The organism is Streptosporangium sp. NPDC003464, assembly GCF_053588315.1.
This window is the reverse complement of the sequence record NZ_JBSFPS010000024.1, coordinates 1-56,512: the sequence shown is the minus strand read 5'-3', so window position 1 is coordinate 56,512 and position 56,512 is coordinate 1. Positions and strand designations below refer to the sequence as shown.

General features: G+C 69.6%; 56 protein-coding genes and 2 tRNA genes. 30 read left to right on the top strand and 28 right to left on the bottom strand.

Annotation, left to right across the window (positions count from 1 at the left end; genetic code table 11):
- On the bottom strand, window positions 1-1,633 hold a 1,633-nt coding region (locus tag ACWDS7_RS08360; protein ID WP_451928681.1), incomplete at its 3' end, for an AAA family ATPase.
- A gap of 98 nt (window positions 1,634-1,731) precedes the next feature.
- On the opposite strand from ACWDS7_RS08360, the gene ACWDS7_RS08355 reads away from it, so the two are divergent.
- The 3 genes from ACWDS7_RS08355 (at window position 1,732) to ACWDS7_RS08345 (ending at window position 5,085) form a co-directional block, all read left to right on the top strand.
- Entirely contained in the window at window positions 1,732-2,142 is a 411-nt protein-coding gene (locus ACWDS7_RS08355; RefSeq protein WP_451928680.1) for a hypothetical protein, read from the top strand.
- Window positions 2,143-3,197: 1,055 nt separating this feature from the next.
- Complete coding sequence (locus tag ACWDS7_RS08350; protein WP_451928679.1) at window positions 3,198-3,833, top strand: hypothetical protein; 636 nt, start codon at window positions 3,198-3,200, stop codon at window positions 3,831-3,833.
- Between the two features lie 538 nt (window positions 3,834-4,371).
- On the top strand, window positions 4,372-5,085 hold the full coding sequence (locus ACWDS7_RS08345) for a maleylpyruvate isomerase N-terminal domain-containing protein (protein ID WP_451928678.1): 714 nt from the start codon (window positions 4,372-4,374) through the stop codon (window positions 5,083-5,085).
- A gap of 121 nt (window positions 5,086-5,206) precedes the next feature.
- Here ACWDS7_RS08345 and ACWDS7_RS08340 read toward each other — a convergent pair whose 3' ends face one another.
- Window positions 5,207-5,542, bottom strand: a complete 336-nt coding sequence (locus ACWDS7_RS08340; protein ID WP_451928677.1) for a hypothetical protein — start codon at window positions 5,540-5,542, stop codon at window positions 5,207-5,209.
- 238 nt (window positions 5,543-5,780) lie between these two features.
- Between ACWDS7_RS08340 and ACWDS7_RS08335 the strand changes: the two genes are divergently transcribed.
- Window positions 5,781-6,035: a hypothetical protein gene (locus ACWDS7_RS08335; protein WP_451928676.1), complete on the top strand. Its 255-nt coding sequence runs from the start codon at window positions 5,781-5,783 to the stop codon at window positions 6,033-6,035.
- A gap of 61 nt (window positions 6,036-6,096) precedes the next feature.
- Here the strand turns inward: ACWDS7_RS08335 and ACWDS7_RS08330 are convergent.
- Window positions 6,097-6,169: transfer RNA gene (locus ACWDS7_RS08330), tRNA-Ala, on the bottom strand.
- A gap of 271 nt (window positions 6,170-6,440) precedes the next feature.
- Between ACWDS7_RS08330 and ACWDS7_RS08325 the strand changes: the two genes are divergently transcribed.
- Window positions 6,441-7,190: a thermonuclease family protein gene (locus ACWDS7_RS08325; RefSeq protein WP_451928675.1), complete on the top strand. Its 750-nt coding sequence runs from the start codon at window positions 6,441-6,443 to the stop codon at window positions 7,188-7,190.
- 190 nt (window positions 7,191-7,380) lie between these two features.
- Here ACWDS7_RS08325 and ACWDS7_RS08320 read toward each other — a convergent pair whose 3' ends face one another.
- From ACWDS7_RS08320 to ACWDS7_RS08305, 4 genes are all read right to left on the bottom strand, one after another.
- Window positions 7,381-8,121: an HAD-IA family hydrolase gene (locus ACWDS7_RS08320; RefSeq protein WP_451928674.1), complete on the bottom strand. Its 741-nt coding sequence runs from the start codon at window positions 8,119-8,121 to the stop codon at window positions 7,381-7,383.
- A gap of 29 nt (window positions 8,122-8,150) precedes the next feature.
- Window positions 8,151-8,270: a DLW-39 family protein gene (locus ACWDS7_RS08315; protein WP_210157488.1), complete on the bottom strand. Its 120-nt coding sequence runs from the start codon at window positions 8,268-8,270 to the stop codon at window positions 8,151-8,153.
- Between the two features lie 154 nt (window positions 8,271-8,424).
- Complete coding sequence (locus ACWDS7_RS08310) at window positions 8,425-8,835, bottom strand: VOC family protein (protein WP_451928673.1); 411 nt, start codon at window positions 8,833-8,835, stop codon at window positions 8,425-8,427.
- Window positions 8,836-8,953: 118 nt separating this feature from the next.
- Entirely contained in the window at window positions 8,954-9,238 is a 285-nt protein-coding gene (locus ACWDS7_RS08305; RefSeq protein ID WP_451928672.1) for a GNAT family N-acetyltransferase, read from the bottom strand.
- Window positions 9,239-9,804: 566 nt separating this feature from the next.
- Between ACWDS7_RS08305 and ACWDS7_RS08300 the strand changes: the two genes are divergently transcribed.
- The 3 genes from ACWDS7_RS08300 (at window position 9,805) to ACWDS7_RS08290 (ending at window position 11,614) form a co-directional block, all read left to right on the top strand.
- Complete coding sequence (locus tag ACWDS7_RS08300; protein WP_306861681.1) at window positions 9,805-10,182, top strand: STAS domain-containing protein; 378 nt, start codon at window positions 9,805-9,807, stop codon at window positions 10,180-10,182.
- Between the two features lie 315 nt (window positions 10,183-10,497).
- Entirely contained in the window at window positions 10,498-10,896 is a 399-nt protein-coding gene (locus ACWDS7_RS08295) for an ATP-binding protein (protein ID WP_306861680.1), read from the top strand.
- Between the two features lie 313 nt (window positions 10,897-11,209).
- Window positions 11,210-11,614 (top strand): GNAT family N-acetyltransferase, encoded by a 405-nt coding sequence (locus ACWDS7_RS08290; protein ID WP_451928671.1) that lies wholly within the window; start codon window positions 11,210-11,212, stop codon window positions 11,612-11,614.
- Window positions 11,615-11,657: 43 nt separating this feature from the next.
- Here the strand turns inward: ACWDS7_RS08290 and ACWDS7_RS08285 are convergent, their stop codons facing one another.
- Window positions 11,658-12,131, bottom strand: a complete 474-nt coding sequence (locus ACWDS7_RS08285; RefSeq protein ID WP_306861678.1) for an NUDIX domain-containing protein — start codon at window positions 12,129-12,131, stop codon at window positions 11,658-11,660.
- Window positions 12,132-12,338: 207 nt separating this feature from the next.
- Here ACWDS7_RS08285 and ACWDS7_RS08280 point away from each other — a divergent pair, with 207 nt between their 5' ends.
- A complete protein-coding gene (locus ACWDS7_RS08280; protein WP_451928670.1) occupies window positions 12,339-13,397 on the top strand; it encodes a polysaccharide deacetylase family protein in 1,059 nt (352 codons plus the stop codon).
- A gap of 87 nt (window positions 13,398-13,484) precedes the next feature.
- Here ACWDS7_RS08280 and ACWDS7_RS08275 read toward each other — a convergent pair whose 3' ends face one another.
- A complete protein-coding gene (locus ACWDS7_RS08275) occupies window positions 13,485-14,741 on the bottom strand; it encodes an MFS transporter (protein ID WP_451928669.1) in 1,257 nt (418 codons plus the stop codon).
- A gap of 353 nt (window positions 14,742-15,094) precedes the next feature.
- Between ACWDS7_RS08275 and ACWDS7_RS08270 the strand changes: the two genes are divergently transcribed.
- A complete protein-coding gene (locus ACWDS7_RS08270) occupies window positions 15,095-16,111 on the top strand; it encodes an alpha/beta fold hydrolase (RefSeq protein ID WP_451928668.1) in 1,017 nt (338 codons plus the stop codon).
- A gap of 25 nt (window positions 16,112-16,136) precedes the next feature.
- On the opposite strand, the gene ACWDS7_RS08265 is transcribed toward ACWDS7_RS08270, so the two are convergent.
- The gene (locus ACWDS7_RS08265; RefSeq protein ID WP_306861674.1) at window positions 16,137-16,619 is read right to left on the bottom strand and encodes a metallophosphoesterase family protein; all 483 of its coding nucleotides are present in this window, start codon (window positions 16,617-16,619) and stop codon (window positions 16,137-16,139) included.
- A gap of 194 nt (window positions 16,620-16,813) precedes the next feature.
- Between ACWDS7_RS08265 and ACWDS7_RS08260 the strand changes: the two genes are divergently transcribed.
- From ACWDS7_RS08260 to ACWDS7_RS08250, 3 genes are all read left to right on the top strand, one after another.
- Window positions 16,814-17,341 (top strand): hypothetical protein, encoded by a 528-nt coding sequence (locus ACWDS7_RS08260; protein ID WP_451928667.1) that lies wholly within the window; start codon window positions 16,814-16,816, stop codon window positions 17,339-17,341.
- 84 nt (window positions 17,342-17,425) lie between these two features.
- A complete protein-coding gene (locus ACWDS7_RS08255; protein WP_451928666.1) occupies window positions 17,426-18,067 on the top strand; it encodes a DUF305 domain-containing protein in 642 nt (213 codons plus the stop codon).
- 92 nt (window positions 18,068-18,159) lie between these two features.
- Entirely contained in the window at window positions 18,160-18,348 is a 189-nt protein-coding gene (locus ACWDS7_RS08250) for a DUF4396 domain-containing protein (protein WP_451928665.1), read from the top strand.
- Window positions 18,349-18,373: 25 nt separating this feature from the next.
- On the opposite strand, the gene ACWDS7_RS08245 is transcribed toward ACWDS7_RS08250, so the two are convergent.
- Together ACWDS7_RS08245 and ACWDS7_RS08240 are read right to left on the bottom strand one after the other, a co-directional pair.
- Window positions 18,374-19,027, bottom strand: a complete 654-nt coding sequence (locus ACWDS7_RS08245) for a class I SAM-dependent methyltransferase (protein WP_451928664.1) — start codon at window positions 19,025-19,027, stop codon at window positions 18,374-18,376.
- A 234-nt stretch (window positions 19,028-19,261) separates the two neighbouring features.
- A complete protein-coding gene (locus ACWDS7_RS08240; RefSeq protein ID WP_451928663.1) occupies window positions 19,262-20,074 on the bottom strand; it encodes an NAD(P)H-binding protein in 813 nt (270 codons plus the stop codon).
- 322 nt (window positions 20,075-20,396) lie between these two features.
- Between ACWDS7_RS08240 and kdpF the strand changes: the two genes are divergently transcribed.
- From kdpF to ACWDS7_RS08215, 5 genes are all read left to right on the top strand, one after another.
- Window positions 20,397-20,486 carry a K(+)-transporting ATPase subunit F gene (kdpF, locus tag ACWDS7_RS08235; RefSeq protein WP_306861668.1) on the top strand — a complete coding sequence of 30 codons (90 nt, stop codon included), beginning with the start codon at window positions 20,397-20,399 and terminating at the stop codon, window positions 20,484-20,486.
- Complete coding sequence (gene kdpA, locus ACWDS7_RS08230) at window positions 20,487-22,148, top strand: potassium-transporting ATPase subunit KdpA (RefSeq protein WP_451928662.1); 1,662 nt, start codon at window positions 20,487-20,489, stop codon at window positions 22,146-22,148.
- The gene (gene kdpB, locus ACWDS7_RS08225; RefSeq protein ID WP_451928661.1) at window positions 22,148-24,274 is read left to right on the top strand and encodes a potassium-transporting ATPase subunit KdpB; all 2,127 of its coding nucleotides are present in this window, start codon (window positions 22,148-22,150) and stop codon (window positions 24,272-24,274) included. The genes kdpA and kdpB overlap by 1 nt, the downstream gene beginning before the upstream one ends.
- A complete protein-coding gene (locus tag ACWDS7_RS08220) occupies window positions 24,274-25,146 on the top strand; it encodes a potassium-transporting ATPase subunit C (protein ID WP_451928660.1) in 873 nt (290 codons plus the stop codon). Before kdpB ends, ACWDS7_RS08220 begins: the two co-directional genes overlap by 1 nt.
- Before the next feature lie 428 nt (window positions 25,147-25,574).
- Entirely contained in the window at window positions 25,575-26,861 is a 1,287-nt protein-coding gene (locus tag ACWDS7_RS08215) for an MFS transporter (RefSeq protein WP_451928659.1), read from the top strand.
- A gap of 54 nt (window positions 26,862-26,915) precedes the next feature.
- Here the strand turns inward: ACWDS7_RS08215 and ACWDS7_RS08210 are convergent, their stop codons facing one another.
- On the bottom strand, window positions 26,916-27,851 hold the full coding sequence (locus ACWDS7_RS08210) for a MerR family transcriptional regulator (protein WP_451928658.1): 936 nt from the start codon (window positions 27,849-27,851) through the stop codon (window positions 26,916-26,918).
- A gap of 160 nt (window positions 27,852-28,011) precedes the next feature.
- A complete protein-coding gene (locus tag ACWDS7_RS08205) occupies window positions 28,012-28,686 on the bottom strand; it encodes a TetR/AcrR family transcriptional regulator (RefSeq protein WP_451928657.1) in 675 nt (224 codons plus the stop codon).
- A 22-nt stretch (window positions 28,687-28,708) separates the two neighbouring features.
- Between ACWDS7_RS08205 and ACWDS7_RS08200 the strand changes: the two genes are divergently transcribed.
- From ACWDS7_RS08200 to ACWDS7_RS08185, 4 genes are all read left to right on the top strand, one after another.
- Entirely contained in the window at window positions 28,709-30,061 is a 1,353-nt protein-coding gene (locus ACWDS7_RS08200) for an MFS transporter (RefSeq protein WP_451928656.1), read from the top strand.
- Window positions 30,058-30,588, top strand: a complete 531-nt coding sequence (locus tag ACWDS7_RS08195) for a hemerythrin domain-containing protein (RefSeq protein WP_451928655.1) — start codon at window positions 30,058-30,060, stop codon at window positions 30,586-30,588. The genes ACWDS7_RS08200 and ACWDS7_RS08195 overlap by 4 nt, the downstream gene beginning before the upstream one ends.
- 214 nt (window positions 30,589-30,802) lie before the next feature.
- Window positions 30,803-32,128 (top strand): AAA family ATPase, encoded by a 1,326-nt coding sequence (locus ACWDS7_RS08190; RefSeq protein ID WP_451928654.1) that lies wholly within the window; start codon window positions 30,803-30,805, stop codon window positions 32,126-32,128.
- On the top strand, window positions 32,122-33,327 hold the full coding sequence (locus ACWDS7_RS08185; protein ID WP_451928653.1) for a tetratricopeptide repeat protein: 1,206 nt from the start codon (window positions 32,122-32,124) through the stop codon (window positions 33,325-33,327). The genes ACWDS7_RS08190 and ACWDS7_RS08185 overlap by 7 nt, the downstream gene beginning before the upstream one ends.
- 128 nt (window positions 33,328-33,455) lie before the next feature.
- On the opposite strand, the gene ACWDS7_RS08180 is transcribed toward ACWDS7_RS08185, so the two are convergent.
- Complete coding sequence (locus tag ACWDS7_RS08180) at window positions 33,456-33,656, bottom strand: hypothetical protein (RefSeq protein ID WP_451928652.1); 201 nt, start codon at window positions 33,654-33,656, stop codon at window positions 33,456-33,458.
- 375 nt (window positions 33,657-34,031) lie between these two features.
- Here ACWDS7_RS08180 and ACWDS7_RS08175 point away from each other — a divergent pair, with 375 nt between their 5' ends.
- Window positions 34,032-35,030, top strand: a complete 999-nt coding sequence (locus tag ACWDS7_RS08175; RefSeq protein WP_306861649.1) for a TerC/Alx family metal homeostasis membrane protein — start codon at window positions 34,032-34,034, stop codon at window positions 35,028-35,030.
- A gap of 74 nt (window positions 35,031-35,104) precedes the next feature.
- Here ACWDS7_RS08175 and ACWDS7_RS08170 read toward each other — a convergent pair whose 3' ends face one another.
- A complete protein-coding gene (locus ACWDS7_RS08170) occupies window positions 35,105-35,704 on the bottom strand; it encodes a TetR/AcrR family transcriptional regulator (protein ID WP_306861648.1) in 600 nt (199 codons plus the stop codon).
- A 93-nt stretch (window positions 35,705-35,797) separates the two neighbouring features.
- On the opposite strand from ACWDS7_RS08170, the gene ACWDS7_RS08165 reads away from it, so the two are divergent.
- The 3 genes from ACWDS7_RS08165 to ACWDS7_RS08155 all read left to right on the top strand — a co-directional run bounded on the left by ACWDS7_RS08165 (window position 35,798) and on the right by ACWDS7_RS08155 (window position 38,686).
- Window positions 35,798-36,979, top strand: a complete 1,182-nt coding sequence (locus ACWDS7_RS08165; protein WP_451928651.1) for an FAD-dependent monooxygenase — start codon at window positions 35,798-35,800, stop codon at window positions 36,977-36,979.
- 266 nt (window positions 36,980-37,245) lie between these two features.
- Window positions 37,246-37,662 (top strand): HIT family protein, encoded by a 417-nt coding sequence (locus tag ACWDS7_RS08160; RefSeq protein ID WP_451928650.1) that lies wholly within the window; start codon window positions 37,246-37,248, stop codon window positions 37,660-37,662.
- 349 nt (window positions 37,663-38,011) lie between these two features.
- Window positions 38,012-38,686 carry a DUF6461 domain-containing protein gene (locus ACWDS7_RS08155; RefSeq protein WP_451928649.1) on the top strand — a complete coding sequence of 225 codons (675 nt, stop codon included), beginning with the start codon at window positions 38,012-38,014 and terminating at the stop codon, window positions 38,684-38,686.
- Here the strand turns inward: ACWDS7_RS08155 and ACWDS7_RS08150 are convergent, their stop codons facing one another.
- The 12 genes from ACWDS7_RS08150 to dnaA form a co-directional block, all read right to left on the bottom strand.
- Window positions 38,687-39,655 carry an XRE family transcriptional regulator gene (locus ACWDS7_RS08150; protein WP_451928648.1) on the bottom strand — a complete coding sequence of 323 codons (969 nt, stop codon included), beginning with the start codon at window positions 39,653-39,655 and terminating at the stop codon, window positions 38,687-38,689. It abuts the gene before it with no gap.
- A gap of 776 nt (window positions 39,656-40,431) precedes the next feature.
- On the bottom strand, window positions 40,432-40,881 hold the full coding sequence (locus ACWDS7_RS08145) for a hypothetical protein (protein ID WP_451928647.1): 450 nt from the start codon (window positions 40,879-40,881) through the stop codon (window positions 40,432-40,434).
- Between the two features lie 181 nt (window positions 40,882-41,062).
- Window positions 41,063-41,136: transfer RNA gene (locus ACWDS7_RS08140), tRNA-Ile, on the bottom strand.
- Between the two features lie 138 nt (window positions 41,137-41,274).
- Window positions 41,275-41,919: a DUF3566 domain-containing protein gene (locus ACWDS7_RS08135; RefSeq protein WP_306861636.1), complete on the bottom strand. Its 645-nt coding sequence runs from the start codon at window positions 41,917-41,919 to the stop codon at window positions 41,275-41,277.
- Between the two features lie 72 nt (window positions 41,920-41,991).
- On the bottom strand, window positions 41,992-44,502 hold the full coding sequence (gene gyrA, locus ACWDS7_RS08130) for a DNA gyrase subunit A (RefSeq protein WP_306861634.1): 2,511 nt from the start codon (window positions 44,500-44,502) through the stop codon (window positions 41,992-41,994).
- Window positions 44,503-44,550: 48 nt separating this feature from the next.
- Complete coding sequence (gene gyrB, locus ACWDS7_RS08125) at window positions 44,551-46,494, bottom strand: DNA topoisomerase (ATP-hydrolyzing) subunit B (protein WP_306861632.1); 1,944 nt, start codon at window positions 46,492-46,494, stop codon at window positions 44,551-44,553.
- 300 nt (window positions 46,495-46,794) lie between these two features.
- A complete protein-coding gene (locus ACWDS7_RS08120) occupies window positions 46,795-47,343 on the bottom strand; it encodes a DUF721 domain-containing protein (RefSeq protein WP_306861630.1) in 549 nt (182 codons plus the stop codon).
- A gap of 208 nt (window positions 47,344-47,551) precedes the next feature.
- Window positions 47,552-48,724, bottom strand: coding sequence for a DNA replication/repair protein RecF (gene recF / locus ACWDS7_RS08115; protein WP_306861627.1), 1,173 nt, complete (start codon window positions 48,722-48,724; stop codon window positions 47,552-47,554).
- 323 nt (window positions 48,725-49,047) lie between these two features.
- Complete coding sequence (gene gnd / locus ACWDS7_RS08110; RefSeq protein ID WP_306861625.1) at window positions 49,048-49,989, bottom strand: phosphogluconate dehydrogenase (NAD(+)-dependent, decarboxylating); 942 nt, start codon at window positions 49,987-49,989, stop codon at window positions 49,048-49,050.
- Window positions 49,990-50,021: 32 nt separating this feature from the next.
- Entirely contained in the window at window positions 50,022-50,747 is a 726-nt protein-coding gene (locus ACWDS7_RS08105) for a 3-keto-5-aminohexanoate cleavage protein (RefSeq protein WP_451928683.1), read from the bottom strand.
- Window positions 50,748-50,822: 75 nt separating this feature from the next.
- Window positions 50,823-51,962 carry a DNA polymerase III subunit beta gene (gene dnaN, locus ACWDS7_RS08100; RefSeq protein ID WP_306861620.1) on the bottom strand — a complete coding sequence of 380 codons (1,140 nt, stop codon included), beginning with the start codon at window positions 51,960-51,962 and terminating at the stop codon, window positions 50,823-50,825.
- A gap of 572 nt (window positions 51,963-52,534) precedes the next feature.
- On the bottom strand, window positions 52,535-54,271 hold the full coding sequence (gene dnaA / locus ACWDS7_RS08095) for a chromosomal replication initiator protein DnaA (RefSeq protein ID WP_451928682.1): 1,737 nt from the start codon (window positions 54,269-54,271) through the stop codon (window positions 52,535-52,537).
- 533 nt (window positions 54,272-54,804) lie between these two features.
- Here dnaA and rpmH point away from each other — a divergent pair.
- From rpmH to yidC, 4 genes are all read left to right on the top strand, one after another.
- The gene (rpmH, locus tag ACWDS7_RS08090; protein ID WP_010849920.1) at window positions 54,805-54,942 is read left to right on the top strand and encodes a 50S ribosomal protein L34; all 138 of its coding nucleotides are present in this window, start codon (window positions 54,805-54,807) and stop codon (window positions 54,940-54,942) included.
- A 111-nt stretch (window positions 54,943-55,053) separates the two neighbouring features.
- On the top strand, window positions 55,054-55,428 hold the full coding sequence (rnpA, locus tag ACWDS7_RS08085) for a ribonuclease P protein component (protein WP_306861596.1): 375 nt from the start codon (window positions 55,054-55,056) through the stop codon (window positions 55,426-55,428).
- A complete protein-coding gene (gene yidD, locus ACWDS7_RS08080; RefSeq protein ID WP_306861594.1) occupies window positions 55,425-55,706 on the top strand; it encodes a membrane protein insertion efficiency factor YidD in 282 nt (93 codons plus the stop codon). Before rnpA ends, yidD begins: the two co-directional genes overlap by 4 nt.
- 4 nt (window positions 55,707-55,710) lie before the next feature.
- A partial coding sequence (yidC, locus tag ACWDS7_RS08075; protein WP_451928646.1) for a membrane protein insertase YidC occupies window positions 55,711-56,512 on the top strand: 802 nt, incomplete at its 3' end.

Genomic DNA, 56,512 nt, shown 5'->3' with positions numbered 1-56,512 from the left:
GCCCAGGCACTCCCAGCTCGGCAAGCGCATGTCCGTCGACCGCCTCGCCCATGAGCTTGGTCCCACCTCCGATGTCACCGCTCAGCAGGCGGGTCAGCCCAAGCGCCCCGCAGACCAGCGGCGAGTCGATCTCCGGGAGCACGCGGAGGCTGGCGGCCGCCTCCTCGGCCAGCCCCGCGTCACCGGCGGACCAGGCGCAGCGGATGGCCTCCACCAGCAGCCAGGTGGCCCGCTCGGAGGAACTGGCCATCACCCGAGGAACACCGTCCATGACGATCCGGCCCGCCGCGAGCGGTGTGCCCTGCTCGAATTCGCGATGGGCACGTACCTGGATCAGCGCGCTGATCACGATGGGGTCATCCACGTCAGGCGTGGCGCTGTCAGCGAGCGCGGCCGCACGCCCCATCAGCCCGGCATCGCTTGCTGCCAACGCGGCAGCGGCCAGCCGTCCCGATCGCCGCACCGGATCGGCGGTGAGCTCGGCAGCACGCTCGTAGGCGGCCGCGGTCGCGGCGTAGCCACCGCGAGTACGCGCCCGTTCCGCCACCTCCTCCAACTCTCGCGCGACTCCCTCGTCAGTGCCGAGCACGGCGGAGGCCAGGTGCCACGCCCGCCGGTCGGCCGCATCCACGGCGACCGAGGCGGTCAGGGCGTCGGCGAGGGCTCGATGTACGGCAAGGCGCCGGGTGACCGGCGCGCTCTGGTAGGCGGCGGCCCTGATGAGGGGATGACGGAAACCGATGGTCGTCCCCCTGATCTCCATCAGGCGGTTCCGCTCGGCTGATTCGAGGCCCTGGAGGGAGGCACCCGCACCCACCACGGTCTCAAGCTCACCGGACCCGTCCGCCGCCGCGATCAGCAGCGCGGTGCGCGCCGCCTCGGGAAGCGCGGCTATCTGGTTCCGGAACATCTCCTGAACTCGATCGGCGACGGGCATCGCACCCACCGGCGACAATCGCCCGGCGCGCTGTTCGGCGGTGAGCGCGGCGGGCAGTTCGATGAGCGCCAGAGGGTTGCCGTCCGCTTCCTCGATGAGACGTTCCCGCACCTGTGGCGGAAGGGCATCCGGAAGCAGGGCAGCGGCGGCGGCATCGTCCAACCCGCCCAGCCGGAGCTCGGACAGCCCTGCGGCGGGGAAACCCTCTCGAGCGGCGAAGATCATGGCGACGCCTTCAGCGTCGAGGCGGCGGGCGGCGAACAACAGCGCGTCGATGGACGCCTGGTCGAACCACTGTGCGTCATCGATGAGACAGAGCAGCGCGCCATCCCCTGCGATCTCGGAGAGAAGACTCAGCGTGGCCAACCCGACCAGGAACCGGTTCTCCGGCGCGACGTCGCCCAGGCCCAAGGCCCCGCTGAGCGCGGTGGCCTGCGCGTCCGGCAGTGTGCGGATCCGGCCCAGCCCGGTGCGGAGAAGGGAATGAAGCGCGGCGAAGGGCAACTCGGCCTCGGACTCGATGCCGACGCCGCGCAGCACTCGCATGTCTTCCGCCCGCGCGGCGGCATGGTGCAGGAGCGCCGACTTACCGATGCCCGCCTGGCCGCGGATGACAAGAGTCCCGCTCTGGCCGGCCCTGGCCTCCGCCAGGAGCCGTTCGATGTCCGCTTGTTCCCTAGATCGCCCGTACAGCACGTTCAGGAACCTACCGTCACGATGACTGATTCGGGGCTGTGCGGACCTGCGTAGCTTCGTGATCACACGCATGTCAGCACTGCGAAGGGAACTCCCAAATGGCCACCGTCGCCAGCACCGTCAAGACCGTCGCCGACGCCAAGCTGCTCCGCTTCGCCCTCAAGCAGGATGCGATGGGCTCGGGCGCCAACGGAGTCGTCTACGTCGTCGTTGCGGCGATCTTCGGCGAGCTGTTCGGCCTCCCCGCCGCCTTCCTGTACCCCATCGGTGCGTTCCTGGTCGCCTGGGCAGCCGCCCTGCTCCTCCTCGCCTCCCGGGCGACGATGAGCAAGGCCGCCGTGGGCATCGTGATGGCCGTCAACGTCGCCTGGGTCGTCGCGAGCGCGGAGCTGCTCATCGCCGGTTGGTTCCCGCTGACCAACCTGGGCATCGCACTCGTGATCGTCCAGGCCGTGGTGGTCGCCGGCTTCACCGGCCTGCAGTTCGCCGGTCTCCGCAAGTCCGCGTGAACTCACCGCAGCCCATCGGTGCCCGTCCCTGGCCAGGAGGAACGGGCACCGGAACACGCGTTGACGATGCAGGAGGCCGTAGACCAGGCAGGCCGTAGACCAGGCAGGCCGTAGACCAGGCACCGGCCTACCGGCCGACCGCCCTGGGACCGTAGCAACCAGCGGCTCGGCACGGCACGGCACGGCAGCGTCATGGAACGACCTGCGCTGCCGACGGTCGAGCCGCCCTCCCATCCCGATGCCGGGACGCCGGGCGGGCGCGGTCTCGCGGCGGCGCGGAGCACCGCCGCTTCACCGGAGGCCGCCACCCGCGCGCCAGGAAAACGAGCAAATGCGCGCACAGTACGCGGGTGAGCAGTCGTAGGCTTCAACCCGGCCGATGAGGTGAGGCGGGCGGCGTGCGGGCGCGGTTGCGGAAGCTGTATGCGGGCGGGCGAGAGTTCGTATGGACGGGCCAGATCCACCACGTGTCCGGTGAGCATGAGTGTCACAGGTGTGTCCGCCTGCGGGTTTGGGGTGCCGGGAAGAACAGCCGTGTGCTCCAGGCGGATCTGTTGTCAAAGGCGGTCTTGCCGTGGGGCTGTGCGACCGACTCCACCTATCCGACCCCCAAGGACGTGCGGAGGGTCATCGACCACGCCTTGACACATGGCTGGGATCCTGAGCTCGCCGGCGGGGCCTTCTTCCTGAGCGGGGACGAGCACGCTTCTGAGTTCGAACTGGCTGACTTCCTCCTCACCGATCGCCTTCGGGACGATGGGGCACCAGACCCAACCGTGCGAGTGTTCCGGGCCTTCGACGAACACGGGACCGCCGAGGTCGGATCGTTGGTTGAGCCCTCGTCTCCAGCACGCGCGCCGCGATGATCTACCGAGCTCCTGACATCCTGCCTTGACATCCTGCCTGCAAACGGGAGCCGTCACGCCGTAGAGGGCTCCCGGCCCTGGTCACGCGGCGGACGCTGTCCGGTGATGTGTGATCGCGGCGGACTCAGGGCGATTCACGACAGCTCACATGGGAGAGCTACGTTCTACCGCATGGGTCTTGGCATATCTGTGGGAATCGAGTCGTGGGCGAGCGACGAAGAAGGCATCACGCACTACCGCGCGGAGATGCACAGGCTGAGTACGGCCCTGATGCAGGAAGGGGTGACATGGCGTCAGCCGGAGGAACCGGTCCGGCACGGGCCGGAGAGCACTCCGCCGTTCATGCGCAGCCATGCGGCTTCGTTCCCCTACGGGTACCTGCACTATCTGCGTAGAGTTTTCGCCCTCATGAGAAGAGAGGAGCCGGTGACACCGATCTCCGGCCAGGAAGAACTCTCCCGGGACCACTACAAGGTCGAAGACGAGATCCTCAAGCTCTACTCACACCTGCTCTGCCACTCCGACTGCGACGGCTACTACGTTCCGGTCGACTTCCACGACCCGCTCTTCCTGTCCGATGACGCGGGGATCGCCGGAGGCGGGATGGTCGGATCAAGTCACCGTCTTCTGGCGGAGTTGCGCGAGTGCGCTCCGGTGATCGGCATCCAGATCGAGAAGGACGGGTCCCTGTCGGACGCCGAAGCCTCCCGGGTGTTCGCGCTGCCGGAGAGCGCACCGTTCGAGATCGAATCCGTGGTGTGGCTCGCCCTGCATGAGGCGTGCCGGGCCAGCATCGCGACCGGCTGCGCGGTCATTTTCCACTAGCGATGGTCCGCAGTTAGGGATGGTCCGCAGTCCGCCGCGGTGACGGCGTCCCGCGACAGAGCTCACCCGGGCCTGATGGGGAAGCCATCCCTCACCTGGGCTTTCGCATGAGTGAGCCCAGGAGATTCGAATGCTGACCGCCCTTGATGGCACGACGATCACGCTCGCCAGTTGCCGGCAGGTGACCAGACGCGGCTCGTCCCAGGAGAGCGACACATCTGACACGCTGAGGCTCCCCCGGCTCCCGACCACGGGATCCGCGGAAGGGCACAGGTGCAGAGTACGCCCCAGGATCAGGTTGCTGGCTGGAGCTGGACGAGGATCATCCAATTGTCCTCCTCATCGGAGGCAAGGAAGTCTCATTGGATCTGATGAATCTTGCCGTTTGTCTCACTGCCGATCATGATCGTTTTCGGTTCTCAATGCATCTGTTCCACTCCTGCGTACCTGCTCCGTGGGCACGCCGCGCCTATTTAGCTGCTCCGCTTTAGCTGCTCCGCCCCTCACGGGTCCTTTCGTCCTGGAATGATCGGCATTCATGGGATATGTCGATGGTCAAGGGGGTCCGATGTCCGGCCGCGATGCGTTGGTTGCACTGACACAAGAAAGTCGGGCGTTGTCCGCAGTCCTGCGAGATTTGGAACCGGGATGCCTGAAGCTTCCAACGAACTGCCCACCCTGGGACATGCAGGAACTCATCGTCCACATCACCGCCAGCATCGGCCTCGGCGACACCGGCTTTCCTGATGCCGAGCCGCATGCGCCACTCGTCAGTGCGGCCGATTACTATCGCAGACCTGAACGAGACACTCAGGTCTACCGGCAAAACAACGTCGATCAGACCCAGGAACTGGCCCGGAGGATCCTCGCCTCGACCTCTGCTGCTCAGTGGTTCGACGAGATTTCCCACGACTCGATCGCCAAACTGAGCCAAGAAGACCTGGACCGTGTGGTCCTGATCCCCGGCCGCGGTGCGATGAGACTGTCCGACTGGGTCGTCACCCGTGTCATCTCCGTCGCGGCCCACGGACTGGATGTCGCATTGACCCTAGAGCGGACGCCGTGGACCACGCCCTCTGCACTGCACGTCATGCGGCCAGTTTTCACCGCGCTGCTCGGCATGGAACTTCCCGTCGACTTGAACTGGGACGACCAAGCGTTCCTGGCCGCAGCAACCGGTCGCCGAGCCTTGACAGGGGACGAGCGCACCCTGCTTGGTCCTCAAACAGAGCGCTTCCCGCTTCTGTCCTGACGCCGTCGTTTCCATCGGGGCATTGCCATGTCGTCATGATCGACGAGGCAGAGCAGTTGGACGGCTTGGTCTTCCCCGTGCGGCGCGCACACTCCGCCCGCCTCAACCACCCATCCACCGGTCACGGCTGGTCGCGATCATCCCGGAGCCGAGCGCCCATGCCGGAGGCATGGTTGTCTTTTCGCCATTGGGCGATTGCGCAGACGAGTGCTCCGAGCATCATCCCGAATCCCGCCTTTACCGTGATATCGAGGGTTTCGGAGCTGGCGGCGAAGGAACCGCCGAAGATGCCAGATGAGCTGACCAGAGCAAGAAGAAGCAAGGCCGCACCGGCGCCTAAGAATCCAGCTCGGAAGATCGTGAGTGCGGCGCCAGGGCTCATGATGGCGCGCCATATGGCGTTGCCGAGAGCGGCCAGAGGGAGCAGGACGAGAAGGGGGTCATAGAAAGTCATCACAGCGGCTGATCGTAGGGCAGTAGTGATGGGATCGGAATGGCTGTGAAGGCGGGTGGCGTATCCCGATCGCGGCCCACGTGGCGGCGCGCGAGAATGACCCCCAGGCCGCACGCGCAGCGTGCGGCCCGCAAGCTCGGGCCGCATGGCGGCACGGAGCGCCGCCCTTGAAAGACGCTTCGGACGCGTTCGGCAACTGCCCTCCGGCCGGTTCCAGGCTCGTTACACCGGCCCGGATGGGGTGGACCGCCCGGCACCGGAGACCTTCGCCGCCAAAACCGACGCTGAGGTCTGGCTGACCAGGAAAGAAGCGGAGATCCTCGATGACGAGTGGACCGATCCGGACGCAGGAAAGATCACATTGGGGGAGTACGGGCGGGACTGGATCGACGAGCGGCAGCGGGAGGTGGCCCGCAAGCTCGACGACCTCGCCCGCGGGGCCCTGGCGAAGGGATCGGGCACGCAACGGGCACGGGAGCGGAAGAAGGCCGAATGAAGATCGAAGCCCAGGTTACGGCAACGTGCCTGACCTGGGCTTTTCCGTGTCCGGGAAGGAGTGGAGCCTAGGAGATTCGAACTCCTGACATCCTGCTTGCAAAGCAGGCGCTCTGCCAACTGAGCTAAGGCCCCGAGATTCAAGCCGTTGGCCTGCGCACATGCTCCGCTTACGGCTTGCTTCAGTCGTACACCGTAGCAACATGACCGGCTTGTGCGCCACTCGGCCCCCGGGTCCGGGCCGTGGCGGGTCGGAGGTCTCGTGGGCAGGGCTGCATTCCGCGTTTATCCGCCACCCGTTATTGCAATTTAGTGCACTTCTTTTATGTCTATGAATTTTCCGTTTAAAACGGTCCAAATTCTGCTAGCTTGACGGTCCGGTCCTCTCAGGAATCAGGAGTTCCATATGAGAAGAGGGAGCACGGCCATCACGCTGGCCGCCATGGTCACGTTCGTCACCGCGGGCTTCGCCGTCCCGGCCGGCGCCGGGCCGGCTCTGCCGGAGGGGACGGTACGGGCCAAGGTCAAGAAGGTCGTCGACGGCGACACCCTGCTTCTCCTCTTCGGCCGCAGGACGGTGAAGGTGCGGGTGCTGGAGGTGAACGCGCCCGGCGGGAAGGAGTGCTGGGCGAAGGAGGCGGCCGCCCGGACGGCCAAGCTGCTGCCGGCGGGCTCCACGGCGTACACGCTGGCCGACAGGAAACCGCAGGACAGAAATGGCCTGAGCCTTCTCTACGTCTGGAATTCCGAAGGGATTTCCGTCAATCACGATCTCCTCCGGTACGGCTATGCGAAATGGAAGTCCATGACGCCGAACGACCGATTCACCGAATCCCTCAAGAAGGAGGAGAAGCGAGCCGCCGGGCAGCGGCTCCGGGTCTGGTCGGGCAAGTGTGGCGGGACGGCCACCCCGGCGCCGGCGCCGACCCCCACCCGCACTCCGAGTCCGCCGAAGCCGACGACCACGCCGGAGCCGCGCCCCACACCGCGGCCGAGCGACACGGGGAGTGACACGGGGAGCGGCGGCACCGATCCGCGTTTCCGGACGTGCGGTGAGGCGAACGCCGCGGGTTACGGGCCCTACCGGCGTGGAGTGGACCCCGAATACGGCTGGTACCAGGACCGCGACGGGGACGGGGTGGTCTGCGAGCGCTAACCGTGCGCAACCTCCGCGGCCGGTACGGGCTCTGCGGCCGGTACGGGCTCCGCGGTCGATACAGCCTCCGCGGTCGGTACGGCCGGGCCGGCGGGACCACAGTGTCGCCGGCTCACCAGCGGGCGCGGAGGGGCCGCAGAGCGGTGCCCGCAGGCAACCGCTCAGAAGGCGGTGGGTGCGGAGGAGCCCGTCAGAGGGCGGCTGCACCCACGGGGACCCCCACCCGCTCGCCGCCGAACACCAGGGTGGGGAAGTCGGCGATGGAGTCCAGGATGTGCGTGGCGCCGCCCTTGAGGAGGCGTTCCTTGCTGTGCACCCCGGTCAGGACACCGGCGACCACCGAAGCGCCGGAGCGCCGGCCGCAGAGCATGTCGCTCTCGGAGTCACCGGCCACCGCGACCTGGCGGACGTCCTCGATGCCGAGGCGCAGGACCGCGGCGAGGACCATGTCGGGCATGGGGCGGCCGCGCCCGGCGTCTTCCGGGCAGAGCGCGAGGTCGATCTTGTCCGACCAGCTCAGGGTGCTCAGCACGCGGCTGAGAATGCCCCGGCTGAAACCGGTGATGAGGCAGACCTTGACACCGGCGGCGCGGAGCTTCTCCAGCGCCTCGACGGTGCCGGGCAGGGGAGCCAGGCCCGCGCGCCCGATGGCGCCCTCGTAGGAGCGCTCGAAGGTCAGGTTGGCCGCCTGGGCCTGGGCCTCGTTGTCGGGGAAGATGCCCCGGAAGACCTCGATCGTCGGGCAGCCCCGAGACCGGTGCACATGCACCATGGCACGTGCGTACGCACCGGTCCCGGGCACGATGCCCTGCGTGGCGATCGCCTCGGCGAACGCCCGTTCGACCATGGCGGTATCACCGATCGTGGTGCCTGCCAGATCCAGGCAGGCGAGCCTGATGGGAGTTACTTCCCCATCTTGGGCAAGGACCATGAAAGCACCTAAATCGGTAGCAGCGTTGTTCAGTTCTCGCTGCCGGTGGCCTCGGTCCACAGGTCCAGCTCGGCGCGGTCAGCCTGCACCTTGCGCCAGACCAGCAGTCCCCCCAGGGCGACGAGCGCCAGAACGATCAGCTTCTTCACGGTGTGACCCCACTTCTTGACGGTCTCACCTGCCGGGGTGAGACAACGCCCGGTTCCAACGGTTCCCTGCAGCCTAGCAAGGGATCGGGCCATGATCCGGTGTGCGCCGACAAGCCGACGTGGCAAATCTGCGCCAACCGGGTGATCTTTATCATCATGCTGTACGATCCGCGCTCAAATGATCGCCGATCGCGACGAGTTCGACCTCGAAGCCGTCCTCGTTCTCAAGATAACCCGCGTAATGGTCGGTTCCGCCCGCATGGGGATGCCGATCGGTGAACATCAGCGTCCATCCATGCCCGGGTGCCGCCGCGACCAGCGCATCTACTCTCTCGGATCCGATTACGCCGAAGGCCAAATGATTCAGACCCGGTCGGCATCGATCATGGGAGGGAGCGGTCGACGCGGGGGACTGCTCGACGACGACATATACGCCGTCCAGCTTCCAGCTCCGGCCGGCGCCCCATTCCTGGAAGGGCTGGTATCCCAGCTCCCCGAGCAGCCATCCCCATGACCTCACGGCCCGGCCGAGGTCCGGCACCCAGAGTTCGATGTGATGCAGCATGATCCGCATCCTGCCACCACGACCACCGGGCCGGACCGGTGCGTCACGCGCCGCCCCCGTCCGAGGCTCCGGCCCGGCGGCCAGGGGGCCAGGGGGACCAGGGGAGACGCGTGACCGATCAGCTGTCCTTGACGAGGTCGGCGTAGTCGGGGTGACGCTCGATCCAGGTCTTCACGAACGGGCAGCGCGGCACGACCTTCACGCCTTCGGCCCGGGCCGCGTCCAGCGCCGTGCGGACGAGCGCGCCGCCCACCCCGTTGCCCTCGAACTCCGGCTCGACCTCCGTGTGGGTGTAGATGATGAGCCCCTCGTGCCGGGTGAACTCCAGCTGGCCCGCGTGCTTGCCCTCCATCTCCGCCTCGAAGAGATCGCCGCCGGGCGAGAGCTTGACTTCGACCTGCATGGAGCCTCCTCCGTCTGGCCGCCGGACGGCGGCGCACCGATCAGCCGGTTTTCCGCGGCATTCATTCCCCGGAAATTCATGACATGCGTCGGCGGGCCGGTCAATAGTCCCGGCGGGCCGGGTGCGGACAGTCCACCGGCGCGGCCGGAGCGCGTCCCACCAGGCGGGACGGCGGCGGGCACCCTCCCTAAAGGGGATCCGACGGGATTTTGAAGGATAAGTAAACTGAGGAACGATGACGATTACGGCTGCGCCGATCCACCGGCCTTTCGCGAGGTGGCCGGCGCCCTCGCGGAAGGCTTGGGATTGCGGGTGAACAACCTCGGCGTTCGGTGGGTCACTCCGGCTCCACGGTCACCGCGCCCGGTGGCCGTACGGCATGCGCCACGCCCGGTGGCCGTACGGCGCCGCGGCTCGGTGAAGTCTCCCGCCGGCGGGGCGGGTCTGGCGCCCCGCACCGGGGCGGCCGTGATCGGACAGGCGCTCACCGGGCCCGGTCCAGGTCTTTCCGATGGCACCGCCGCATCGGCCCCTTCCGCCCCTCCACCGTCTGCAGAGGTTTCCCTGTGAGCACTGCCGTCCATGTCACCGCCGTATCCGACGGCACCGTGGAGCTGGAACATGTGTCCCTGCTGGCACTGACCGGTGAGCTCGACTACACCAACGCCGAGCGCCTCCAGCACGATCTCCAGGAGTTGCTCGGCACGCAGTCGTGCGATCTCGTCATCGATCTGAGCGGTCTGGCCTTCTGCGACTCCACCGGGATCCAGATTTTCCTGGCCATCCGGAAGCTCGTCCACGGCCGTGGGGCCAGCATCACACTGGCGCAGCTGCACCCCCGCCTGGAGCGGCTCTTCCATCTGACCGGGCTCACCCACGCCTTCGACATCCAGCCGACCGTCGGCGACGCCGTCGAGGCCCTGCGGTCACGGCAGTCGTCGTAGCGCCCCACCCGGTAGCGCCCTCTATCCAGCTATCCAGTAACCGCCCCACCCAGTAGCGCCCCACGCGGTAGCCACCCCACCCGGGCGGCCCGTCCACACCACCGCGCGCCGTCCCCCGGCTCGCGGACCGGCCGCCGACACCCGCACCCGTGGCCGGCGGCTCTGGGCGGACAGCCCTTCTGCCCGTATGGTCGTAAGTTGGCAATGACCGGGCAGGTGTTTAGCATCATGTAACTCGTCAGCAACGCCCTGGGTCTGGAGCGGGTCGGCTCACCTCCCGGTGACTGCCAGACAAGGCGACGTCAAGGGGGTGTCGTGACCGGCGACCACGGCCAGCACTGGCCGATCGACGACGATCTCACCGCTCTGCGTCAGCGTCTCCTTCACCACGCGGCCCAGGCCGGCATGCGCGGCGAGCGTCTGGACGACCTGCTTCTCGCCGTCAACGAGGCCGTCATCAACGTCCTGGAGCACGGCGGCGGCAAGGGCACGCTGAGCATCTGGCACAACGACACCTGCATCACCGTCGAGGTCGTCGACCCCGCGGGCACCCTGGCCCCCCGGGACATCCCCCCGGAGCGCCCCACGGGCACCGTGCGGGGCTTCGGCCTGTGGCTGATGAACGAGCTGTGCGACGAGTTCGCCATCCAGCAGGCCGAGGGGGAGTCACGCGTCCGCCTGCGGATGTTCCTGCACCCCAGCCCCGCCCGATGACCGCATCCACACCCCTGGGCACCGGTAACGGCCCGCCCGGTCAACCCCCGCACCCGTAGCGGCGCGCACGGTCAACCCTCCATACCGGTAACGGCCTATCCGGTCACACCCCCGCACCCGTAGCGACTCGCCCTGTCACGCCCCCACACCGGTAACGGCCCGCCTGGTCAACCCTCCATACCGGTAACGGTCCCCCCTGTCACACCCCCACACCGGTAACGGCCCGCCCGGTCACACCGCGTCCCGCCGCAGTTGGCGTCCGCGGACCGGCCGGGGGGCCGCCATCCGCACGACACATATCAGGAGCACCTTCATGATCCGTTATACCGACGCCGTCGACACGATCAGGGCCGACCGGCTCACGGGCTTCTTCGTGGGCTGGCCGGTCGCCGCTTCGCCGGAACAGCATCTGGCGGTCCTGCGGGGGAGTTACCGCGCGTTCGTCGCGATCGACGAGGAGACCGAGCGCGTCATCGGTTCCGTGAACATGATCAGCGACGGCGTCCTGACCGCGTACGTCCCCTGGCTCGAAGTCCTCCCCGAATACCAGGGGCAGGGGATCGGGAGCGAGCTGATGCGGCGGATCCTCGCCGACACCGAGCACCTCTACTCCGTCGACCTCCTCTGCGAGGCACCGCTCCAGCCCTACTACGAGCGCTTCGGCATGCTCCCCGTCCCCGGGATGAGCCGCCTGCGCCGCTCCGCCCTCCAGGGCTGAGACCGCGGCCCCGGGCGACCGTCGGGCGTCCGGGGCCGCCCGCTCAGCCGGGGACGGCCCTGCCGTGCTCCAAATACACCGACTCACCGAGGTCACGGGCGGCGATCGCCGCCTTGACCCGCCGGGCCAGGCGCTCGGGCAGCAGACCGTCCAGCTCCTCCACGGGGTGGTAGCCGAAGCCCGTCAGCTCCTTGTCGGCGAAAGTGATCCGCGTGAGCGCCTCCGCGCCCAGCACGCCGCCGTCGAAGACGAACAGGACGATGTCGCCCATGCCCGGGTGAGGCGCCCAGTCCGCCACGAGCAGGCGGCCGATCGGCGGGTGGATGCCCAGCTCCTCGCCGACTTCGCGGACACAGGCCTCGTAGGGGGTCTCTCCCGGCTCCACACACCCGCCGGGGATGTCCCGCTCCGGCTTGTACGACGGCTGGACGATCATGACGCGGCCGGCTCCGTCGAAGAAGAGCGCACCTGCGGCCGCCCGCGCGCGGGCAGCGGGCGGGAACCCCTGCTCACTCATGATTCCGACTGTAGGCCAACTCCGCACGCCGGGCCATGGTGCGGCGGCGCAGCGGGCCGGTGCCCCGGCCCCGGGCCGGCGGCGAGCCCGTGCGACCCGCGCCGCCGGGTACGAAGCTTTGCCTGAGCCGGAGATCAACCCGCAGGTCAGCGGGGGATGAGGTGCTTATCGTCTGTGCGCTGGGGGGATTCGATGGGCCTTCTTAGGGTGAGCAGAGTCGGCGCGGCGGCCGTGGCGGCGGGCGCCGTACTCGTCGGGTGCATGCCGTGGCAGGGTGAGGAAGCGCAGGAGAAGAAGGACGCGGGAGTGGCCGCAGCCGCCAAGGCGTCCGCGGCGGCGGCCGGACAGGCCAACCTCCGCAAGACCCGGCTGGCGGCCGCCGCGAAGGTCCGCGCCAACGAGCTGGGACAGATCCCCGTGCTCATGTACCACCGGGTGGTGGACAAGCCGACGACCCAGGACGACCGCACCCCCGCTCAGTTCCGCGCGGAGCTGGAGCGGCTGGCCCAGGAGGGCTACGTCCCGATCACCGCGGCCGAGTACGTCACCGGCCGCATCGACATCCCCGCGGGCCGGCATCCGGTCGTCCTCACCTTCGACGACTCCTCCCCGTCGCAGTTCGACCTGGACGGGGTGGGCGCCCCCAAGCCGCTGACCGCCGTCGCCATCCTCCAGGAGGTCGCTCAGCGCCACCCCGGGTTCCGCCCGGTGGCCACGTTCTACGTGACGCGTGACATGTTCGGCAAGGCGACGCCCGAGGAGCAGGCCCAGATGCTGATGTGGCTCCACGACAAGGGGTACGACATCGGCAACCACACCCGCGACCACAAGAGCCTCCGCGGCAAGCCGGAGAAGCAGGTGAACGCCGAGGTCGCCGCGGGCCACCAGCTCATCACCAAGCTGATCAGCACCAACCCGGTCACGCTGGCACTGCCGTACGGCAACCAGCCGGACCACAAGCAGTGGGGCCTCAAGGGCGCCGCGGACGGCGTCTCCTACGACTACGGCGGGGTGTTCCTCGCCGGGTACACGCCCGCGATGTCGCCCTTCAGCAAGAATTTCGACCCGCTCGGCATCCCGCGTATCCGCTCGATGGACAAGACCGGCGACTGCGCGAAGTTCTGCTCCACCGCCTGGCTCGACTGGCTGAAGGCCAACAGCGACGAGCGCTACACCTCGGACGGCGACGTGAAGTCGGTCGCCTTCCCGAAGTTCAAGTCGCCGTTCGTGGTCAAGCGTTTCAGCGAGCGCGTCCTGGCCTACTGACGGCATCCGGCCGGTCCGGCGGCCGCGGCCATCGGCGCCGCGGCCGGCGTGGCCGCCACGCGCCCGCGCCCACGCCCCGCCGCGGCGTCAGTGCGCCAGGACTTCGGGCTCCTCGGCGGGCTCCGGGGCCCGCAGGTTCCGCACCCCCGGCGAGAGCAGTGCGGCGAGGGAGGTCAGGACGACGACCGCGGCGCATCCCAGCAGCGCCGGCTCCGGGCCGATCAGGATCGCCAGCGGCCCGGCCACCAGCAGGCCGATCGGGCCGAACATCAGGGACCCGAGAGCGTCGTAGGAACTGACCCGGGACAGGGACTCGGGCGGGATCTCCCGCTGCATCGTGGTGTTCCACAGCACGCCGAACAGGTCGAAGCAGACGCCCATCACGACCGCTCCGATGACGATCGTCCACAGCGGGGCGTCCAGGCCGAGCAGCAGGTAGGGCAGCGCCGTGGGCACGGTCATGCAGGTGCCGACCAGGATGGGACGGCGGGGCCGCAGCCGGAGCGCGAGGAAGACACCGCCGATCATGCCGACCGCCTCGCCGGCCAGGACCGCCGACCAGGCCGCCGCCCCGCCCAGGTGCTCCTTGGCCACCAGCGGGCCGAGCACCCCGTGCGCGGCCTGCACGGCCATCACCAGCACCGAGAACTGCGCGACCACCACCCAGAGCCACTGCCGGGAGATGAACTCGCGCCAGCCGCCGCGCAGGTCGGCCAGGACCGAGTGCCGCTCGGCGGCGGAACGCTCCGCGGGGGTGAGGCGCAGCGCCGCGATGAGCACGGCCGCCACGGCGAACATGGCGCCGCTGACGACCAGGGCCCAGCCGCCGCCGAGCAGGACCACCGTGGCCCCGCTCAGGACGAGCCCGGCGACACGCGAGATGTTGGCGCCCAGCCCCATCAGGGCGTTGGCGGTCTGCAGCCGGTCGGCGGGGACGACGTCGGGGATGATGCCGGTCAGCGCGGGGAAGAGGATCGCGATCGCGACGCCGCTGACCGCCGCCGCCGTCACCAGGGCGGGCAGCGGGGTCCACCCGGTGAGCAGCATCACGGCCAGGCAGGAGAACGCCGCCGCGTTGAGCGCCTCGCCGGCCATCATCACCCGGTGCCGGGGCAGCCGGTCGGCGATCACACCGCCCACGAGCATGAACGCCACCATCGGCAGCGACTCGGCGGCGAGGACCACCGACAGCGTCGTCGCCGTCGCCCCCGGCAGCGCGAGGACGCCGAAGGCGAGGGCCACGGGCGCGAACGAGCTGCCCAGCACCGAGATGGTCCGGGCGGTGAGCAGCAGGGCGAAGCGCCGATCCCGGAGCATCTCGAGATCGTGACGGTAACTGTGCACCCGGCCGGCTCCTTCATGGGAAAACGCAAAGGAATTCCATCCTGTCGTCTCCCGGCCGTGATGTCGCTCGGATATTCGGATACGCGTCCCTCACCCGCTGGAGACGGTCGGCGGAGCCGTGCGCGGATCCGGGTCGGGCCGGGCCGGGTCCGGGGAAACCCCCGCTCCTCCATCGGAAGTGTGAAAGGTCTGCCGGGAACGCGGAAAGGCCCGGCACTTACCGTCATACAGCCATATCTACCTGCGAAAACAGGACGGGACGCGCTGCCTTTCGGATCGTGTCGAGAATAAAATGTGGACACGGCGCGCGGAGGGTCCGGCGATCGAGACCGGTGATCGGCAAGGAGGCCCCCATGGACTACGACGTCTTCGACCTGGGTGACGTCCGGCTGCAGGGCGGCGCCACGCTCCCCGGCGCCACGCTGGCGTACAAGACCTACGGCGAGCTCGCCGCCGGCAAGGACAACGCGATCGTCTACCCGACGTGGTACTCGGGCCAGCACTACGACAACGAGTGGCTGATCGGTGAGGGCATGGCGCTCGATCCGGCGAAATACTTCATCATCGTCCCGAACATGTTCGGCAACGGGCTGTCGTCGTCCCCGAGCACCGCCCCGCCGCCGCACGACCGGGCGCGGTTCCCGCACGTGACGATGTACGACAACGTCCAGGCCCAGCACCGTCTGGTCACCGAACGGTTCGGCATCGAGCGTCTGGAGCTCGTCACGGGCTGGTCCATGGGAGCCGGGCAGACCTACCAGTGGGCGGTCAGCCATCCGGACATGGTCCGGCGGATCCTGCCCTTCTGCGGTGCGGCGAAGACCAGCCTTCACAACATCGTCTTCCTTGAGGGCGTCAAGGCGGCTCTCACCGCCGACGCGGCCTGGGACGGCGGCTGGTACTCCGGGCAGCCGGGCGTCGGGCTGCGGGCGATGGCCCGTGTCTACGCGGGCTGGGGTTTCTGCCAGCAGTTCTACCGGGAGAGGATCTACGAACGCGAGCCGCTCGGCTACGGCTCCCTCGAAGACTTCCTCGTCGGCTTCTGGGAGGGCCTGTTCGTCAAACGTGACGCCAACAACCTGCTCGCCATGTTGTGGACCTGGCAGAACGCCGACGTGGGCAAGACTCCCGGGTTCGGCGACGCGGCGGAGGCGCTCGCCGCGATCCGCGCGCCGGCGATCGTCATGCCCGCCGAGCAGGACCTCTACTTCCCGCCCGAGGACAGCGAGTGGGAGGTGGCCCACCTGCCCGACGCGGAGCTGCGCGTCATCCCCGGCGCGTGGGGGCACTTCGCCGGGGGTGGCCTCAATCCGGTGGACACCGAGTTCATCGACGACGCCCTCAAGGAGCTGCTCGCCACAGACACGTAGCCGGGAGGGGCACAGGACCGGCCGGTCAGGTGACCGGGGTGATCACGGCCTCGGCGAGGACACCGTCCTCGACGCGGAGCAGCCCCAGGGTGCCGTGGGGCTGGCGGCGCCGGTCGGTCGGCGACCCGGGGTTGAAGATGCGCAGTCCGGCGTCGCTCTCGTCCAGCGGGATGTGGGAGTGGCCGAAGACCACCAGGTCGGCCGAGGGGAACCGGCGGCGCATCCGGGCGAGCCGTCCCCGTGCCGCGCCGCTGTCGTGGATCATCGCCACCCGCAGCCCGCCGAGATCGAGTTCGAGCGTCTCGGGAGCCGCTATGTCGGGTCCGTCATTGTTGCCCTTGACGACGTGGACCGGCGCGTAGGCGGCGAGCTCGTCGAGCACATCGGCGGTGCAGACGTCACCGGCGTGCAGGATCAGGTCAGCGCCGCGGAGATGCTCGGCCACCCTCGGTGGGCAGGACTTCCAGCGCCGCGGCGCGTGGGTGTCGGCGAGGACCACTACTTTCACCGTGCCATTGTCCCGTCCGTGCTCCACGGCCCGTCGCCCGCACCCGGCGGCCCGCATGCCCACTACGGGTCTCATATCCGCCGTGCCCGGAGTGCGCCCACTACGACGGCGGTAGCTCAAAACCGCCCTTGGTCATGCCGTCCGCACCGGGATGACCTCCTCCGATACTCTACTATTGTAGATCGTAGGTTGCCGTGTCACAGCGGCCTGACCCCGCGTGCACGGAGGCGAGGATGGACGGCTCGGCCAGGAGGCGCCCGTCGTGGCGGTCTCGCCGGCTGCTGCTCCTCGCGCTCGTCCTGGGTGTCGCCGGGATGCACACCCTCGGCCATCTGGAGCACGGCAGCCCGTCGGTCACGGCTGGACACGGCGAGGTCATGCATCGGCGGGATCTCGCGCCGGTCCCCTCGCCCCCATCGCTGTCAGAGGCCGAGTCCGCTCTCATGTCCTCGCCCGCGACTGAGGTGTCCTCGCCCGCGACGGAGGCGGCGGGCGGGCGACGGATGTCCGGCACGGGCGACGATCTTCCCGGGCCCGACCCGTCCTCGGTCTGCCTGGCCGTACTGACCGCGCTCGTCGCCGTGTCCCTCGGCGCGGCGCGGGTGCGACGGCGGGCCTCGCAGGCCGCGGCCACCGCGCACCCGTCGTCGCCGCCTGTCGCGAGGCCGCCGCCCGACAGGACGGCACTGCGCCTGGCACGTCTCTCGGTCCTGCGCATATAGGCCGATCGCTTCGGCGGACAGTCCCCGAGACCCGCCCGCCAACGGTCGCCAGGCAGATAACACCGAACCGGAAGAGACAAGCACATGACGTTCACCGACCGACCCGCCGACCGACCCGCCGGCCGCAGGCTCGCGCTCGCCGCCGCCGGAGCCGGCCTGCTCGTGCTGCTGACCGCCTGCGGCGGGGGAACCTCGTCCACGGCGGCGGGCACCGGCGCGCCCAGCGGCGCTCCGGCCGCCGCCACCGCGAGCCCGCGTCCGTCGACCTCCTTCAACGAGGCCGACGTCACCTTCGCGCAGATGATGATCCCGCATCACGAGCAGGCGGTGGAGATGGCCGAGCTCGCCGAGAAGCGGGCCACCGATCCCGAGGTCAAGGCACTCGCCGCGGAGATCAAGGCCGCCCAGGACCCGGAGATCGCCACCATGACCGGCTGGCTGTCGGCCTGGGGTAAGCCCGCCACCCCGGAGGGCGGCCACGGCGGGCATGACATGCCCGGCATGATGACCGCGGAGGACATGGCCAAGCTCCAGAAGGCGAAGGGGGCGGAGTTCGACCGGATGTTCGCCGAACTGATGATCGCCCACCACAAGGGGGCGGTCGAGATGGCCCGGACCGAGCAGGCCCAGGGGGCCGCCCCCGAGGCCAAGGCGCTCGCCGGGGAGATCGTGACCGCGCAGGAGGCCGAGATCGGGCAGCTGCAGAAAATCCTCGACAGGCTCTGACAGGGCCTTACGCCAGGCCGGGGCCCGGGTGCACGCGCGCTCGGGCCCGGTGCCCCCCCTCGGCGGTACCAGCCGGCCGGCGAGGCGTCTCAATGGAGATCGTCGACAACGGAGTGACAATGGTGGTGCCCGGCGCCATGGACGCCGGCCTCACCTCGGTCCTGTTCTGGGGCGCTCTCGCGTTCTCCCTGCCGGTGGCCTTCCTCGTCACCACCCCGATCAACAAGTGGATCATCGGCAAGGGCAAGGGACACGCGGTGGTCCACGCCTACCACCGCTGACGTCCCCCGGGCCGCCGCGCACGGCCTACCGAGGGCCGGCGGCCGGCGGGCGTGACGCCACACCGAGGATGAAGAAGGAGACCGGGGTGCGGACCTCGGGGAGCAGGAAGCGCTCCAGCCGCTCCATGACGAACCCGGCGCGCTCGATCGCCGCAGCACTGTCACGGCCGGTGTGACAGCCGCCGGCCAGGCGCGGCCACACGGTGGCGTCCAGCAGCCGCTGCGTCCGGACCAGGCCGGCCGAGTCGGCCCGGACGTGCTCCAGGAAGCGTAGTTGGCCGCCGGGCTTGAGCACCCGGCGGATCTCCCGCAACGCCGAGTCGGGATCCGGCACCGAGCAGAGCACCATCGACACCACCGCGGCGTCGAAGGTCCGGTCTCCGCCCGGAAGGCGGTCGGCGAGGCCGCCGACCACCTCGACCGGGACCGGGGCCGCGCGGGCGGCCGCCCGCGCGAGCCGGCGCAGCCGCGGTTCGGGCTCCACCGCGAGCACCCGGGCGACGGTGGGCGGGTAGTGGGCGAAGGTCAACCCGTTCCCGGCACCCACCTCGATCACCTGGCCCGACAGCCCGGCCAGCAACGTCTGCCGGCGGGCGGCCAGGCCGTGGCGCTCCACCACCGGGCTGACGCGGGCGTAGCACCGGGCGAAGATCGGGTGGTTGACCTGGGTCTCCGGCATGGCGTCCTCCCCCTTCGCCACCAGTTCACCAGCTGACCGGCGGCCGGACCAGGCCGACGGGCCGGAGACCGGCCCCGCGCCCGTGCCACCCGGCCCCCGGGATGCCCCGCCGTACGGACTCGGAGCGGCCCGCCGTACGGGTCCGGGACGCCTGTCCTCGGTGGCACGCCCCTACAGGGATGCCCAGGGACGCCCGCCGCCCGGAGCGGCCCGCCGTACGGAGTGGAAGGGGGCTCAGCGGAAGTCGGCGGCGTGGTCGGCCGCCCACTGGTGGAAGGTGCGGGCGGGGACGCCGGTCAGTTCCTCGACCGTGTGGGTGACCGGCTCCGGCTCGGCCACGATCCGCGCCCAGTGGTCGAGCGCGCCGTCGACGAAGGTGGCCTCGCCCCAGGCGGCGAGCAGTTGCTCGCGCGCGACCTCCCTGGGCAGCTCCTCGTAGCGTGCCGGGCGGCCGGCCGCCTCCCCGATGATGCGGACCTGCTCGGCCTGGGTCACCACCGACGGCCCGGTGAGGTCGTAGATCTTCCCGGCGTGCCCGTCGCCGGTCAGCACGACCGCGGCGACCGCGGCGATGTCCCGCTCGTGGATGAGCGACCGCCCGGCCCGCGCGTACGGCCAGCGCACGACGCCCTCGCGGATCTGCTCTGCCCACATCAGCGTGTTGACGGCGAACCCGCCGGGCCGCAGGAACGTCCATTCCAGCCCGGACTCCCTGATCAGCGCCTCCAACCCCCCGTGGAAGGTGCCCTCCGGGTTCATCGCCGACAGGTAGACGACGCGGCGCGCGTACTTGGCGATCAGCTCCACGACCGGCGCGGCCTGCTCGGCCGCGAACCCGGGCCAGAGCAGGAACACCGACTCGACCCCGTCCAGGGCCGCCTCCACCGTCTCCGGCCGGGTCAGGTCGCCGCGCACCGCCTCGACGCCCTCCGGCAGCCGGGCGGCACCGGGGTCGCGGACCAGCGCGCGCACCGCGGCGCCGGACTCCAGCAGCTGGGACACGATGTTGCGGCCGACGTTACCGGTCGCTCCGATAACCAGAATCATGGTCTCCTCCTTGGTCGCCCCCCATCCTGAAACTTGAACTGGACTTCAAGTCAACCCCGGCCAGGAGACCCGCCCACGGTCACCGGATGGATCCCGCCGAGGGCATGCCGTAGGGATCACGTCAAAACTCAACCGCACGGCGTATGAAAGCCGTCAAGAACGGCAAAGTCCCACAAATAGCCCGGTTTGCTCTCTATGTGGCCACTTGGCCGTGAAGCAACGTCCGGACTTGAGGAGTGGGGATGGCTGACGTCATCTTCGTCGCCCTGACGATCGCGATCTTCGTGATCTTCGGGCTTGTCGTGAAGGCGGTGGAGCGCCTGTGAGCGCGATCAACGCCACCGGTCTCGCAGTGGCCGTCGGCCTGGTGATCTTCATGGTCGCGGCCCTGCTCTTCCCGGAGCGTTTCTAGATGAGCACGGCCACGGCCGGGGCCGTCTTCGTCGTCTCTCTGATCGCCGCCCTGGCCTTGGTACATAAGCCGCTGGGCGACTACATGTACCGGACTTACACGAGCACCAGGCACACCGTGGTGGAGCGCTCCGTCTACCGCCTGCTCGGCGTCCGGGCCGACGCCGAGCAGCGGTGGGGCGCCTACGCGCGCAACCTGCTGGCCTTCTCGGTCGTCTCGGTCCTGTCGGTGTACGGGATGCAGCGCCTGCAGGACAGGCTCTTCCTGAGCCTCGGTTTCGGACCGGTCCCCGACCACATCGCGTGGAACACCGCGATCAGCTTCGTCACCAACACCAACTGGCAGGCCTATTCCGGCGAGAGCACCATGGGTTACCTGACCCAGATGGGCGCCCTGGCCGTGCAGAACTTCGTGTCCGTGGCGGTCGGCATGGCGGTGGCGATCGCGCTGGTGCGCGGGTTCGCCCGCAGGGGCTCCGACACCATCGGCAACTTCTGGGTGGACCTGGTCCGCGGCTCGCTCCGGATCCTGCTGCCGATCGCGTTCGTCGGCGCGCTGGTGCTGGTGGCCGGCGGCCTGGTGCAGAACTTCTCCGGTCTGCACGAGGTGACCACGCTCACCGGCGGCACGCAGTCGATCACCGGCGGCCCCGTGGCCAGCCAGGAGGTCATCAAGGAGCTGGGCACCAACGGCGGCGGCTTCTACAACACCAACTCGGCCCACCCGTTCGAGAACGCCACGGCGTGGACGAACTGGTTCGAGATCTTCCTGATCCTGGTCATCCCGTTCAGCCTGACCCGCACCTTCGGCAGGATGGTCGGCCAGGTCCGCCAGGGCTACGCGATCCTCGCCGTGATGGCCACGATCGCCGTCGTCAGCGTCACGCTCACCAACGTCTTCGAGCTGCAGGGCGCGGCCACCGTCCCGCAGGCGGTCGGCGCGGCCATGGAGGGCAAGGAGGTCCGCTTCGGCGTCGCCAACTCGGCCACCTTCGCCGCCTCGACCACGCTCACCAGCACCGGCGCCGTGAACTCCTTCCACGACTCCTACACCCCGTTCGGCGGCATGATGACGCTGTTCAACATGATGCTGGGCGAGGTCGCCCCCGGCGGCGTCGGCGCCGGCCTGTACGGCATGCTCGTCCTGGCCACGATCACCGTGTTCGTCGCCGGACTCATGGTCGGCCGGACCCCGGAGTACCTCGGCAAGCGGATCGGCGCCCGCGAGATCAAGCTGGCCTCGCTGTACTTCCTGGTCACCCCCGTCCTGGTGCTGGTCGGCACGGCCGTCGCGATGGGCAACGAGGCGGGCCTGGCGGCCATGCTGAACAGCGGGCCGCACGGTTTCTCCGAGATCCTCTACGCCTTCACCAGCGCCTCCAACAACAACGGCTCGGCCTTCGGCGGGGTCACCGTCAACACCCCGTGGTACGACGTGGCACTCGGCCTGTGCATGGTCTTCGGCCGGTTCCTGCCGATCGTCTTCGTACTCGCCCTGGCCGGCTCTCTGGCCGGGCAGACACCCGTGCCCGAGTCGGCGGGCACGCTGCCGACCCACCGGCCGCAGTTCGTCGGCATGGTCGTCGGCGTGACGATCATCCTGGTCGCCCTGACCTTCCTCCCGGCGCTGGCGCTGGGGCCCCTCGCAGAAGGACTCCTGTAATGACGACCCGTCCGGTCGAAGCACCGGAGAAGGATCCGGCACCCAAGAAGCACGGCAGGGTCGGCGGCGGTCTGCTCGACCCGGGGCAGCTCGTCAGGTCGCTGCCCGACGCGCTGGTCAAGCTGAACCCGGTCACGCTCTGGCGTAACCCGGTCATGCTGATCGTGGAGATCGGCGCGCTGTTCACCACCGTGCTCGCGGTCGCCGACCCGTCGTTCTTCGCCTGGGCCATCGTGGTGTGGCTCTGGCTGACGGTGATCTTCGCCAACCTGGCCGAGGCGGTGGCCGAGGGCCGCGGCAAGGCGCAGGCGGCGACGCTGCGCGCCGCCAAGCGCGACACCACCGCCCGCCGCCTCAAGAACCGGGACGACCACTCCCGATGGGATGTCGTCGGGGCGCCCGAACTGAGGCAGGGCGACCACGTGATCGTCGAGGCCGGAGAGACCATTCCCGGTGACGGCGACGTGATCGAGGGCATCGCGTCCGTGGACGAGTCGGCCATCACCGGTGAGTCCGCCCCCGTCATCCGCGAGTCGGGCGGTGACCGGTCCGCGGTGACCGGCGGCACCAGGGTGCTGTCCGACCGCATCATCGTGCGGATCACCCAGAAGCCCGGCGAGAGCTTCATCGACCGGATGATCGCCCTGGTCGAGGGCGCCGACCGGCAGAAGACGCCGAACGAGATCGCGCTCAACATCCTGCTGGCCGCCCTGACGGTCATCTTCCTGGTCGCCACCGTCACCATGCAGCCGCTGGCGATCTACGCCAAGGCGGCGAACCCGGGCGTGCCCGACTCGCTCGCGCTCACCGGAGACGGCGTCACGGGCATCGTGCTGGCCTCCCTGCTGGTCTGCCTCATCCCGACCACGATCGGCGCGCTGCTGTCGGCGATCGGCATCGCGGGCATGGACCGGCTCGTGCAGCGCAACGTGCTCGCCATGTCCGGCCGCGCCGTCGAGGCCGCGGGTGACGTCAGCACGCTGCTGCTGGACAAGACCGGCACCATCACGCTGGGCAACCGGCAGGCGGCCGAGTTCGTCCCGGTGGACGGGGTGAGCGAGGCCGAGCTGGCCGAGGCGGCGCAGCTGTCCAGCCTGGCCGACGAGACGCCCGAGGGCCGCTCGATCGTGGTGTTCGCCAAGCAGGCGTACGGCCTGCGCGAGCGCCAGCCGGGCGAGCTGGCGCACGCCCAATGGGTGCCCTTCACGGCGCAGACCCGCATGTCGGGGGTGAACCTGGACGGCCGCGAGGTCCGCAAGGGCGCCGCGACCGCGGTGATGAAGTGGGTGCGCGACCACGGCGGCCATCCGACGGACGAGGTGGGCCACCTGGTGGACGGGATCTCCGGCTCCGGCGGCACCCCGCTGGTGGTGGCGGAGAAGGGACGCGTGCTCGGCGTCGTCCACCTCAAGGACGTCGTCAAGGAGGGCATGCGCGAACGGTTCGACGAGATGCGCCGGATGGGCATCCGCACCGTCATGATCACCGGGGACAACCCGCTGACCGCCAAGGCCATCGCCGACGAGGCCGGGGTGGACGACTTCCTCGCCGAGGCCACGCCCGAGGACAAGCTCGCCCTGATCAGGAAGGAACAGGAAGGCGGCCGGCTGGTCGCGATGACCGGTGACGGCACCAACGACGCGCCCGCGCTCGCGCAGTCCGACGTCGGGGTGGCGATGAACACCGGCACATCGGCCGCCAAGGAGGCCGGCAACATGGTCGACCTCGACTCCAACCCGACCAAGCTCATCGAGATCGTCGAGATCGGCAAGCAACTGCTGATCACCCGCGGGGCTTTGACGACCTTCTCGATCGCCAACGACATCGCCAAGTACTTCGCGATCATTCCCGCGATGTTCGCCGCGGTCTACCCGGGGCTGGACGCGCTGAACGTCATGCGCCTGGCCAGCCCGCAGTCGGCGATCCTGTCCGCGGTCGTCTTCAACGCGATCATCATCGTGGCGCTGATCCCGCTGGCCCTGCGCGGCGTGCGCTACCGGCCGTCGAGCGCCTCCAAGCTGCTCAGCCGCAACCTCTACGTCTACGGTCTGGGCGGCGTCGTCGCGCCCTTCGCCGGCATCAAGATCATCGACCTCATCGTCCAGTTCCTTCCGGGGATGTCGTAATGGAACGTCTGCCAGGCTGGATCCGCCGGCACCTCGCCGCCCTCCGCGCGGTCATCGTGCTGACTCTGCTCCTCGGCGGGGCCTACCCGCTGCTGGTGACCGGTGTCGCCCAGACCGTCCTCAACCGGAACGCCAACGGCTCGCTGATCGAGCGCGACGGCAGGACCGTGGGCAGCGCCATCGTCGGCCAGAGCTTCACCGACAAGAACGGCGACCCCGTCGAGAAATACTTCCAGAGCCGACCGTCGGCGGCCGGCGACGGCTACGACATGCTGTCCACCGCCGCGAGCAACCTCGGCCCCGAGGACGTCCTGGACGTCCTGCCGGTTCCTGGCGCCAAGAACGCCGCGGGCCGGCCCGACGAGGGGCGGCGGAGCCTGCTCACCCAGGTCTGCACCCGGTCCAGGGCAGTCGGCGAGCTGGAGGGCGTCTCCGGGGCCCGACCGTATTGCACCCCCGACGGGGTCGGCGCGGTGCTGAAGGTCTTCCCCGCCGTCGGCGCGGTCACCCGGGCGGTCAGCGTCAACCAGGCCTGCCCCGCCCGGCCCTTCGTCGCCCGCTACCAGGGCGTCGGCGTCGAGTGCGGCAGGCCCGGAGAGGACTACGCGGCCGGCCGTACCGTCCCCGTCCGCGGCGACGCCAGGGCGGTGGTGCCCGCCGACGCGGTCACCGCCGGCGGCTCCGGCCTCGACCCGCACATCTCGGTCGCCTACGCCGAGCTGCAGGCCCCTCGGGTGGCCAGGGAGCGCGGGATCGCCGTGGAGCGGGTGAGGCGGCTCGTCAAGGAGCACACCACCGGCCGGGCGCTCGGCTTCATGGGTGAGCCGGCGGTCAACGTGCTCCAGCTCAACCTGGCCCTCGACAAGGGGTGACACGGTGCCGCGCGGGCGGCGGGGGGCCTACCGGACGCGGTCCCCGGGGTGGGCGAGACCTTCGCGATGCTCGGCGGGAGCCGCCGCGGACGGCGCAGGGCGACGTCCATGCCCCGCAGCCCCTGACACCGCCGCCCGTGGTGCCGGCTCGATCCGCCCGGGACCGGGTATGTTCCTCCACCCTGACCGAGGCACAGGAGCAGCGGATCGGACCGGCCACCGGCGTCAGCGGCGGGCTGCCCGCCACGTCGCCGCCGGCGACCGTCGACAGCGGGGCGGCTGCTGCGGCTGGGCCGTACCGACCGGAAGGAAGCTCCCATGGCGGAGGGATGTCCCACCACGGCCCAGAAGCAGCCGCCGCGCCCCGGCTGCCGCCACGGATCGCAGGAGGACCGCCGCGAGCCGGTCGCCTGCCGTGGTGACCTGGGATGAGCGCCCCCTCCGGGGCCGCCGTCCCCGCGACGGGGGACGGCGGCCGAGCGCGTCCCGGGCGCGGGTGGCGTGTCGTCGCCGCACTGGCGGTGACCCAGACCGCCGGCTACGGCGTGCTCTACTACGCCTTCTCGGTCTTCATCACCCCGATGGGCCGCGACCTGGGCGCCGGGACCGCCTCCGTCGCCGGGGCGCTCACCACGGCGGTGCTGGTCTCGGGCCTGGCCGCCCCGCTGGTCGGCCGGTGGCTGGACGGCCACGGCGGCCGCGGCCTCATGACGGCCGGATCGGCGCTCGGCGCGCTGGCGGTGCTGGGCTGGTCGCAGGTGACCACCCTCCTCCAGCTCTATCTGATCTTCACTGTCATCGGGGTCGCCTCCGCGGCGGTGCTGTACGAGGCGGCCTTCGCGGTGATCGTGGCCTGCTCCGACGCCAGGCGGCGCTCGAACGCGCTGCTGGTGCTGACCATCGTCGCGGGTTTCGCCTCCACGATCTTCCTGCCGCTCACCGGCCTGCTGGTCCAGCGGTACGGCTGGCGCACCGCCCTGGTGGTCCTCGCCCTCGGCTACGCGCTGCTCGCGGTGCCGCTGCACGCCCTGGTGCCGCGCAGCCGTACCGCCACCGAGGCGGAACCCGCGAGCACCAGGACGGAACCCGCGGGCGCCGGGACGGAACCCGCGGCCGTCCGCCGGGAGGCGGCCGTCCGGAGCGCCCTGGGCGAGCGGCCGTTCTGGCTGCTGGTCGCGGCCTTCCTCGCGCACACCGGAGCCGTCGCCGTGCTGGGGGTGCTGCTGGTGACCTATCTGACCGTTCTCGGTCACCCGCCGGTCTTCGCCGCGAGCGTGGCCGGCCTGCTGGGGGTGCTGTCGGTCACCGGGCGCCTGGTCAGCACCGGCCTGCAGAGCCGCTGGCCGGTCTCGCTGGTCACCGCGGCGATCTTCGTCCTGCAGGGCGCGGCCGCGGCGCTCCTGCCGCTGGTCGGGCGCAGCGTCCCCGGGGCGGTCACCGCGGTGGTCCTGTTCGGTCTCGGGTTCGGCGTGGCGACCATCGCCCGTCCCGCGCTGCTGGCCGACCGGTACGGCACCGCCGCCTACGCGAGCGTCAGCGGTGCTCTGGCCCTGCCCGTCACCGTGGCCAAAGCCGTCGCCCCGCTGACCGCCGCGGTGATGGCGCAGATCGTCGGCTACGCCGCGGTGATGGGCGTCGTGGCCGCCGCCTGCGTCCTCGGCGCGCTCGCCCTGTCCGCCTACCACCGCGTATCGTTCAGACCCTCATCTGATTAGCGGGTTTCCCTCATGACGCCGGCCGGTCCGGCGGCGCCGGGTCCGACCGGCCCGCTACCCCGGTATCCGGGCACGCAGGGCCTGGATGAACCAGTCGAGCGCCGGCGCCAGGCTCTCCGGGGCGGGCCAGCCGTTGACCACCGCGAGCAACCGGAGGTACAGCTCCCGGCGAGGGTCGTTCACGCTCTCCAGCCGGGTCAACAGCCGGCGCCGGAGGTCGGCGTCGTCGGGGCGGTCGAAGACGTGCGCGTATTGAGCCGTGACCGCCGCGACCACCGGATCGGCCTGCGGCGAGACCGGGTCGATGCCGGCCGCCAGGGCCGGGCCGACCTGGTCACGGACCATCGCGACGGAGTCTCGGCGCAGGACCGTGGTGTCGCCCTGGGCGCGCTCGGCCGCAAGGTGCTCAACCATGCGGCGCACCCCGGCGCGGAAGTCCGGGTCCTGGGACAGTTCGGCCAGTTCCACCCACGCCTCGACCTGACCGGCCTCGGGGTCGTCGGGCAGTTCGGGGGTCATCGAGCGCCTGACCCCCGTGAACTCGGGGGCGTCCAGGCCGCCGAAGGCGGTGTCGAGGAAGTCGCCGATCAGACGTCGGCGCTCGTCCTCGGAGAGCTTGGCCAGCTTGTGCATGAGATCAATCTCCTCAGGGGTGGATCCGCGCCTGGCCACCACCGTCAGCACCGCGCGCCGCAGACGCAGCGTCCGGATCTGCACCGCCAGTGCTCCGGCGTGCGCCGCGGCGACCTCGGGGAGCGAGACCTCCCGGTCCACGACCTTCCGGATCGTGGGGAGGTCCAGGCCCAGTTCGCGCAGCGTCCGCACGAGGTCCAGGCGTGCGACGGCGTCGATGCCGTAGCGGCGGTAGCCGGCCGGACTGCGGTCGGCCGGCGGCACGATCCCCCGGTCGGAGTAGAACCGGATGGCCTTGACCGTCAGCCCGGTCCGCCGGGCCAGGTCACCGATCGAGTAGAGCGTGTCGCCGTCCATTCCCCCACCCTCGCGTCTCCCCTTACTGGAGACTCAAGCCCATCCGCTTACTGGGGACTTGATCCCGTCCGCCGGAGACTCACGCCCATCCGCCCACCGACGGCAGGCCGCTCCGCACCTCCACGTCATCCACGGACCTGCCGGCCCCACGAGCCTGCGCTCAGGCGCCTTCGCTCACCGTGGGCGCGGCGTGGGGGCGCAGCAGGCCGTCCACGATCGCGCGCACGCCCTTGTCATAGGTGTCGCGGGCGGTCAGCTCCTCCCAGCGCTCGCCCAGCACCGCCAGGCGCGGTAGCTCCGCGGGGTCGAGGGTGGCGAACACCTGGCTGCGGTAGGTCGGCCTGTCCTCCTCGCGCCTGCGCGCCGCGGCCGCCCGCGCCGTGATCTCGCCCGCCGTGTAGTGCCAGATGATCCGGTAGGCGTCCACGGCCGCCTCCGGGGACAGTCCGGCGTGCACGGCCGCATCGATGATCGTTTCCGGGTACCACAGCGCGCGGACGGACATCAGGTCGTCGGCTCTCAGCACCTCGACGATCCACGGGCAGCCGACGAGCGCGCCGTGCATGGCCGTGGCTGCGGCCACGACGCGCTCGGCGGGGGAGTCATCGGGCAGTTCGGGCCTGGGCAGGCCGGCGGCGTACTCGTCGAGGAGCAGATGGAGCAGTTCGTCCTTGTCATGCACGTGGTGGTACAGGGCCATCGGCGTGGCGCCCACCTCGCGGGCCAGCCGGCGCATGGTCAGGCCCTGCGTGCCCTCCGCGTCGATGATGCGGTGGGCCGCGGACACGATGTCCGCTCTGGAGATCTTGGGAGGTCGTCCCGTACGCGCCGGCATCCTGCCATGCTACTTTATATACATGTATAAAAAGTCCCCGTGGACGGCCGTCGGCGTGCTCGCTTTCGCCGTGGCCGTCGGCACCCTCCAGATGACGGCGGTCGTGCCGATGCTGCCGGTGCTGCAACGGCAGCTCCACGCGCCGCTGCCCCTTGTCTCCTGGACCCTCACCGCCGCACTGCTGTCGGGCGCCGTCGCCATCCCGCTGCTGTCGCGCCTGGGCGACCTGTACGGCAGACGTCCCGTCGCGCTCGCCGCGCTCGGTCTGCTGGTGGCCGGAGCGCTGCTCAGCGCCGTCGCCACCACGCTTCCCCTGATCATCGCGGGCCGGGTGCTGCAGGGCCTGGCCGCTCCCCTGCTGCCGCTGGCCATGGGCATCGCCAGGCAGGCCGTACCCCGCGACCGGCTCCCCACGGCCATCGGCGTGCTGAGCGCCATGATGGGGGTCGGCAGCGGCGGCGGCATGATCCTCGCCGGGCTGGTCGGAGGCGGCTACCAGGCGCTGTTCTGGATCCTGGCCGGGCTCGGCGCGGCGAGCTTCGCACTGGTGGCCGTCCTCGTCCGCGAGCCCGCCCGCGCCGCGCCCGGCGGCCGTCCCGACCTGGCGGGCGCGGCGCTCGTGGCCACCTGGCTGGTCTGCCTGCTGCTCGCCGTCAACAAGGGCGCGGCCTGGGGCTGGACCTCGCCGAGCACCCTCGGGCTGCTGGCGGCGGCCGCCGTGGTGGCCGTCATCTGGGTGCTGTCGGCCCGCCGTACCGCCACTCCGCTGATCGAGATCCCGATGCTCCTGCACCGGGGGACGGTCGGCGCGACGGTGGCCTCGCTGCTGCTCGGGTTCGCGCTGTTCGCCGCGATCACCACGCTGTCGTCCGTCGCACAGGGATCGCTGGGCGCCTCGGTGCTCCAGGTGGGCCTGTACCTGCTGCCGACGGCCGCGCTGATGCTGGTGATCTCGCTGCTGGCCGGCCGGCTGATGCGCCGGTTCACGACGTCGTCGCTGGTCGGCAGCGGGTCTCTGCTGGTGGCCGCCGCCTCGCTCTGGCTGAGCGTCTCGCACGGCACCCCGTCCGACCTGTACGGCGCCGCGGCCGTACTGGGGGTGGGCATCGGACTCGGGTACGCCGCACTCGGCACGATGGCCGTCGAGCACGTCGAACCCGCCAAGACGGCGGCGGCCGGCGGCGTGAACGCGCTGGTCAGAGTCTTCGGCAGCAGCCTGGCGGGGGTGGTGACCGCAGCCGTGATCTCCAGCGCCGGGGCGGGGTGGAGCTTCGGCGCCTCGGCGATCGCCGCCACGATCTCGGCGGCTTCCAGCTACGTACACGGCGCTCTGGCCCGAGTCCCGGACATCGCCCTGACGAAGGAGACGGCATGAACCAGGGAGACGGCATGAACCGGGAGCACGACGCGGTGCGAGAGGACGACGCGGTCCAGGAGGACAGCATGAACCGGGAGGACGGCGCGGTCCGGGGAGACGGCGGACGGCTCATCGCGTGGGGCGACGAGCTGGTGAAGCTGCACGACGGCTTCCGCCGCGACCTCGCGGAGCTGCGCCGTACGTCCAGGTCGGCTCCCAGCCCGGGGCCGACCCTGCGGGAGCACTGCCTGACATTCTGCGAGGCCCTGCACGCGCACCACACCGGGGAGGACGACGTACTCTTCCCCCACCTGGGCGGCACGCACCCCGAGCTGGCCGACACCCTGGCACGGCTGCGCGAGGAGCACCAGACCGTGGGGCGGATGCTGGCCAGGATCCGCGCCCTGGTGGACACCGGCGACCCGGCAATGATCGAGGCCGAGCTCGACCGGCTCACCCAGGCGGTGGAGGCCCACCTGGACTACGAGGAGGAGCAGCTCGTACCACTGCTCAACCAGCTGACCGACATCCCGGAAGATCTCTGATCCAGCCGCCTGCCGGCGTTCACCGCACGCCGACCGGCGCGGGCACCGCCGCGCGGGAGAGGGCGAGCGGCAGTCCGGGCAGCCGCGTCGCCCTGGTGTGGGAGATCACTTGACCACCCTCCGGGCCGCTGCCCGGGGCATGTGGAGGATCAAGGTCCGGCATCCGCGGCTGGTAGTTTGACGCCCTGAAGTCGGACAGAAGGGATGTAGCTCCGTGCTCGACGATGCCGGCCTGCAGGCGCTCCGCGAGGCGGCGCGCTTTTCTCCGGACAACCTTCCCCTGCGACGGCATCTGGCCGACCAGCTCCTCACCAAGGGCTACCTCGGCGAGGCGGAGGCGGAGTATCGCGCCGCGCTCATGCTGGCACCCCGGGATCCGGACATCACGGCCGGGCTGGCGGAGGCGTTCACCCGCCAGAGCTCGTACGGCAGCGCGCTGTCGGTCCTGGAGTCACACCTGGCGACGCCCGGTTACCCGCCGCGCATGGGCGTGATCGCGGCCAGGGCGCTGCTGGGCGAGGGCGACATGGCCGGCGCCGCCTACCGCTACCACGAGGCGGTCTCCCGCGACCCCTCCGCCGCCGACCCCGACCTGGCCGCCCGGCTGGCGGCGCCGCCGCCGCAGCCCGTGGTGGCCCCGCCGAACCTCCCTCCGGAGACCAGCGCGGAGGTCGAGCGCTCCCGCTTCACCTTCGCCGACGTGGCGGGCATGGAGGCGGTCAAGGAGGCGCTGCGGATCAAGCTCCTGCTCCCCGTCCAGCAGCCGGAGCTGTTCGCCGCGTTCGGCAAGCGAGCCGGCGGCGGGGTGTTGCTCTACGGCCCGCCGGGCGCGGGCAAGACCCACCTGGCCAGAGCGGCGGCCGGTGAGCTCGGCGCGGCGTTCGTCAACGTCGGGCTGGCCGACGTCCTGGACATGTACATCGGCTCCAGCGAGCGCAACCTGCGCGCGGTGTTCGAGATGGCCCGCCGCAACCGGCCGTGCGTGTTGTTCTTCGACGAGGTCGACGCGCTGGCCGCCCGCCGCTCCGACATGCGCCAGGCGCACAGCCGGCAACTGGTCAACCAGTTCCTGGCCGAGCTCGACGGCGTGGACGACAGCGCCAACGAGGGGGTGCTGGTGCTGGCGGCCACGAACGCGCCCTGGTACGTCGACGTGGCCTTCCGCCGGCCTGGCCGCTTCGACCAGCTCGTGTTCGTGCCGCCGCCGGACGCGGCCGCGCGCGCCGCCATCCTGCGCATCCTGTGCCGCGACAAGCCGCTGGCCGAGATGGACTACGACGCGGTGGCGAAGATCACCGACCACTTCACCGGCGCCGACCTGAAGGGCCTGGTCGACCGCGCGGTGGAGGCCAAGCTCCAGCAGTCGATCAGCGCCGGCCGCCCGATCCCGCTGTCGACGCCCGACCTGCTGGCGGTGGCTCAGCAGGTCAAGCCCACCGCGGTACGCGAGTGGCTGGCCACCGCCCGCAACTACGTGCTGCACGCCAACGAGTCCGGCGCCTGGGACGAGCTGATGCCGTGGATCAAGCGCAAGTGGTGACAGTCCAGGCCACGCTCGAACGCGCGCGCAGCCTGCTCGACCTGCGCCGCCCGGTGGAGGCGGCGCGGGAGCTGCGCGGCGCGATCACCCACGACCCGCAGCACCCCACCGCACACGCCCTGCTCGCCGTCGCCCTGATCGAGCAGGGCGAGGTGGCCGAGGCCGCCGCCGAGGCCGACGAGGCGGTACGGCTGGCGCCGGACTTCTGGTTCACGCACTACACGGCCGGGAAGGTGTACTACCGCGCCCACCGGCCCGACCGGGCGCTGCCGGCCGTCGAGGCCTCGCTGGCGCTGGCCCCCGAGCACGCCAACACCTGGGAACTGCTGGCCCGGGTGCGCGTGCAGAGCGACCAGTGGGCCGAGGCCGCGCAGGCGGCGCGTCAGGGGCTGCGCATCGATCCGCAGGACTCCGACCTGGTGAGCCTGCTGGCAGTGGCCCTGGTCATGCTCGGCGACGCGGCGGAGGCCAGACCGGCCGCGGCGCTGGCCGTACGTCTGAATCCGGAGAGCGCCACCGCGCACCTGGTGTACGGCCGTGCGGAGCTGGCCTTCGGCGACCCCGGGCGGGCGGCGGAGGCCTTCCGCGAAGTGCTGCGGCTCGATCCCTCCTTCGACCACGCCAGGGACCTGCTCGTCCTGGCGCTCAAACGCCGCAACCCCCTCTACCGCGTGCTGACCCGCCTGCGCGGCAGGTTCCGCGGCGGCTGGCGCATGGCACTGCTGCTGCCCATGGCGCCGCCGCTCATCGCGGTTTTCGTCCTCATCGCGGTGCTGCACTGGGCGGCGTGGGTCGCCGAGTCGTGGGCGACGCTGCGCCTGCACCGCGGCCGGGCCACCCGGCTGCTGCTGGAGGGCGCGCAGGCGCGCGTGGCGGTGCTCTGCTGCGTGCTGCCGGTGGCGGGCGCGCTGCTGCTGGCGTCAGGCGTGGCCTCCGGGCTGGAGGCGGTGGGCACGGCCGGCGCCGCGGTGATGGCGCTGGTCACCCCCGTCCAGGAGGCGGCGCACACCGGCTCCCGGCGCGGACGGTCCGTGCTGTACGGCTGGGCGGCCCTGCTGGCCCTCGCCATCGTCACGTCGCTGGTCCTGGCGGCGTCGCCGGCCACCGCCGGGACGGGGGTCACCGTCGCGCTGCTGAGTGCCTATGCCGCGCTGGCCACGATCTGGGGGGCGACCGCCGTCCGCGGCGCGACGGGGTGAGACATGCCCGGCCGTACCGGAGCGCCCGGCCGTACCGGAGCGCCCGACCGTGCCGGAGCGCCCGACCGTGCTGGAGCGTGGCCGTGCTGGAGCGTGGCCGTGCGGCGGACCGGGCGGTGCGAGCGCCCTCAGCCCCGGTGGCGGCGTCCGCGCTGAGCGGTGCCCCGGCGCCCTGCGGCGGTCATCAAAGGACGGCACGGGGGAGGCGGCTGAACGGGGACCGATGGCCGGCGCCGTGTCGACCCCGGCCACAGGACGGCGACGGTGACGACCGCGGAGACCGTCAGCAGGACGCCCAGCAGCGTTTCGAGAAGCAGCGTGACCGACATGGAGCCCTCCCTCGGCCTTGCCACGCACAGGTGGCTACGAGGACGAAGGTCTCCCCACACCCCACGTCTGACGAGGGGCCACCCCGCCGGGCCCGCCTGTGCCCAGGGGCCGTGATGACGGTCGGGATGTCGGGCGGCGGGTACTCCCCTCCGCGTTGATTCCACTATCGGCGCAGGTCGGATCCTGGTCAAATGCCGACTGCCGGCCGGAGGGGGGAGACGATACGCCCTGGTTTGACCTACCCTGGGATGGCGAGGGGAGTACTTCCCAAGCGTCGATCCGGTCAGTACGGACGCTCAAGCGTCCCCGGACGGCCGCCCATGCGGTATGGGTGAAGGAGACCTCGAACGGCCAAGCACGTTCGAGGAGGTTCCATGTTCATCGAGGCAGGTCTGCCGACGGCTGATATCGAAACGATCGGTTCACTGAAACTGTGGACGATCACGGTCGCCGCCCTGGTAGTACTGCTGGCCCTGGACTTCCTGCTGACCCGGCGCCCGCACGAGGTGCGGATGCGCGAGGCGGTGGCCTGGTCGGTCTTCTACCTCACGCTGCCCGTGCTCTTCGGCGTCTATGTCTGGACGGCGTTCGGATCCACCCAGGCGGTGGAGTTCTTCACCGGCTACGTGGTGGAGAAATCGCTGTCGGTGGACAACCTGTTCGTGTTCATGCTGTTGCTGTCGGCCTTCGCGGTCCCGGCCGCGCTGGCCCAGCGGGTCCTGCTGTACGGCATCATCGGGGCACTGGTCCTGCGCGCGATCTTCATCGCGCTCGGGGCGGCCGTCCTGCAGAGCGGCACGTGGGCGTTCCTGCTGTTCGGCGGGGTACTGATCGTCACCGCCGGGAAGATCCTCAAGGACGCGCTGCGCGGCGAGGAGCAGGCGGTCGACATCTCCTCCATGCGCACGGTCCGGCTGTTGCGGCGCTTCATGCCGGTCACCGACGACTACCGCGGCTCCCGCCTGGTGGTCCGCGAGGGCGGCCGCCGCGCCCTCACCCCGCTGGCGCTGGCCATCGTGGCCGTCTTCGCCACCGACATCGTCTTCGCCGTCGACTCGGTACCGGCGGTTTACGGCGTGACCGAGGACCCCTTCATCGTCTTCGCCACCAACGCCTTCGCCCTGCTGGGCCTGCGGGCGCTCTACTTCGTGCTCTTGGGCGTCCTGGCGAAGCTGCGGCACCTCAACCACGGGCTCGGCATCATCCTGGCCTTCATCGGGATCAAGCTGGTCCTGCACTGGGCACACGGCCTGTGGCCGTGGGTTCCGGAGATCCCGATCCTGCTCTCGCTCGGGGTCATCATCGCGGTCCTGGTCACCGTCACGCTGACCAGCGTCTACGCCAATCGCCGCGACGCGGAGCCCGTCCCGTAGCGCCGTCGGCCCCATGGGAAGGCGGGCCCATGGGAACGGACCGCCTGGGCACGGGCCACCCCTCACCCCCCTGATCAGCCGGTCAGGCCGTTGAGGAGGAGTTCGGTGAGCGTGTCGATGATCTGGTCGTCGGTGAAGGCCGGGGCGTGCTCTCCCGCGGTGAGCACGGCGTAGCCGAGCATCGACAGCATCGCGCCCATCGCGGCCGCCACCAGCGTGGGATCGCCCGGCAGCGCATGCCCTTTCTCCCGCAGGAACTCCAGATGCTCCCGGAGGGTCTCGGTCTCGGCCGTGAGGTTCTGCCAGGCGTGGCCGGATCCCGGCTTCTCGGCGGCGGATGACTGGTACATCGCCACCACGACCGGCAGATGCTCGCGGAACAGCTTCCAGATGATCGCGACGTGCCAGCGGAGCTGGGCTCGATCGGTGAGGTCGTGGTCGCGCGGATGCGGCTCGATCTCAGCGTCCGAGTCCGCTTCGAGGTCGGCCAGCAGGCTCTTGAGCAGCTCTTCCTTGCTCGCGAAGTGGTCGTAGAACGACCCGGTGGCCCGTCCCGCCGCACGGGTGATGTCCGTGATCTTGGTGTTGAGATAGCCGTCCTCCACGAACAGCCGCCGGGCCGCTTCCTTGAGCGCCGCCTCGGTCTCGGCCGCCCGCGCCTTCCGAACTCCCACTGGAACTCCCCTTGACGTCCATCGACGGCCACATCATACTGAACCCGCGTTCGCCGAATATACATTCAGTGAAACTGGATTCAGGGAGCATGCATGAAGGTGATTGTCGTCGGCGCGGGAGTCGCGGGGGCCGCGAGCGCGATCGCGCTGCGGCGGATCGGCGCCGAGGTCACGGTGTACGAGGCGTACGAGGACCCCGCCGGGCGGGTCGGCTCCTTCCTGAGCCTGGCCACCAACGGACTGCGCGCGCTCGACGGGCTCGCCTGCCTGGAAGAGATCCAGCGGGCCGGCTTCGAGGTCCCGCGACAGCGCATGTGGGCCGGCTCCGGGAAGCTGCTGGGCGATGTGCCCCGGGGCCGGCTCACCGGCGACGCGCTGAACAGCGTGACGCTGATGCGCGGAGACCTCGTGGCGGCGCTCCGCGCGGCGGCCCTGCGGTCGGGCGCCCGGATCGTCACCGGCGAGCGGCTGACCGACGCGGCCACCACCCCTGACGGTGTACGGGCCGAGTTCGCAAGCGGGCGCGTCGCGGCGGCCGACCTGCTGGTCGGCGCCGACGGCATCTGGTCCACGACCCGCGGAATCCTCGCCCCGTCCGCCCCGACGCCGACCTACGCGGGGCTTTACAGCATCTCGGGCGTCGCCGAGGGCATCGAGGTCGAGCGGGGCACGTTCAACATGGTCTTCGCCCGAAACGGCGCTTTCATCTATATACCCACCCCCGACGGCTCCCTGTGGTGGTCAGCGCAGGTCGCCGCGCCCGAACAGCCGGCACCGGCCGACACCGGGGACGCGGAACGGCTGGAGCGGCTGAGCGGGCTCTACCGCTCCGAGGAGCTACCGCAGGCCATCCTCAGAGCGACGACGGCCATCCACCGGCCGACGCTCATGCACACGCTCGCCGAGGTTCCGGTGTGGCACAACGACCGCATCGTGCTCGTGGGCGACGCCGGGCACCCGGTCGGCGCCGGGCAGGGCGCGTCCATGTCGATCGAGGACGCGCTGGTGCTCGCACAGGCACTTGCCGGTGCCACGACGATCCCGGCCGGACTGGAGACGTACGCCCGGAGGCGGCGCGCGCGCGTCGCCAGGATGGTCAAGGCCGCCGGCGACAACCGAGACGCCAAGACCGCCGGACCGATCGGCCGCCGTCTCAACGACCTGATCATGCCGATCTTCTTCCGGCACTTCCACGAGAAGGCCACCGGCTGGCTCTACTCCCACGACCTCGGAACGCTCCCCGCCCCGGCGGAGGCGGCGGTCCGGGAAAGCTGAGCCGCCGGCTGGGCACCGGCGTCGATCCCTCGCGTGTACGTGCGGACTGCCTGCCACCGCGTACATCAGCACGCGACGGCCACGGCCGATCAGGTGATCGCGGCTCACCGGCCGGGCGCGACCCGCGCACGTCCGTGAGCGGCCACCGGGAAAACCTGGCCGGCGGACACGTCGTTCCAGGCAGGCGTTCATGAGAAATGCCCCAGGCAGGCGGTCATGAGAAATCCGGGTGCAAGAGACCTGATGCGGCCGAGACCATGATCCGTATGAGCATCTGCATCTTCTGCGAGATCATCGCGGGGCGAGCCGAGGCCAGCGTCGTCTACGCCGATGACAGCGTGGTGGCCATCCTGGACCGCGCCCCAGCCACGGTCGGTCATGTACTGGTGATCCCGCGCATGCACATGGCCGGGCCGGCGGACGCCGATGACGCGGTCGGTGCGGCGATCTGGCGGACGGCACAGCGTGTGTCGGTCGCGTTGCGGGCGTCAGGGCTCCGCTGTGACGGAGTGTGGCTGTCATTGGCCGACGGGGAAGCCGCCGGGCAGGAGGTCTCCCATCTCCACCTGCACGTGGTGCCCCGTTACCCGGGGGACGGCGTTGTGGTCACCGCTGACTGGAAGGAGCGCTCGCGTGAGCTCCTCGACCAAGACGCGGCACTGATCCGGAAGGCGCTCACCTGATTGCGGAGACGGATTAGAAGTGGAACTCGCTTCTTGGCCTTCGCGAGGTGCTGACCTGGGGATGTGGGTGCTGCTTCATCCTTGCCCAAGGGAGGTCTGGCCATCCTGGAAGGCCACTTCCCTTGCTGGGAAATGGCCTCTGAACTGGGTGGGGCTACCAGGACTTGAACCTGGGACCTCTTCCTTATCAGGCAAAGCCGGTGGGGGCGGGATCATGGGCTGTACCCGCTCCTACCTGTGCATACAGTCCACGGCGGTCCACCGCCGTCCGGCCCTGTCCAGGGCGGTTGTCACTCAGTTTGTCACCCACGCCCACGCGTCTCCTGCCACCACCGACGCCCCCATAGGCATGTCCATGCTTGTCAGTGAAGGCTGTCATCATGACGCGCAACTGATCAAAGGAGCTGTGGTGACAGACCCTCGCGAGGAATTCGGCTGGCTCTCGGGTGATGGACCGTTGGGTGACATCTACTGCGTGTCCTTCATCCGGGACCTGAGTCCGGCCGAAGTACTGACGCGCTTGGGCGCGGAGCCGGACTCGATCGGGAAAGTCACCTTCGACGAGCTTGATGAGCGTGTGATGACGAACATCCAGGAGACTGACGGCCTGGAAGCCGGCCATGTCGGCGCGACGAGTTTCGATGGCTGGACCCTGCTCGTCGAGCCCCGGGGCGGACGGGGGGCCGTGCGGGAAGTGCTGACCAAACTTTCCCAGGGTACGGAGATGGTGTCCGTCTGCCGTAATGACTATGCCTCGCACATGTTCGGATACGCGATCGACGGTGACGTGATCACGAACTTCATGCTTGCGCGCCTCAAAGATCGTGCGGGAAGTGATCCAAGTCGTCTGACGGCTTCAATGCGTGCTGTCGGACTCGACCCTGACCGCACCCCCGAGGATGACGGGGTTGACGATCCGATCGCCTGTGCGTTCGCACTCGCAACCAAGATCACGGGTATCGCCTTCGCCGACTGGGACCCCCATGAAACGGATTTCCTGGGAGCCGAAATCGTTGCGGACTGATCAGTGATCTGTACGGCCTGCCACGAGAGCTTCCTTCAAGTCAGCGGCTTGGGGGGCCTTACGCCGCGTTAGCAGCGTCGCAACGTTGACGAGCTCCTTGGTCGCGTGCCGGTTCAGCTCGACGGCGTCGGCCACGATGGGCAGGCTCACCTGTACGGCCGCCGCCGCGTCCCCGGCCTCGGCGTGGGCCTTGGCCAGGCAGGAGCCGTACCAGGCCCGGTCGCGCTTGTAGCTCTCCGGCAGGCCGGACAGTCCATCGGTCAGCAGGTCGATCGCCTTCGGCCAGTTGGCGAGGTGCAGCTCGGTCATGCCGCGCTGGAGGCGGAACCAGGTCTCGTCGTAGAAGTACATCCACACCGGCTCGTCGTCGGCGTGCTCGGCGGCCTGGTCGTCGACGTCCAAGGACATCCACGCGACGAACTGGGCGTACTGTGCGGCCAGGTCAACCACCGTGTCGGCCAGCGAACCACGGGCGTGCTGGGCCAACTCGACCACCACGCCGAGTTGGGAGCGCACGATCCCGAGCAGCGGACGGGCGCCGATGGTGTCTTCTACCTTGCGGTGTTCGGCAAGGCAGATCGCCAACCAGCCCACGGTCCGCTGATCCACCCGGCCGGGCTGCTGCACGCTGCGGGTGATCCGCTCGAACAGATCGGCGTCGGGTGCGACGGACGGCAGAGGCAGCGCGGGGACAGGAACGCTGGAACGCTCGACGAGGTCGAACAGCCCGGCCTCGGTGGTCCGCAGCGCCCGGGCGTACAGCAGGCGATAGCGCTCGCTGGGGTAGTGATCACCGCGTTCCCATCCCCGGATGGTGCGGGTGAGGTCGTCGATGCTGGGCAGCCTGCCGCGTTGTTCTCCTGCGGCTTCTTTGAGACGACGGGCCATGTCCGCCACGGTGCCGACCTTGGCTTTGCGCTCCTCACGCAGCCGTGCGGCCCACTCGGGGGATGTTCCTGGGGTGCTCACTCGCTCACCTCCAGATATTCGCGGATACGGCCGTACCCCTGGCTATCTCCTATTGTCATCGTGCCCTGCCAGAACGCGACGGCTTAGCTGAACGTGATGATTACTTCAAGGGTTCCGACAACCGCCGATCCGGCTCTGCGGGCGATGCAACATCTGCGCGCGGAGCTTGGCCACCTCGGCATCACCACCGACCTCCACCACGGGCACGGGGCAGCCCTGCTCAGTGTGTGGTGGATCTACTCGTCTGGTCCGACGGCTTCCGCTTCCTGTGGTGGAACGGGGACTACTCATCCCATACCGGTCGAAGGAAATACGCAGCCCACCTTGCAGACAACCCGGCGACGGCCGCTCGCCGGATCGCTGCGCGCTATGCCGATCTCCGCAAGACGCATCCCATGTCCTCTCCAGTCGCGGAGAGCGCACCATGATGCCGCTTGAGGGGTCAACTCCGTCTTGGCGTGTCCCCCAGCCCGCTACGTGCACCGTTGATCCCACCCAACGTGCACAGACGGAGTTGACGCCGATTGAGGGACACGAACACTTCGGCAGCGGGGACGGGGGAGTCACCGACCTCAACCCTGAAGACCATGAACGGGAGCGGAGACGGCCGGCGCAATGCCGAATGGCACCCCGAAGGGGCCGCGGAGCGGTTGGGCCGGCGGTCGCAGCGGCAGCGCGCACCACGGGCGACGGGTCCGTTCGGTGCGGCGGGCGCCCGATGCTGCTGGAAGGTGCCGAGGCGATGGATCAGATCTTCCCGCAGGCTTAAGCACTGTTCACGGCCGCGTCTCGGCGTCCGCGTTGGGCTTGTCTCCGGCCCGGGTCGCGTCGGCGATCAGGACGAGCGCAGCAACAGCGCCGTAGAGCGGGAGCACGACCCCAGGCCCCTGCGAGCCCTCAGGGCAATAAGGGGCGAAGAACGCAATGGTCGATAGCGCGTAGTAAGCGGCTGTCGCGAGCGCTCCACCCGCTCCTATCCAGGCGAGGAGCCGGCGCCTTTGGGGCAGTGATCGCCGTGCGGCCACGGCCAGCGCCATCAAGGTAAGGGGAAGGAGCGTGGCCATCGCGCTGAAGCCCAGGCCGAGCACATCACGACCTGTGTATCCACCTTCGGTGTCCAAATAGGCGCAGATGTAGATCTCTGTATCCACTGGCAACGAAGCCCAGTTAGGAAGGGTGGACAGAAGGACGGCACCCATCCAACACAACAGTGCGCGATGCTTCATCGCCCATATCCCCCGGGACCCCACAACCGCTCATCCTCCGGGCGGACCTCGGGACGGGGAGGCTCAGTGTTCCGGCTGTAGCTTGTGACCTTCGGACGAGATACGACCTTAGTCACTCAGTTGGTCACCCGGAAGATCAAAAAGGCCACTTCCCTTGCTGGGAAATGGCCTCTGAACTGGGTGGGGCTACCAGGACTTGAACCTGGGACCTCTTCCTTATCAGGGAAGCGCTCTAACCGTCTGAGCTATAGCCCCTCGTTACGAGAGAGAACGGTATCGCATCCGCCTGCTGGAGGCGAATCCGTCCCGTTCGAACAGGGAAAAGCTTACCCTGTCCGGGCACCCACTCGCGCCATGTCCCCGGCCGGTGGGCCGGGGCATGGCGACAGGTGGTTACTCGGCCTCGCTGAAGGTGACCTCCACGCCGCCGACCAGGTCGGAGGCGATGTTGTAGATGACCGAACCGAGGGTGGACAGGGCCGTGATCAGCACCACGTTCACCGCGCCGATCAGGGCGGTGTAGCCGAGGATGCGGACCGGCTCGAACCAGGAGGCGACGTCCACGCCGCTGGTGGACTTGCCGTCGGCCGTCGTGAGCTGGTTCACCGTCTGGATGATGTTGTCGAACACTCCCAGGCCGGACAGCACCATGTAGAGCACCGCGACCGCGACGAACAGCACCACGAAGCAGACCAGGGAGACCACGAAGCTGAACTTCATGGCCGACCACGGCTCGATGCGGCGCAGCACCAGGTGGGCCTTGCGCGGCGCCCGCGGAGGGGTGTCGGCCGCCTTCTTGTCCCGTGTCTCCGGCGCGGGGGACGACAGGCCGCCTGGAGCCCAGGAGGAGCTGTCGTTCTCTGCCCGCGGGCGGATGCGCACGGTGGAGTCGCCGGGTTTGCCGTCCTCGATCGCCGTCACGTTCTGCCTGCCCTTGAGGTCGTCGGTTACCGAATTATCGGTCTCCGGCGTGGGCTTACCACCGTCAGCCGGTGACTCGACCACATTGGCGGCGTCCGCTTCGGTGGTCTTATCCATCTTCTCCGTCACCTGGTCGCGTGTCGATGAGGAGGCCGGACGTGGACCTGGTCTGGCCTGAGCGCACACAGGTTACTCCCCTTCCCCGTTTTGCTCGGTCTCCAACGCCTCGTTTTGCTCGGTCTCCAACGCCTCGGCATTACGGGCGAGAGCCACGACGCTGTCCCCCTCTGCGAGATTCATCAGACGTACCCCCATGGTCTGGCGACCGGACTGCTTGATCTCCCCTGCGCTGGTCCGGATAACCCCGCCGGCGGACGTGATCGCGAAAACCTCGTCCTCCGGACTGACCATGGCAGCACCAACCAGCTTGCCACGAGCACTGACGATCTTCGCAGTCAGGACGCCCTTGCCTCCCCGTCCCTGGACAGGGTACTGATCGGCCGGGGTGCGCTTGGCATACCCGCCTTCGGTCGCGATCAACACATCGTCGCCGTCGGCGATGCGGTTCATCGCCAGCAGCTCGTCCCCGTCGAGGAAACGCATGCCGATCACACCGCTGGTCGCCCGGCCCATCGGGCGCAGGGCCTCGTCGGAGGCCGTGAAGCGGATGGACTGGGCGCCGCGGGAGACCAGGAGGAGGTCGTCCTCCTCGGACACCAACCGGGCAGCGATCACTTCGTCATCTTCTCGCAGGTTGATGGCGATCAGGCCACCCGAACGCGGCGAGTCGTATTCGGACAGACGCGTCTTCTTCACCAGACCGCTGCGGGTGGCGAGCACGAGGTAAGGGGCGACCTCGTAGTCGCGCAGGTCCAGCACCTCCATGACGACCTCGTCGGGCTGCATGGCCAGCAGGTTCGCCAGGTGCTGGCCGCGGGCGTCGCGGCCGGAGTCGGGCAGCTCGTAGGCCTTGACCCGGTAGACCCTGCCCTTGTTGGTGAAGAACAGCAGCCAGTGGTGGGTCGTCGTGACGAAGAAGTGGTCGACGATGTCGTCCTGCCGGAGCTGCGCGCCGCGCACGCCCTTGCCGCCACGCTTCTGCGCCCGGTAGAGGTCGGTGTTGGTGCGCTTGGCGTAGCCGCCGCGGGTGATCGTGACGACCATGTCCTCCTCGGCGAGGAGGTCTTCGATCGACATGTCGCCCTCGTAGGCGATGATCTCCGTCTTGCGCTCGTCGCCGTACTTCGAGGCGATCTCCGAGAGCTCGTCGAAGACGATGCCCCGCTGCCGCTCGGGCGAGGCGAGGATCTCCTGGTAGTCGATGATGTGCGCCATCAGCGCGTCGTACTCGTCGGTGATCTGCTGCCGCTCCAGGGCGGCCAGCTTGCGCAGCTGCATGTCGAGGATGGCCTGCGCCTGGATCTCGTCGATCTCCAGCAGCGCCATGAGGCCGCCCTGCGCGGCCGACGCCGACGGCGAGCGGCGGATGAGGGCGATGACCTCGTCCATCCGCTCGAGCGCCTTGAGCAGCGCGCGCAGGATGTGGGCCCGCTCCTCGGCCTTGCGCAGCAGGTAGCGCGTCCGGCGGACCACGACCTCGATCTGGTGGGCCACGTAGTGGCGGACGAACTGGTCCAGCCGCAGGGTCCGGGGCACGCCGTCGACCAGCGCCAGCATGTTGGCGCCGAAGGTGGTCTGGAGCTGGGTGTGCTTGTAGAGGTTGTTCAGCACGACCTTGGCGACCGCGTCGCGCTTGAGCACGATCACCAGGCGCTGGCCGACCCGGGAGGAGCTCTCGTCGCGGACGTCGGCGATGCCGGTGATCCGGCCCTCCTTCACCGACTCGGCGATCGACAGCGCGAGGTTGTCGGGGTTGACCTGGTAGGGCAGCTCGGTGACGACCAGGCACTGACGCCCCTTGGCGTCCTCCTCGACCTCCACGATCGCCCGCATCGTGATCGAGCCGCGGCCGGTCCGGTAGGCGTCGTCGATGCCGCGGCGGCCGACGATCAGCGCGCCGGTCGGGAAGTCAGGGCCCTTGACCCGGGCGATCAGCGCCTCAAGCAGCTCCTCGTCACCGGCCTCGGGGTTCTGCAGGGCCCACTTGATGCCTTCGGACACCTCGCGCAGGTTGTGCGGCGGGATGTTGGTGGCCATGCCGACCGCGATGCCCGCCGAGCCGTTGACCAGCAGGTTCGGGAACCGCGACGGCAGGACCAGCGGCTCCTGGGAACGCCCGTCGTAGTTGGGCTGGAAGTCGACGGTGTCCTTGTCGATGTCACGGATCATCTCCATGGCGATCGGCGCGAGCTTGCACTCGGTGTATCGCATGGCGGCCGGCATGTCGTTGCCCGGCGACCCGAAGTTGCCCTGTCCGTCGACCAGGGTGTAGCGCAGCGCCCAGGGCTGTGCCAGCCGTACGACGGTGCCGTAGATCGAGGAGTCGCCGTGCGGGTGGTAGGAGCCCATGACGTCGCCGACGACACGGGAGCACTTGAAGTAGCCGCGGTCGGGGCGGTAGCCGCCGTCGTACATGGCGTAGAGCACGCGGCGGTGGACCGGCTTGAGTCCGTCGCGGACGTCGGGCAGCGCACGGGCCACGATGACGGACATCGCGTAGTCCATGTAGCTGCGCTGCATCTCCGACTGGATGTCGACCGGCTCGATGCGCTCTGCGGGCGGAGTGTTCACATCCGTCACGGGTGGTGGATCCCTTTCAGAGTCGGAGGAGAGGCTGTACGGCTACCGCTACACATCGAGGAAACGGACGTCTCGCGCGTTTCTGATGATGAAGGAGCGGCGGGCCTCGACGTCCTCACCCATGAGAACGCTGAACAGCTCGTCGGCCTGCGCGGCGTCGTCGAGGGTGACCTGGCGCAGGACGCGGGTCTCCGGGTTCATCGTGGTCTCCCAGAGCTGGGAGGCGTTCATCTCGCCCAGACCCTTGAACCGCTGGATGCCGTCGTGCAGGCGCGGGTCGCGCTTGCCCCGGGCCATGCCGTCCGCGATGATCGCGTCGCGCTCCGGGTCGGAGTAGGCGTAGGAGGCGTCCTCGCCCCGGCGGTCCCACTTGATCTTGTAGAGCGGCGGCTGGGAGAGGTAGACGTGCCCGGCCTCGATCAGGGGCCGCATGAAGCGGAACAGCAGCGTCAGCAGCAGCGTGTTGATGTGCTGGCCGTCGACGTCGGCGTCGGCCATCAGAATGAGCTTGTGGTAGCGGAGCTTGGCGATGTCGAACTCGTCGTGGACGCCGGTGCCCATGGCGGTGATCAGCGCCTGGACCTCGGCGTTCTTCAGCACCTTGTCGATGCGTGCCTTCTCCACGTTCAGGATCTTGCCGCGGATGGGCAGGATCGCCTGGAACTTGGAGTCGCGGCCGCCCTTGGCGGAGCCGCCCGCCGAGTCACCCTCGACGATGAACAGCTCGCACTTCTCCGGATCGCTCCACTGGCAGTCGGCCAGCTTGCCGGGCAGACCGGAACCCGACTCCAGCAGCGACTTGCGCCGGGTCAGGTCGCGGGCCTGGCGGGCCGCGATGCGGGCGCGCGCGGCCTGCAGGGACTTGTTGATGACGTCCTTGGCCTCGCCCGGGTTGCGCTCGAACCAGTCGCGCAGGTGGTCGTTGCAGGCCTTCTGGACGAACGACTTGGCCTCGGTGTTGCCCAGCTTGGTCTTGGTCTGGCCCTCGAACTGGGGGTCGGCCAGCTTCACCGAGATGATCGCGGTGAGGCCCTCACGGATGTCCTCGCCGGAGAGGTTGTCGTCCTTGCCCTCCTTGAGGAACTTCTGCTCGCGGGCGTAGCGGTTGACGATCGACGTCAGCGCCGCCCGGAACCCCTCCTCGTGGGTGCCGCCCTCGGCCGTGTTGATCGTGTTGGCGAAGGTGTAGACCGACTCGCTGTAGGAGTTGTTCCACTGCATGGCGATCTCGACCGAGATCCCCTCGCCGTTCTCCTCGAAGTCGATCACCGAGAGGTGCGCGGCTTCCTTCTTGGAGTTGAGGTGCTTGACGAAGTCGGACAGGCCGCCCTCGTAGTGGTAGACCACCTCGACGGGCTCACCGTCGATGTGGTCGGGCCGCTCGTCCCGGATGGAGATCGTCAGGCCCTTGTTGAGGAAGGCCATCTCCTGGAAGCGGCGCGAGAGCGTCTCGAAGCTCCACGTCGTGGTCTCGAAGATGGTCTCGTCGGCCCAGAACGTGATCGAGGTGCCGGTCTCGCCGGTCGGCTCGCCCTTCTCCAGGGGCGCCGTCGGCCGGGAGTCCGCGTAGGACTGCCGCCAGTAGTGACCGTCGGTGCGGATCTCCACTTCCAGCCTGGTGGACAGCGCGTTCACCACGGAGACGCCGACGCCGTGCAGACCGCCGGAGACCGCGTAGGACTTGCCGTCGAACTTGCCTCCCGCGTGCAGCACGGTCAGGACGACCTCGACCGCGGGGCGCTTCTCGACGGGGTGCATGCCGACGGGGATGCCGCGGCCGTTGTCCACGACCCGCACGCCGTTGTCGGGGAGCAGGGTGATCTCGATCCGGTCGGCGTGCCCGGCCAGGGCCTCGTCGACGGAGTTGTCCACGACCTCGTAGACGAGGTGGTGGAGACCGCGTTCTCCGGTCGAGCCGATGTACATACCCGGGCGCTTACGGACCGCCTCGAGTCCTTCGAGAACGGTGATTGAGCTAGCGTCGTAGGACAAGTGCGGAATCCTCCTGCCGCGGACATGCAGCGGGAGAAACGAATCTCAGCCCCGCCGTGCCCGTCACCGTCGTGAATGCCCCGATGCGCTCACCCAGGGGAGTCGGCTTACGTGCCGGGGGTGACACGCAAACGGACGTGTCCGGAATTCGGTTTCATTCTAGCGGCTCAGCGCGCGTGATGTGGCATTGACGGGCTCCAGAACGCTCTGTCGCGCGTCGACCATCCACTCAAGCATCCCCCTACACGGAGGGGGGTCATCGCGCCAGAGAGGCCGCTGATCCGTTTTCCGGGAAGTCGATCACCCGTAGGTGTCACCCGGGCCGCGGCTGCCGGTGACCCGCAGACCACCGCTGGGACGTGGCCCGTTCTGCGGGCCGCGCACCTTCACCCGCTGCACCGTTCCGTCGCCGAGCTCCTCGTTCAGGCGTCTGACCAGGGTTCTTGCCAGCAGCCGCACCTGGGTCGCCCAGGCGGTGGAGTCGGCGACCACCACGACCTCGCCGTCGGCGAAGGTCTCCGGCCGGGTGTGCGCGGCCAGATCGGAGCCGACGATCTCGTGCCAGCGGCCGAACACCCCGCCCACGGCGACGGGCTGTTCCCAGCCGCGGTCGGCCAGCAGATCGGCGATGGCCCGGCCGAAAAGCTGGGGATCGCCGAAATCCCGGCGCGGGCCGGCCGCCCTGCGCCGGGGCTCCCGGCGGGGGAGCTGCCCCCTCCTGGCCGCGTCCGCCTTGGCCTGGGCCAGCTTCTCGCGGGCCAGCGCCGCGCCCTTGGCCGCCGCGCTCCTGGCCGACCCCGCCTCCGGCGTCTCCGGCCCGGGGACGGCCCGGCCGTCCGCTCCGGGCACGGCCCGGGGCTCCCCGGACGGTGTCGCACCGGGCTCCGGCGAGCTCCCCGCGGCCGCGCTCCTGCTCTCCCCGGATGCGCTCCTGCTCTCCCCGGATGCGCTCCTGCTCTCCCCGGATGCGCTCCTGCTCTCCCCGGATGCGCTCCGGCCCTCTCCGGCCGCGCTCCGGGGCTCCCCGGACGGTGCCGGACCGTGCTCCGGGGACCTGTCATCGGACACGCTGCACGCTCCCCTCGGTGACGGCGTATCGGGCCCCGACCAGCTCCGCGGGCACGTCGTCGGCGACCGCGGCGGTGATCAGCACCTGTTCGGCCGGGGCGACGATCTCGGCCAGCCGGCGGCGGCGCTGGTTGTCCAGCTCGGCGAAGACATCGTCGAGGATCAGCACCGGATCACCGCCGTCGGCCCTGAGCAGGTCGTAGGCGGCCAGCCGGAGTGCCAGCGCGAACGACCACGACTCGCCGTGGCTGGCGTAACCGCGCGCGGGCAGCTCCCCCAGGCCGAGGAACAGGTCGTCGCGGTGCGGACCGACGAGGGTGACGCCGCGTTCGATCTCGGAGTCGCGGACCTCCAGCAGACCGGCCCGGAGCCGCTCCTCCAGGGTCGCGCGGTCGGCCCCGGCCTCGGTGGGGAGCGTGCCGCGATATTCCAGGCAGGCGGGGGCCGAGCCGGGCGCGAGGGCCGCGTAGGAGGCCGAGACCAGCGGCCGCAGCGCCTCGACCAGCTCCAGCCGGGCCGCGAGCAGCTCCGCGCCGTGCCTGGCCAGATGGGCGTCCCAGACCTCCAGGGTGCTCAGGGGGTCTCCGGCGCCGGCCGCGGCGAACGCCGCGTCGTGCTCGGCCCGCCGCCCGCTCCGGCCGCCCCGCCGGGCCTGCGCCGCCGTACGCAGCAGGGCGCCGCGCTGCTTGAGCACCCGGTCGTAGTCGGCGCGGACCCCCGCGAACCGGGGCGCCCTGGCCACCAGCAGGTCGTCGAGGTAGCGGCGCCGCTCGGAGGGGTCTCCCTTGACCATGGCCAGGTCCTCGGGGGCGAACAGGACCGTGCGCAGCAGCCCGACGACGTCGCGCGGGCGCGAGACCGGCGAGCGGTTCAGCCTGGCCCGGTTGGCCCGGCCCGGGTTGATCTCCAGCTCGACCAGCGCCCGCCGGTCCTCCCGGACGATCACGGACCGGATGATCGCCCGCGCCGCTCCCTGCCGCACCAGCGGCCCGTCGCTGGCGACCCGGTGGCTCGACTGCGTCGCCACGTATCCCAGCGCCTCGACCAGGTTGGTCTTGCCCTGCCCGTTGGGACCCACGAAGGCCGTGACCCCCGGCTCCAGGCCGAGGTCGACGGTGTCGTAGGACCGGAAGTCGGTCAGGGAGAGGTTGGCGACATGCACCCCAGGAAGATTAGTCGGACACGCCCCCCGCCGGGGCCTCGCCTGGTCCGTACGGCCCGCGTCCACGGGCCGGCTCGGCCCGCCCGCCCGCGGGAAGACGGGCGCTGACAAGCCCGCCGCCCATCGGTCCGTCGCCGGCAGGCCGGTCGTCCACCGGTCCGTACGGCCCGCGTCCGGTGCGGGGACGCGGGTCTCCACGCCCGGTGCCGTACGGGCCGGCTCGGCCCGCCCGCCGGCGGGGTTGCGGGCCCGAGCCCGTGGGAGGGCTCGGGCGCGGGCCGTACGGGGCCGGTCGATCTTCCGGCCTCCGTCGGAGACCCGGTCTACTTCTCGGCCTCCACCGGAGGGACGACGTCGGCGCCCGGGGCGTCGGCGCCCTTGGCGGTCTCGCCCTCCTTGGAGGTGACGGCGTGCCCGCCGAACTGGTTGCGCAGGGCCGCGACGACCTTCATGGCCGGCGAGTCGTCCTGCCGGGAGGCGAAGCGGGCGTAGAGCGCAGCGGTGATGACCGGCAGCGGCACCGCGTGGTCCACGGCGGCCTGCACGGTCCACCGGCCCTCGCCGGAGTCCTGCGCGTAGCCCTTCAGCTCGGCCAGGGCCGGGTCCTCGTCGAGCGCGCGGACCAGCAGGTCGAGCAGCCACGAGCGGATGACCGTGCCGTTGCGCCAGCTCTTGAAGGCTCCGGGGACGTCGGTCACGACGTCGGAGGCCTCCAGCAGCTCCCAGCCCTCGGCGAAGGCCTGCATCATGCCGTACTCGATGCCGTTGTGGACCATCTTCGCGAAGTGGCCGGCGCCGACCTCACCGGCGTGGACGAAGCCGCCCTCTTCGGGCTTGAGCGTGTCGAAGATCGGCATCAGCCGCTCGACGCCCTCCTTGGAGCCGCCGACCATCAGCGCGTAGCCGTTCTCCAGGCCCCAGATCCCGCCGCTGACCCCGCAGTCGATGAAGCCGATCCCCTTGGCGCCCAGCTCGGCGGCGTGCTTCTGGTCGTCCAGATAGTGCGAGTTGCCACCGTCGATGACGATGTCGCCGGACGACAGCAGGTCGCCGAGTTCCTCGACCGTCGCCTGCGTCGGCGCTCCGGCGGGCACCATGACCCACACCGTGCGCGGCGCCTGGAGGCGGTCCACCAGGTCCTTCAGGCTGGAGACGTCACTGACCGCGGGATCGCGGTCGTATCCGACGACGTCGTGACCGCCGCGGCGCAGCCGCTCGGCCATGTTGCCGCCCATCTTGCCCAGCCCGACCATGCCGATCTGCATACGAGCACCCCCTTCAGGGTTCCATCATCCACCTACACCCGGCGTGCCAGCGCAAGCCGTACCAGATCGGCGTTTCCATCAACGGGACCGCCCACAGGGCTGTGGAGAACGTCCTCGAGACCGATGCGCGTGGCCAGACCTAATTGCCCCGCTTCATCGACAAGTATCCAGGCAGGTTCTCCCTCCCCGTGGAGCAGCCGCGGGCCGGGGACGGCGAGCTCGTCAAGACGGCCGAGCACGGCGTGCGCACGCGACACGGCGGTGTCCGCGGAGCCTCCGATGATCTCGACGAGCACCCGTACGCACTCCAGCCCGGTCTCGGCGAGCGCTTCGGCGTCACCGACGGACCAGACCCCTGCCTCGACGCCCACGCCGAGCCGCCGAAGATCATGCCACAGGTCGGAGAAGCCGGGTTCGGAGAGGTTCACCGACGCGAAGTCCGGCCGGTCCTCCACGGGCAGCGCGGCCCAGCCCCGTACGGCCTCGCGCCGCGCCCCCGCGTCCCCGCCGGTCATCCACAGCCCTGTGCTCACCCCGACGGGGAGCCCGGGGCACGCCCGCCGCACCGCGCGGACGGCCGCACCGATGTGGACGGCGCTGAGCGTCTCGCTGCCCGCCTCGTCGCGCGGATGCATGTGCACGGCCGCCGCACCCGCCTCACGGGCCTCACGGGCCGCCTCAGCGAGCTCCAGGGGCGTCAGGGGGAGAGCCGGGTGCGCCCCCGGCTCCCTGTTGCCGTTGAGACACGCCTTGATCATGGCCACGCCCGTTCACGCCTCCCCGACCCGCTCCGCGCCCGTGGACGGATCCCGGGGGCGCTCCGGGACAAGTATTCAGCTGGACAGGCGGATGGGCATGATCAGGTAGCGGTAGTCGGGGACGCCCCCGTCGTCCACAGGCTTGCCGCCGGTGAGGATGGCGGGCTTGGTGGAGGTCGTCATCTGCAGGCGGGCGACGTCGGAGTCGATCGCGCCCAGGCCCTCCAGCAGGAACTGGTGGTTGAAGGCGATGTTGATGTCGTCGCCCTCGAAGTCCACCGGGAGCACCTCGACGGCCTGGGCCTCGTCGCCGCTGCCCGCCTCCAGGACGACCTCGTCGCCGCGGAAGGCCAGCCGGACCGGGGTGTTGCGCTCGGCGACCAGGGCCACGCGCTTGACGGCCTCGACGAACGCGCTCGTGGACAGGTCCGCCCGCGCGGAGAACTCGGTCGGCAGCAGCGAGCGGTATTTGGGGAACTCCGGGTCGAGCAGCCGGGTGGTGGTGCGGCGGCCGGCGCTGGAGAAGCCGATCATGCCTTCGCCGGTGCCGCCGACGGAGCTCATCGCGATCTCGACCTCGGCGCCGGTGCTCCCCAGGGCCTTGGCGGCGTCGGCGAGGGTCTTGCCCGGGATCATGGCGATCGCCGAGAAGTCGGGCTGGCCCGGCTGCCACTTCAGCTCCCGCACGGCGAGGCGGTAGCGGTCGGTGGCGGCGAGGGTGACGGTGTCGCCCTCGATCTCCATGCGCACGCCGGTCAGCATCGGCAGGGTGTCGTCCTTGCCCGCCGCCACCGCGACCTGGCCGACCGCCGAGGCGAACACGTCGCTGCCCACCCGACCGGCGGCCGGGGGCATCGTCGGCAGGGAGGGGTAGTCCTCCACAGGCATGGTGAGAAGTGTGAACCGGGCGCTGCCACAGGTGACGACAGCCTTGGCGCCCTCCACGACGAAGTCCACAGGCTGTGCGGGCAGCGCGCGGGTGATCTCGGCGAGGAGCTTGCCCGAGACGAGCACCACGCCCGCCTCACCGCTCTGCGGTTCGAGGGTCACCTCGGCGGAGACCTCGTAGTCGAAGCCGGAGAGCTTGAGCTGCCCCGTCTCCGTGACCTCCAGGCGCATGCCGGCCAGCACCGGCACGGAGGGACGCGCCGGAAGACTGCGTGCCGTCCATGCGACCGCCTCAGCGAGTACGTCTCGCTCGATCCGGAACATCACGTGGATCTGCCTCCTGTGTGTCGAGCGCTCTTCGCTCGATGCCTTGGGTTCGAGTGTTCACTGTCCCGCACATGCGCTCCCCGGAACCCCTCTATGGGTCTTGAGTTTCTAGTTAGAGATACAAGGGGTCATCGCATTAGGGGCTGTGGAAACTGTGGAAGATCGCTGTTTCCGCAGGTCAACTATAGTTTTTTCATCCACTGGGGGTGTGGGTGACGGGTGTGGAGAACTCGCGGGGCTGGGGAGAACCGAGCTGTACACACAGGCCATCCCCAGATCTTGGTGCCGTCGTCCACCGGTTATCCACGAGGTTTCCCCAGGTTCTCCACGGGGTAGGAAGGCGTTTTGTCCCTGGGGAAAACTCTCTTCACAGGGCGTCCCCAGGTTCTCCCCAAGTTGTCCACGAGTTGTCCCCAGGTTCTCCCCAGAGTTGTCCCCAGGCCGTGTGGGCACCCGGAACCCCCCGATCCGGCGTTGATCATGGTCGGCGGCGCCGATCGACCCCGCCGGCCGGCCCCGTACCACTGATCCACAAGGTTTTCCACAGCCTGTGCATCACGCCAGGGCGAATCTCATCCATTGCGCGACTGCTGCTTGATCCGCGTGGTGAGTTCGTTGACCTGGTTGTAGATGGACCGACGCTCCGCCATGAGCGAGCGGATCTTCCGGTCGGCGTGCATGACCGTGGTGTGGTCGCGTCCGCCGAACTGCTGACCGATCTTCGGCAGCGACATGTCGGTGAGCTCCCGGCACAGATACATGGCGATCTGCCGGGCGGTGACCAGGACGCGTGAGCGCGACCCGCCGCACAGGTCGTCGATCGACAGGCCGAAGTAGGCGGCGGTGGAGGCCATGATCGTGGCGACCGTTATCTCGGAGCCGGCGTCCTCGGTGATCAGGTCCTTGAGTACGACCTCGGTGAGCTGCAGGTCCACCGACTGCCGGTTGAGGCTGGCGAACGCGGTGACCCTGATCAGGGCCCCCTCCAGCTCGCGGATGTTGGTGGAGATGCGGCTGGCGATGTATTCCAGCACCTCGGGCGGGGCGGCCAGGCCCTCCTGGATCGCCTTCTTGCGCAGGATCGCGATGCGGGTCTCCAGCTCCGGCGGCTGGACGTCGGTGATCAGGCCCCACTCGAACCGGTTGCGGAGCCGGTCCTCCAGGGTGACGAGCTGCTTGGGCGCCCGGTCGCTGGAGATGACGATCTGCTTGTTGGCGTTGTGCAGGGTGTTGAAGGTGTGGAAGAACTCCTCCTGGGTCTGCTCCTTGCCCTCCAGGAACTGGATGTCGTCCACGAGCAGGATGTCCACGGCCCGGTAGCGGCTGCGGAAGCCGTCGGCCTTGTGGTCGCGGATGGAGTTGATGAAGTCGTTGGTGAACTCCTCCGAGCTGACGTATCTCACCCGCGCGCCGTCGTAGAGGCTCTGCGCGTAGTGGCCGATCGCGTGCAGCAGGTGGGTCTTCCCCAGGCCCGAGTCACCGTAGATGAACAGCGGGTTGTACGCCTTGGCCGGCGCCTCGGCCACCGCGACCGCGGCCGCGTGGGCGAAGCGGTTGCTGGAGCCGATGACGAAGGTCTCGAAGGTGTATTTCGGGTTCAGCCGGGCGGGTTCGCCCTGGGTGCGGCCGCCGCGGCCGTCCCATCTGTTGGGCACCGGGCCGGCCGCCGGCTGCGTGGGACGCTCGAAGGTGTCGGGCTCCGGGCGCGAGGCGGGCGGGGGCTGCGGGGTGTATCCGCCGCGGCCGTATCCGCCGCCCTGCTCGGCCGGCGGCGGGGCCGGGGAGGGCTCCGCCGGGAGGTACGGCTGCGCCGGCTCCTCCATGTGCTGGTAGGAGTAGGAGAACGGCTGGGCCTGTGGTTGGTGCTGTGGATATTCGGTGGACGGCGGTGCGGCGGGCCCGGCGGCCGGGTAGGGGTGCTGGGGCCCGGATCCGCTGTGGTGCTGGGCGTTCACCGGCTGTGCATAACCCTGCTGCTGCCCACCGCCCTGTGGATAACTCTGCGGCGGCGCCTGTGGATAGGACTCCGGGCGGGAGGCGACGCCGGAGTCGGAGCCCGTGGCGCTGGGGTCGACCATGACCGCCACCCGCATCGGGCGGCCGAACTCCTGGGAGAGCGCGTGGCTGATCAGGGGACGGAGCTTGTTCTCCAGGACATCTCTGGCGAAATCGGTGGGGGCGGCGAGCACCACGGTGTCGTTCATGAGGCCGAAGGGCCTGGTCATGCTGAGCCAGACACGCTGCTGGGACGGGACGCTCTCGTTGAGGGAGTTCTCCAGAGCCCGTGCCCACACCGCGCCGAGGTCCATTCCATCCACTGCCCGGCTCACCTCCTCCGACGCGGCCCCCGCTGAGCTCACCGCGATCTGTTTATCCACACCGATGAACCGCCGGGCGCATCGGATTCCCCCGTTGTCCACATGTCGGCCTGCCCGTGGCCCGGCGGGGTCGCTGTCTGTAATCCACATCGAATCCACACGGTGTGCACAGCCCCCCACTTGCCGCCTGACGCATTCCGGCAGCGGAGAGTGGGTCTGGGAGGGCCGACAGTAGCCCTGTCCACAGCCGTGTTCAAGACGTTGTCCACAGCCTAGTGGCACCACGAGGGGGGCTGAGTGCACATCCTGTGGACGGCGGGGTGTCGGTGGATAAAGGGGCTGTGGATCCGTGGATAACCTAGCTCCACGTGCTTTCCGGTTTGACCTGGGACACGCGTTCCCCGTAACGTACGACGGTCGGCTTACCACGCGACGGCTATTTCGCATGCCCCGCTTACCGTAAGCCAGCCACTGCCGAGCGTCCCCATGTGCTGGGGACGCGTTTTGAAGCCTGGAGCCCACTCGTGAGCAAGCGTACTTTCCAGCCGAACAACCGTCGTCGCGCGAAGACCCACGGCTTCCGGCTGCGGATGCGCACCCGCGCCGGCCGCGCCATCCTGGCCGCCCGCCGTCGCAAGGGCCGCGCCGAGCTCTCCGCCTGACGCATCCGTTGTGCCCGGTCCGCCGGGCCAAGGCAGCAGCGTCCCGTCGCCCGCCGGCCGTGATGTCGGCGGGCGATAGCCGTACCTGCCCAGGGTCACCAAGGTTCTCGCGTGTTGCCGTCCGGGTCCCGCATGCGCCGGGGCGATGAGTTCGCAAACGCGGTCAGAAAGGGAAGCCGTGCAGGCCGTCCCGCCCTGGTCGCGCACTTGAGCGTGCGCGCGGACGGCGACGAGCCACCCCTGGTGGGATTCGTGGTGAGCCGCGCCGTGGGAGGCGCGGTCGTCCGCAACAGAGTCAAACGTCAGCTGAGACACCTCGTCCGGGACCGTCTTCACCGTCTCCCGAGAGGTAGCCTGCTGGTTGTACGCGCCAATCCATCGGCCGCGTCCGCGCGGAGCGAGCGCCTTGCCGCCGAACTCGACGTCGCGCTGGATCGTTTACTCAGGCGGCGAGAGCCTTCCAAGGCTCACATGGATGGGCGATGATGACGGCGCAGCAGATCGCCGGAGTTTCTCCGGCAGCCAGGATCCTGATGGCTCCTATCCGGTTCTACCGGACATTCGTGAGCCCTCTGCTGGGTCCCCGTTGCCGCTTCCACCCTTCGTGCAGCGCTTACGGCCTTGAGGCGATGGCCGTCCACGGTGCGTTGCGCGGCACATGGTTGACGATCCGCAGAATCGGGCGTTGCCACCCATTCCATCCCGGAGGTTTTGACCCGGTGCCCCCACGCCCGGTCCGGTCCGACGAAACGCAAGGGAGCTAGCTCGGTGGAGCTGTCCTGGCTGAATTGGCTATACACAGCCGTCGCCCAAGTCATCACCTGGATTCACCAGGGTTATAGCAGCTTCCTCGCCCCTGACAGCGGGCTGACCTGGGCGCTGACCATCATCACCCTGACCGTGCTGATGCGACTGCTGATCTTCCCCCTCTTCCTCAAGCAGATGCGCTCGTCGAAGAAGATGCAGGAACTGGCACCGAAGGTCCAGGAGATCCGCAAGCGTTACAAGAACGACAAGCAGCGCATGAACCAGGAGGTCATGGCGCTGTACCAGGGGCAGGGGGCCAACCCGCTCGGCGGCTGTCTGCCGATCGTGGCCCAGTTCCCGATCTTCATCTCGATGTTCACCGTGCTGAACGCGATGGCCCACGGCCAGCTCAAGTTCGGCATGACGCAGCATCTCGTCGACAGCGCCCGCGCGGCGCACATCTTCGGCGCGCCCCTGCCGGCGACGTTCTGGACCGACTCGGCCGACATCATCAAGCTGGGTGCCGACCCGATCGCCACCAAGGTCGTTCTCGCGATCTTCGTGGCGATCAGCTCGCTGACCACGTTCCTCACCGTCCGGCAGAGCGTGGGCCGCTCGATGGCGCAGATGCCGGACAACCCGATGGCGCAGCAGCAGAAGATCCTGATGTACATCTCGCCGCTGTTCGCGATCTTCTCGCTGAACTTCCCCCTCGGTCTGATCCTCTACTGGGTCACCACCAACCTCTGGACCCTCGGGCAGCAGCACTGGTTCTACAGCCGCAACCCCTCCCCGGTGGTCGACGCCAAGGGCAACATGGTGA

Excerpts from the sequence above, each read along its gene's own strand:
- ACWDS7_RS08355 (WP_451928680.1), top strand. The coding sequence starts at position 1,732 with ATGGCCACCGTCGCCAGCACCGTCAAGACCGTCGCCGACGCCAAGCTG.
- ACWDS7_RS08345 (WP_451928678.1), top strand. The coding sequence starts at position 4,372 with ATGGGATATGTCGATGGTCAAGGGGGTCCGATGTCCGGCCGCGATGCG.
- ACWDS7_RS08325 (WP_451928675.1), top strand. The coding sequence starts at position 6,441 with ATGAGAAGAGGGAGCACGGCCATCACGCTGGCCGCCATGGTCACGTTC.
- ACWDS7_RS08320 (WP_451928674.1), bottom strand. The coding sequence starts at position 8,121 with ATGGTCCTTGCCCAAGATGGGGAAGTAACTCCCATCAGGCTCGCCTGC.
- ACWDS7_RS08310 (WP_451928673.1), bottom strand. The coding sequence starts at position 8,835 with ATGCTGCATCACATCGAACTCTGGGTGCCGGACCTCGGCCGGGCCGTG.
- ACWDS7_RS08305 (WP_451928672.1), bottom strand. The coding sequence starts at position 9,238 with ATGCAGGTCGAAGTCAAGCTCTCGCCCGGCGGCGATCTCTTCGAGGCG.
- ACWDS7_RS08290 (WP_451928671.1), top strand. The coding sequence starts at position 11,210 with ATGATCCGTTATACCGACGCCGTCGACACGATCAGGGCCGACCGGCTC.
- ACWDS7_RS08285 (WP_306861678.1), bottom strand. The coding sequence starts at position 12,131 with ATGAGTGAGCAGGGGTTCCCGCCCGCTGCCCGCGCGCGGGCGGCCGCA.
- ACWDS7_RS08270 (WP_451928668.1), top strand. The coding sequence starts at position 15,095 with ATGGACTACGACGTCTTCGACCTGGGTGACGTCCGGCTGCAGGGCGGC.
- ACWDS7_RS08255 (WP_451928666.1), top strand. The coding sequence starts at position 17,426 with ATGACGTTCACCGACCGACCCGCCGACCGACCCGCCGGCCGCAGGCTC.
- ACWDS7_RS08250 (WP_451928665.1), top strand. The coding sequence starts at position 18,160 with ATGGAGATCGTCGACAACGGAGTGACAATGGTGGTGCCCGGCGCCATG.
- ACWDS7_RS08245 (WP_451928664.1), bottom strand. The coding sequence starts at position 19,027 with ATGCCGGAGACCCAGGTCAACCACCCGATCTTCGCCCGGTGCTACGCC.
- ACWDS7_RS08240 (WP_451928663.1), bottom strand. The coding sequence starts at position 20,074 with ATGATTCTGGTTATCGGAGCGACCGGTAACGTCGGCCGCAACATCGTG.
- kdpA (WP_451928662.1), top strand. The coding sequence starts at position 20,487 with ATGAGCACGGCCACGGCCGGGGCCGTCTTCGTCGTCTCTCTGATCGCC.
- kdpB (WP_451928661.1), top strand. The coding sequence starts at position 22,148 with ATGACGACCCGTCCGGTCGAAGCACCGGAGAAGGATCCGGCACCCAAG.
- ACWDS7_RS08220 (WP_451928660.1), top strand. The coding sequence starts at position 24,274 with ATGGAACGTCTGCCAGGCTGGATCCGCCGGCACCTCGCCGCCCTCCGC.
- ACWDS7_RS08215 (WP_451928659.1), top strand. The coding sequence starts at position 25,575 with ATGAGCGCCCCCTCCGGGGCCGCCGTCCCCGCGACGGGGGACGGCGGC.
- ACWDS7_RS08210 (WP_451928658.1), bottom strand. The coding sequence starts at position 27,851 with ATGGACGGCGACACGCTCTACTCGATCGGTGACCTGGCCCGGCGGACC.
- ACWDS7_RS08205 (WP_451928657.1), bottom strand. The coding sequence starts at position 28,686 with ATGCCGGCGCGTACGGGACGACCTCCCAAGATCTCCAGAGCGGACATC.
- ACWDS7_RS08200 (WP_451928656.1), top strand. The coding sequence starts at position 28,709 with ATGTATAAAAAGTCCCCGTGGACGGCCGTCGGCGTGCTCGCTTTCGCC.
- ACWDS7_RS08195 (WP_451928655.1), top strand. The coding sequence starts at position 30,058 with ATGAACCAGGGAGACGGCATGAACCGGGAGCACGACGCGGTGCGAGAG.
- ACWDS7_RS08180 (WP_451928652.1), bottom strand. The coding sequence starts at position 33,656 with ATGTCGGTCACGCTGCTTCTCGAAACGCTGCTGGGCGTCCTGCTGACG.
- ACWDS7_RS08175 (WP_306861649.1), top strand. The coding sequence starts at position 34,032 with ATGTTCATCGAGGCAGGTCTGCCGACGGCTGATATCGAAACGATCGGT.
- ACWDS7_RS08165 (WP_451928651.1), top strand. The coding sequence starts at position 35,798 with ATGAAGGTGATTGTCGTCGGCGCGGGAGTCGCGGGGGCCGCGAGCGCG.
- ACWDS7_RS08160 (WP_451928650.1), top strand. The coding sequence starts at position 37,246 with ATGAGCATCTGCATCTTCTGCGAGATCATCGCGGGGCGAGCCGAGGCC.
- ACWDS7_RS08155 (WP_451928649.1), top strand. The coding sequence starts at position 38,012 with ATGTCCATGCTTGTCAGTGAAGGCTGTCATCATGACGCGCAACTGATC.
- ACWDS7_RS08145 (WP_451928647.1), bottom strand. The coding sequence starts at position 40,881 with ATGAAGCATCGCGCACTGTTGTGTTGGATGGGTGCCGTCCTTCTGTCC.
- ACWDS7_RS08135 (WP_306861636.1), bottom strand. The coding sequence starts at position 41,919 with ATGGATAAGACCACCGAAGCGGACGCCGCCAATGTGGTCGAGTCACCG.
- gnd (WP_306861625.1), bottom strand. The coding sequence starts at position 49,989 with ATGCAGATCGGCATGGTCGGGCTGGGCAAGATGGGCGGCAACATGGCC.
- ACWDS7_RS08105 (WP_451928683.1), bottom strand. The coding sequence starts at position 50,747 with ATGATCAAGGCGTGTCTCAACGGCAACAGGGAGCCGGGGGCGCACCCG.
- dnaA (WP_451928682.1), bottom strand. The coding sequence starts at position 54,271 with ATGGACCTCGGCGCGGTGTGGGCACGGGCTCTGGAGAACTCCCTCAAC.
- yidD (WP_306861594.1), top strand. The coding sequence starts at position 55,425 with ATGATGACGGCGCAGCAGATCGCCGGAGTTTCTCCGGCAGCCAGGATC.